Here is a 57,671-nt window from a genome sequence, read left to right as displayed (position 1 = left end):
GGTGCGTACACGAACGGCCGTTACACAGCGTACCAGCCTGGTCGGGCCCGTTTGCCCGAGGGCCGGGCCCGTGAAACGTCTCCCTTCGGGAGACCGAATCAACGTGGTCGCCTGCGGCGACAGCGGCAGCGGCCGGCACGAGGGAGACCAGGCAGACGTCCTTGACGCCACGGGCGACCTTGTACGTCCACTGCGTCTTGTCCCCGGGCGACTTCGTCCCCGTCTCCCCGATCTCCGATCTCCGATCTCCCTGATGTCGTCGGGATCCTGGCGGGCCGCCGCCGTGCGCAGCGGGCGTACGGGGACGGCGGCGGCCGAAACTCGTGTGGTCAGGGTCTTTCAGCTGGTCATGGCTCGGGCGGCCGCGTACACGTCGAAGACCGCCAGCGTCAGCGGCACCAGGGTCAGCAGGACGAAGCTCTCCGCGATCTCCAGGAAGCGGCCCCAGAAGGGGGTGACGCCGCGGCGCGGGACGATCAGGCCGATGGCGGTGACCAGTGCGGCGGTGGCCGCGATGGCCGCGACGAGCCAGAGCGTGCGGATGTCGAGGGCCGACCGATCGCCGGTCAGGGCCTCGCGGATGAGCGTCGTCGGCGGGTTGAGCGCCAGGCCGAGGCCGAGCAGGACCAGGGCGCCGAGCCCGGCGGCCAGCGTGGCGGCGACCTGCGCGGTGTACCGGAAGAGGTGGGCGCGCATCAGCATCGCGACGCCGGTGGCGAAGGCGAGCAGCTGCGCCCATACGTCGTCGGAGAACCCGAGCACGGCCGAGGCGCCAACGGCCAGCAGCGCGCAGCCGCCGACGAGGCCGACCAGGAGTTCGTGGCCGCGGCGGGCCTGCGCCGTGATGCGTTCGGCGTCGACCGGCTGCTGGGGCGCGGGGTCGGCGCCGTACGCGCCGCGAGCCGCGTGCGGCGGATCGAAGCCGATCGGAAGCCGGGCGAACCGCAGGGACAGGCCCGGCAGGAAGGCGAGGGCGCACACGGCGAGCGGGGCGCACAACGCGGCCGTCTCAGTGGGCTTCAGGTCGGTGAGGGTCGCCACGAAGGTGGTGAGCAGGCCGATACCGGAGGCGAAGACGAAGGCGACGAACGGACCGTCGGCGCGCGGCGACGCGATGGTGAGGATCACGGAGGCGATCAGTACGGCCGCGCAGGCGAGCAGGAACTGGAGCCTGCCCACTCCCTGCTGTTCGGGGAGGGCCAGCAGTCCGGAACCAGCCACGCCGAGGTTCGGCAGCGCTCCGAGACCCAGCGCGACCGCTGAGGCACGGTCGTCGTAGATCCGCGCCCGCACCGTGCCGAGGACGAGCAGCAGCAGACCCGTGACGCCGGCGAGGATGCCCGGCAGGCCGTGCATGTCGTGCCGGGGGTCGGCGGTCCACGCGACGAAGGCGAGCAGGGTCGCCAGCAGTCCGCCGCCGAGGAGTCCGGCGCCACGCGTGAGGTCGCCGCCCCACAGCGTCCGGTCACGGGTCACAGCGGAGGCGACCGCGTCGGAGACGTCGTCGAAGACGGCGGGCGGCAGCGACTCGGAGAAGGGACGCAGGGTGAGGATCTCGCCGTCGAGGATGCGCTGCGCGGCGAAGGAGCGGGCACCGTCGAGGACGGCGCCGTCCCGGCGTACGAGGTGATAGCCGACCGGGGCGCCTTCGGCAGGGCTCTGCTGCGACAGCCGAAGGATCTCCGGGTAGATGTCGGCGACCGGCATGTCGTCGGGCAGGGCCACGTCGATCCGGCTGTCGGGCGCGACGATGGTGACCCGGCAGAACCCGAGGCCCGTGCCGGCCCCTGACGGGGTCCCGGGGCTGGGCCCTCCGGCTCCGGTGGCTGTCGCGGAGGCCGTCATGCTCACCTGCTGCTCCCCCTCAGTGAAGATTTCCGTGATGGTTCTGCGATCACGCCCGGTCGTACCCGGTGCTGGTTGCGTGTGTGCGATGTGGATGTTTTGCGTCTGCTACGGCACACGGCCTCGCGGGCCGAGGCGCGGCATCCGACAAATCGGCTATACCGGGCGCCACTTGGGCTCGGACCCCTCCTGGAAGGGTGAAATGCCCTGTTTATCCAGCCTGGTTCGCGTGTGCTTACACGCATGTCCGGCACCTTACCGCCCGCCGATGTCAGTGGTGATCAGTAGGATCGCAAACCGCGATCGGCGTCCGCCTGACACGGGGCGGCGGACGGAACACCTCGGTCCGGCAAGGGAATTGGTGCGTAGTGAGCCACATCGTCGTCAAGCGCCCACCGCGGGCGCTGCCGTCCGAAGTGCCCACGGAAGAGGTCGTCCTGCAGCCGCCGCCCGAGCTGCCGCGCGGGCAGCAGGAGGGCGTCCTGATGCAGCTGCTGCCGACGCTCGGCATGGGCGGCTCGGTGGTCTTCTTCTTCATGAGCCCGCAGCCGTTCATGCGGATCATGGGCATGGTGATGATCGCCTCGACGGTGGCCATGACGATCGCGATGATCGTCCGCTTCCGCCGCGGCACCCAAGGGCAGCTGGCCGACCTGCGGCGCGACTATCTGCGCTATCTGTCGCAGACCCGGCGCTCCGCCGTGGACACCGCCGAGGCCCAGCGCGACGCGCAGTACTACCTCCATCCGTCGCCCGAGCAGTTGTGGGCGCTGGTCGCCGAGGGCAGCCGGGTGTGGGAACGCCGGGCGAGCGACGAGGACTTCGGGCAGGTGCGCGTGGGGCTCGGCCCGCAGGGGCTCGCCACTCCGCTCGTGCCGTCCCAGACCGCTCCGGTGGAACAGCTGGAGCCGCTCACCGCGAGCGCGATGCAGCGCTTTCTGGCCACCCACAGCACGCTGGACGACCTGCCGATGGCGGTCTCGCTGCGCGCCTTCTACCACGTGACGGTCAGCGGCGAGCCGGGCATGGTGCGGAGCGCCGCCCGCGCGCTGACCGCCTCGCTCGCGTCACTCCACTCCCCCGAGGACCTGGTGATCGCGGTCGCCGCCGGTCGTGATGCCGCACCGCAGTGGGAGTGGACCAAGTGGCTGCCGCACTGTCAGGCGCCGGGCGCCGCCGACGGAGCCGGCAGCCGGCGCCTGATCACCGGCGATCCGATGGAGCTGGAGTCGATGCTCACCGCCCGCCTCCAGGGCCGCCCACGCTTCCACCCCAGCGGAGCCCCGCTGCCGGATGAACCCCACATCGTCGTCGTCCTCGACGGTCTTTCGCTGCCCCCGACATCGATGCTGGCCAGCCCCGAGGGGTTGCAGGGCGTGACGGTCGTCGAGGTCGTGCCGGGCGAACTGCACGGCGGCCGCGGCGACTTGTCCATCGCCGTACAGCCGGGATCGCTGCGACTGGAGTCGGGACACGGGCTCGTGTACGAAGGCACGCCGGACGTGCTGTCGTACGAGGCCGCCGAAGCCCTCGCCCGGCAACTGGCCCCGCTGCGCGTCGTCACCGGTGGGGACGACGACCAACCGCTGCTCGCCAACCTGGAGTTCACCGATCTGCTGAGCCTCGGCGATGCGGCCTCCGTGGACACGAAGCGCACCTGGCGACCGCGTTCGCAGGCCGAGCGGCTGCGCGTCCCGATCGGCCTCGGTGAGGACGGCCGCCCGGTGATGCTGGACCTCAAGGAAGCGGCGCAGGAGGGTATGGGGCCGCACGGTCTGTGCGTCGGAGCCACCGGTTCCGGCAAGTCCGAGCTGCTGCGTACGCTCGTACTCGGTCTGGCTGTCACCCACTCCTCCGAGACCCTGAACTTCGTCCTTGCGGACTTCAAGGGCGGTGCGACGTTCGCGGGCATGGCCCAGATGCCGCACGTCGCGGCCGTGATCACCAACCTGGCGGACGACCTGACGCTGGTCGACCGCATGGGCGACTCCATCCGCGGCGAGCTCAACCGCCGCCAGGAGATGCTGCGCGACGCAGGCAACTACGCCAACATCCACGACTACGAGAAGGCGCGCGCGGCGGGCGCCGCGCTCCAGCCGATTCCCTCGCTGGTTCTCGTGATCGACGAATTCAGCGAACTGCTGACCGCCAAGCCGGACTTCATCGAGATGTTCGTGCAGATCGGCCGCATCGGCCGTTCGCTGGGCGTGCATCTGCTGCTGGCGTCGCAGCGCCTGGAGGAGGGTCGGCTGCGCGGCCTTGAGACGTACCTCTCGTACCGCATCGGTCTGCGGACGTTCTCTGCCGCCGAGTCACGCGCGGCGCTCGGCGTCCCGGACGCGTACGAGCTGCCGAACGTGCCGGGTTCCGGGTTCCTGAAGTTCGGCACGGACGAGATGGTGCGCTTCAAGGCGGCGTACGTCTCCGGGGTGTACCGCTCCGGTTCGGCGCGGAGCGCCACGCCGGACGGGACGCTCCCGGTGGACCGGCGGCCGGTGCTGTTCACCGCGGCCGAGGTGCCCGTGCGGTACGCCGCGGTGCCCCAACAGCGCCCGGAGGCCGGGCCGGACACCGATGACGCCCTCGCCGACACCGTGCTCGACGTGATCGTGCGTCGCCTCGAGGGGCAGGGCGCGGCGGCCCACCAGGTGTGGCTGCCGCCGCTGGACAGCCCGCCGTCGATGGACGCGCTGCTGCCGGGACTGGCAGCGGTGCAGGGGCGCGGCCTCACGCAGCCCGGTTACGAAGGGGCGGGCCGCCTCGTCGTACCGCTCGGCCTGGTCGACAAGCCGTACGAGCAGCGCCGCGACCCACTGTGGTGCGACTTCTCCGGCGCGGCGGGCCATATGCAGATCCTCGGCGGCCCACAGTCCGGCAAATCTACGCTGCTGCGCACGCTCATCGCGTCCTTCGCGCTCACCCACACTCCGTACGAAGTGCAGTTCTACGGGTTGGACTTCGGCGGCGGCGGTATGGCGGCGTTGGCCGGGCTGCCGCATGTCGGCGGGGTGGCCTCGCGCCTCGATCCCGAGAAGGTGCGGCGTACGGTCGCCGAGGTCTATGGCGTGATGATGCGCCGCGAGGAGTACTTCCGCTCGGCGGGCATCGCGTCGATCGCGGACTTCCGGACGCGGCGGGCGCGGGGCGACATCTCCGTGAACGATCAGCCGTGGGGTGACGTGTTCCTGGTCATCGACGGGTGGGGGAACTTCCGGTCGGACTACGAAGCGCTGGAGCAGCTTGTCGTCGATATCGCCGCGCGCGGTCTCGGTTACGGCATCCACGTCGTCCTGACCGCGTCGAGGTCCATGGAGGTCCGGTCGAACCTCAAGGACCACCTCATGAACCGCCTGGAGCTGCGGCTCGGCGACACCATGGACTCCGAGTTCGACCGCAAGGTCGCCGCCAACGTGCCCACCGGCGTGCCCGGCCGCGGCCAGACGCCGCAGAAGCAGCACTTCATGGCTGCCGTTCCGCGGATCGACGGGCTGTCGTCGGACACGGACCTCGCCGATGCCACGGCCGCGCTCAACTCCGAGGTCACACGGCACTGGCAGGCACCCGGGGCACCCGAAGTCCGGCTCCTGCCCCGCGAGTTCCCCGCCGAACAGCTTCCGCCGGGGCACCTGTTCCCGATCCGCGGTGTGGCCTTCGCCCTCGACGAGGACAACCTCGAACCGGTCTTCGTGGACTTCGAGCAGGACCCGTTCCTGCTCGTCTTCGGCGAGAGCGAGTCGGGCAAGTCGAACCTGCTGCGGCTGCTCATCAAGCGCCTGACGGAGCGTTACTCGGGCGACGTCTGCAAGCTGTTCGTCGTCGACAACCGGCGTTCCCTGCTGGACGTCACCCCGGCTTCCCACCTCGCTGAGTACATCCCCATGTCCAACGCCATGGGCCACCACATGGACGCCCTCGCAGACCTCATGCAGCGGCGCACACCCACGGCCGACGTCACCGCGCAGCAACTGCGCGACCGGAGCTGGTGGCGCGGGCCGAACGTGTTCGTCATCGTCGACGACTACGACCTGGTCTCCACGTCGAGCGGGAATCCACTGGGAGGGCTGACGGAACTCCTTCCGTTCGCTCGGGACGTCGGCGTCCGCTTCATCATCGCGCGCTCTTCGGCCGGCGCGGGGCGGGCGGCGTACGAGCCCTTCATCCAGCGGATGAAGGAGCTGGGGGCCCAAGGCGTGGTGATGGCCGGCGACCCGGGTGAGGGCGACGTTCTGGGTGGCATCCGGCCAAGGCCGATGCCCGCGGGTCGGGGGATCTTCGTGTCGCGTAAGCGGGGGAAGCCGTTGGTGCAGATCGGGTTCGAACCGGAAAGGACGTTCTGATGGTCGGCGTGGGCATCTTCTTGATACTGCTCGCCCTCTGGCTCGCTGGTCTTGGACTTGCTGACCAGAAAGCGCTGTGGTGGCGTTTCCAGGCGCGTCGCTTCAGCGACCCGGACGCGAACGAGCCGTCGGAAGCGGGGTACCGGGCCCGGCGAATTCTGCTGCTCTCATTCGCGACGGCGACGGCCGTGATGGCCGTGTGGTGGTTCACCGACATTGATTACTTCCAGTCCGGTGGGCTCAAGGACTGACACCAGAAATCTGCACAGGGGCTTGTGAAGAGTCCGAGTAGCAACGCGAACGTGTGAATACGTCTGGCTACGCTGACCGGAGCGCGATCGTCCGGTGAGTTGGCCGGGCGAGGACACGGGGGAAGGAGCACGCCGATGGCGTGGGACGAGTGGGAGCAGCTGAAGTCGCAGGCGGCGGAGCGTCAGTCGACGCAGATGCAGCTGAACCAGATGGATCCGGGTGGTGGCGGAAGCCTACCGGCGGACCCGACTGAGTACGGCAAGCTCAGGAAGAGTGAGGCCGAGCTGGCGAAGATCGGCCAGCACGCGTTCGACCTCTACGACAAGCTGTGGACCAAGGGGCGTAGCGCGGTCGCCAACAGCGACAAGGCCGCCAGCGATCTCTCCAAGCAGGGTTTCGCGCTGGGCGGCGGACTCCAGCATGTGTCGACCCGCTGGGACGCGCAGCTCCGCTCCCTCATGGACGCGTGCGCCCACATCTCGAACCACATGTCCGTCACCAAGAAGCTGCACGCGGACGACGAGCACTACATCCGTCGGCAGATGAGCAGCATCGACACCCTGGACGCGGGATTCGACGAGCGAGTCGGCGATCCGGGCAAGAAGAACCCGGTGTACGGCGAGCCGAGCGAGAAGAAGGACAAGAAGGACAACTGATGGATCTCGACGCTCTCCGTGACGCCAACTTCAAGCTGCTCGATGACGCCGTCGAAGACTGGACGACAATGGTCGGCGATCTCGAGGACCTGAAGGACTCCGCCGACAAAGGTCTGAGGGGCGCGGCCAACAAGTCTAATTGGGCGGGCGTGAACGCCACCGTCTCCAAGGAGTTCATCGGCAAGACCGCCGGTGAGTTCGAGGACGCGCACACACAGGCAAATTCGATCCGCAATATCCTCAGGGACACGCGGGACGAGCTGAAGATCTATAAAGGCAAGCTCAACGATGCCATTGATCGAGGTCGGCAGAAGAAGCTCACGGTCCTAGGCTACGAGGGCGGGTTCACCGTCACCACGAATGTCCCGCCGGAAGCCCGAGCCCAGCAGGACAGGGACAACAAGGGCGACATCACCGCACTTCGCGACGAAATCCAGGGGATTCTGGACAAGGCCTCCGAGAGCGACAGCTCGGCCAATACCGTTCTTCAGGCCATCGCGGACCAGAGCACTTTGGGCTTCTCCGACGCCAACTACAACAACCGGGACTCCGCGGTCGAGGCCATCAAGGAGGCCGACGAGTTGGCCAGGCTGGCGAAGAAGAAGCCGGAGGACATGACCGTCGAGGAGTTCGACAGGCTCAACGTCGGCCTGAAGAAGTACGCGAACGACGACTTGTTCGCGGAACGCTTCGCCACGAACCTCGGGGCCGAGGGCACGCTCAACTTCTGGACCGGCATCAACGACCCGCACAGCGCCCGGGAGCTGGGCAGTCAGCGAGTCGACCAGTACGACGACCTGCAGAAGAACCTCAGTCTCACGCTCGCCAACGCCACACAGAGCGACTCGGCCGGCATGACCGACTGGAAGAGCAAGATGGTCGAGATGGTCGACAAGCCTGTCGGCCGCAACGGCGGCTTCCCGCTCGGTGGTCAGGTCATGACCAACCTGATGCGATGGGGCGACTACGACGACAGTTTCCTCAACACCTACGGCGACAAGCTGATTGAGACGGAGAAGAAGTTCACGGACAACGGCCGTCACAGTGCCTGGCAGCGCACAGGCATGGATCCGCTCCTCAACCGCACAGGCACCGACTCCGGCTGGGACCCGATGACCGGGTACCTGAAGGCGCTGTCGAACAGTCCGGACGCGGCCACCGAATTCTTCAATGGCACGTTCGTCACGAAGGATGAGGACCATGACTTCACTCACGACACCGATGGCGACGGCAAAGAGGGCAAGAGGACTCTGACCAACTTCGACTACCTCTTCGAGGAGCGCGACTGGCCACAAGACGTAGACGACAAGGGGGACGACAGCATCGCGGGTCGGAACAACTTGGCGATGGCGCTGGAAGCGGCTACTACGGGGCATCCGGCGGGTGAGTTGCCGACGCTCGACACACCCCCGCACAATGCGGAACAGGCGAAGCTGATGGAGAGTCTCGTCGGCTCCATTTCGGAAGACAACGAGCGCGTCACCAAGCACGGATACATGGGCGACAGCATCGGGCAGATCGCGTCGGAGTACCTTCCGGACATCAACCGAGCCATGACCGATGACGGCGACGACGACACGAACCGTCTCTTCCCCGTCGTCGGCTCCGAGGCCGAATTCAACCATCGAGACGTGACACGATTCCTGTTCACCGTTGGTCAGAATCCCGACGGGTATGCAGCGGTCGAAGTCGGCCAGAAAGCCTATATGGCAAACCTGATGGATTACCACCTGAATCCTGATCTCCCCGAAGAACAGCGATATGCCAAAGACCCACAGTTCGTCGTTGAGCAGATCGCGAAGGGTTCGGGCGAAGTTTCGGGAACCCTTGCACAAGGCCGTGCGGAGGCCGTCGCCGGCGAGGCGGAGGAGAAGGACAAGGCCTACGAGCACTCAGTAGCTCAGTGGAAGAACGCAATCTCAGGAACAGTAGGCACCGTCACCGGTGTTGGTACGACCTTGATCGCCAGCCCTGCCGGAGGCGCAGCAGTCGGTGGGATCGCGGGCACTGCGACCAGCATGGTCCTTGAAGAGATCTTCAAGGACGCCGAAGGCAAGGCCAAGGATGAGGCTGGCCCTGTCATGGGCGAGCACTGGGAAAGCGGTCTGGACAGTAACGGCAAGTACACCGAGAAGGCGGCCGAGACCGCGGCAAAGAACCACAACAGGACCGACCTCCCTGACGTCGGAGAATGGGCACGCGATGGCGCACAGCGTGGATTCGACGCGTCAGGAACGAATGTCGGCGCGATGGCAGCGGACCTCAAGACGGATATCTGACGTCGAGATGTCGGGCATCGGTCTCACATCTTGAACAATACTCATCCCCGTTCAGAGAGGTATAGGGCCTTGAAACACTCCCGTCTCCGATCCTCGGCGACACCCAGACGAGTTGCCTTCTTGGCGACAGCCGTCGCCATTGGAACCGCACTGTCGGGCTGCTCGAAAGACGAGGAACGGGAGTACGCGCTGCCGAAATCGCTATGTGGCGTGACGGTAAACCCCGACCTGATGTCCCCCTTCCTGCCGCCCGGAAAGAAAATCGCTACGCAGCAGGAGTCACCGAACGGCGGAACCAAGCGATGCAAGGTAAGCGTCGATGGGGAAGTCTCCTTGATCGCGGGTCAACTGTGGTGGGAGAAAGGAGGCACCGTCGCCGATGTCGCCTCCGTAAATGCGCGGGTAGATCCCGGTCAGGTAACCGATAATGAGAAATACCTCTACTCCGGGACTGGCGCAGTCGGCAAAGCAGAGGGATGTACTGATGCGACTCATCCGGACCAGGTTCTGTTCACCGTACTTCAAGTATTTACATCCGGCCAGGATGACGCCGCCACGATGAAGCGCCTGATAGTCGACTACACCGAGCAACTCCAAGAGAACAACAAGTGCGTTTAGGGAGAGCGGACAAATCAAGGTTATACGCCAGGCGGCGCTGCATGTCGTAGCGCCGCTGGCACTACTTCTCGCCGCGGGCTACAGCCGGTACGGGCTAAGCGACACCGGAAAGGGCTGGCGCTATGAGGACAAACTGGCAACGAACTGCGACGGGCTGATCGCCCCATGACGAGTCCGCTGTCTTCACCGGTCTAAATACAGAATCCGGTTTGCCGTACGACAAGCGCTATAGCTACGGCGACGACAGCTATAACTACTGCAAGGTCGCAGACATGGAACTGACCATCGCTCTGATAGCCAACGATGCCGTCGGATCCGGATCGGGTGCCTCCGAGGTGTTCAAGAAGTTACAGTCCAGCACGTCGGACAACCTTTCGGTGGCCCTAGGCGGCGGCTGGTACGGCTATACAGACATGCTCAACACCGATGTCGTGCTGCCCTGTAACAACCGGCCCGCTTCTGTCGTCGTGTCCATCGCCGGCGACGAGTCGCACGACAACCCGAGCGAGGCCCGGGCCATGGGAGAACTGGCTGCCGCCACTGCCCGGAAAGCCGCTGGCCGTTGGTCGTGCCAGGCTGAATACGGGGGGGCGCATCCCCAAAGTGTCTACAACGTCAGCGCTGGATTCCCCCGCCTCCGCGACGGCTACGTGTGACGGCGTCCCGTCCGATGACGACGTGAGGATCGACTGGGTCAAGGGGACTGAAGGGTCGGGCGCCACTCCGCTGGAGGAGTGCGTGTTGGGCGAGTTCGGGGCGGATGAAGAGGCTCTTTACCACCTCTAGCGACGGAATACGCCGAACCACAGAAGAGCTTCCTTCTCACGGCTCCGCGCGCGTTCGCCGAACGATCGGCAGCCCGGCACGACTGCACGGACCTGAAACTGCCGAACTGAACCGGTCCGGGACAAGCTGGACTCTTCAACAGACCCGAAGCGGTCCACCTTCGCCGGGACTGGATTCCATGTGGTGGGCCAACTTCGACGACTGAATGATCGAAAGGGGTCACGTACGCACCCCAACTCGTCAGACCGGAGCCATAGAGCGTTGGGCGGGGCAATGACCAGCCCGTTGTCCAGTGCCGCAAACGGCTTGCCAAGTAGGGTGAGCACACAGTTCGTTCGCACGTCAGGAAGGGGCCGTCGCACCATGGCCGAGGGACAGGACCAGGGCGTCGAGGCGCGGGACGAGGACGTCAAAGCGCGCAAGGAGCGGGAGAAGAACGAGCTCTACGCCCTCGACATCTCGGGCGCCGAGTGGCAGAGCGCACCGGGTACCGAGGAGCACGAGGAGCGCGTCGAGATCGCGTACCTGCCGGGCGGTGCCGTCGCCATGCGGTCATCCCTCGACCCTGAGACGGTGCTGCGGTACACCGAGGCGGAGTGGCGGGCATTCGTACTCGGGGCGAGGGACGGGGAGTTCGACCTGGAGCCTGCGCCGCACAATGGCGGCGTGGCCGCGGATTCGGCGGAGTAGCGGGCGAGCACATCAGCGAGTGACCAGTTTCCTACACAGTCCCGGAAGTGCTGGCCTCGCCTCCGCGCTTTTCCACTCAACGCCTACCTGTCATGTGCGGGTTTTCCAAGTCGAGTGGTGCGCGCCCCGGCGACAGGACGGCCGTAGCTGTCGTCCAAGACGGTGATCGGCAGATTTGGGACAGCTCTCGCAACCCGTGACCAGGCCTTGCCGAGGTCACGCGTGTCCCGAAGCTGCCAATCGTGCGACGGGGCCACCGCTCAGGCTCGGAGACCCGCGTACGGTGCGCTGGCGGTCGGTCCAGGGGATTTGGGACGAGCAGTCGCTCATGGGGATCGAAGCCGAGTGCGCCCAGCTCGCCCTTCGGCTGAGTCCCAGTGAGGCTGGGGCTCACTACCGGAACGCACGCCGGGGTGGGCACCTCCCGTGCGTGCCCACCCCGTTCTTGCGCGCTGACCAACCCTGCAGCTACCTACAGGTAGTAGCTGGCGGCTACCTACAGGTAGTAGCTGGCGGCCTTCTTGTCGCCGCCCATGTAGTCACCGCCCGCTTGACCCACAACGCGCGCGATGGACACGAGCGCCTGGTGGATGTCGTTGGCTTCCTTGTCCCAGGCGGCCTGCTGCTCGGTGTACATCTGGTGGGCGTCGCCTTCCCACCCCGCGGCTACCCGGGCGACCATCCTCTTGATCTCTCCCAGATCGTTCTCGAGCTTCTTGGCCTCGTCTCCGAGCGTGGTGGCAGCTCGGTCAAGGGCATCGTACGTAACCAGCATTTCGCCGGGGTCGCCCGCCATGATTACCTCATCTCTTTCATGAATTCGTTTCGACAGCGAAGGTTCGGAAACTCAGCGCTCAGTAACCGCTGAGGCTCGACTTCGGTGCCCCGTCATACACATTGATGCCCTGCACCATCGCGCGAACCTCGTCCTCGGTGCCATCCTTGATCTTCCGGGTCTGGCTCATCGCCTCAAGGAACTTCACGAGGATGTTGCCGATCCGCACCATGGAAGTGTTGATCTCGTGCTGCTTCGTGTTGAAGGCACCGGCACCGATGCCCTTCCACTGCCCTTCGAGACCGTCAATGATCCCCTGCAGCTTGTGAAGCTGACCTTTGATCGCCTCGAACTTGACCTGGATGTCCTGCTCAAGCTTGAGCACTTCCGCTTCGTCTAGCCGCTGACGCTGCGATGCCATGACTGGGTTCCCTTCCTGACTTGAACTGCGAACTTTCGTTGGGACGTATCGAGTTACGCGTCAATTCGTGCTGAGTCGCGGAACTCAGGGCTAATGCGATGAAGTTGGGCTCTGGGCGGAGGGAGTACTCAACCGCTGCGCCGCGTACGCAGTACGGCGAAGGCGCCTCCTCCGACCACCGCCACCGCGGCTACGGCGCCGAGCACCACCCATAGCTGGGTGTTGTCATCGGAGGAGTTCGAGGTCGAAGCTGCCGCCGCCGTCCCGCCGGCCGAAGAGTTCTTCGGGGGTTGCGACGAGACGGGGGACGAAGGAGAGGGGGTGCCTTCTGTGTCCCCCTCGGAGGGGTATCCGTCAGTGAGGGGGTTCTCGTCGGCCGCACCCGGGTTGATGGTGCTCTTCGCGAGGGCGATGCGGGGGCGAACCGCACCGTTGCCACCGTAAGTACTCTTGGAGTCCTTCGCCCATTCGCGGCCCGCGGTGTCAAACAGGACCCGAACAACCTGGTTAGCCGTCCAGTCGGGGTGGGCGGACCAGATCAGGGCGGCGGACGCAGAAACAAGAGCAGTGGCAGCAGTGGTGCCACTGCCATCGTCGCAATAACTCTGGAAATTCGCATCACACCAGCGCGGGATACCGGGTCCAGGCGCAGCAATATCTACGTCCTCTCCATGCTGGGAGAAATCGGCCACCTTCCCGTTTCGATCGATCGACCCCACACCGAGTACCTCCAAGAAAGCGGCCGGATACTGCGGCTTGTTCCCCTTCTTGGCGTTGTCGCCCGTCCCCGCGATCAGCAGCTTTCCCTTTTTCACCGCGTACTCCAAGGCCGCATGCTGTCCGGCCACGTCCAGACCGATGGGGTACTGATTCCCGATCGAGATATCGATGATCTGGGCGTCACTGTCCGCCGCCGCTCGGATGGCCCTCTCAAGTGGATCGTTGACTTGGGGGACTTCGTCGTGCTGAAGGAGCGGCAGCCGAATGGGGATGATCTTTGCGCCCGGGGCGAGACCACGAAGGCCGTCGCCTTTCCCCGTACCAGCAATCAGTTCGGCCGTGGTCGTGCCTTGCCCGTCGTAATCATCTGTCGCTCCACCCGCCTTGTCGGTGAGGTCCACTCCCTTCAGGACCTGTCCCTTCAGCGAAGGAGTCGACGAGTTGACGCCGGAGTCGATGACCGCGACCTTGATGCCTTCGCCCGTGGAGACCTTCCACATCTCCTCGGCGCGCATCGGCTCCAAGTACCACTGCTTCGACTGGACATCGTCGGCAACCGCACTCGGAGCCAGCCCCGCAGGCAGGATGCTCAACACCGCGAGCGCCGCACCCACGGAGGACACCCGTCTCCAGGCGAGCCCCTCGAACGGCGCAGTCCACCTGCCACGTCGGCTGATCCCTGACTTCATGCCTCTGTACGTCCTCGCTCGCGCTCAGCCCGTCACCGGCGGCACATTGCGCCGCTGGCCACCGGACTGATCTGTGTCCTGATCCTCGACCGGGTGGTCGGGCCGCTGCTGAATTTCGTCCTCACCCCGGTCGGGGTTCTGCCGCGTGCCTGCAGGTCCGCGCACGAGGCCGCTGCCACCAGCGGTGAACGCGTTGCCTCTGGTGGCGGGCGTTCCGCCCTTGGGTGTGCCCACGACACCGTCGGGGTTACTTGCAGACCTGCGGGCTGCCTGACCAGCACTGGAGCCAGTCGTCGGGTTGGGCGCACCAATGACCCCACGCTGGCTGGTCCTTCCGTCCTCTGTACGCGAGCCGGCTGTGGCCTCGCCGCCGACAACCGTGCCGCGCGACATTCTGGATCCAGTCGCTCCAGGCATCGGCCCGACGGTGGGCCTCCCGCCGACCACACCACTGCCACGCCCCGCGCCGGTGGTACCCGCGCCTCCAGCACGCCCGCCTGCCGTACCGCCGACCCGGGGGGTTCCACCAGAGACGCCACGGCCCATCGGGGTCTGACCTGTCGCCGTGCCGGTGCCCCGGACGCCACCCTGGCCCGTCGCGGTCCCAGCACGCCCCATCGGGCCCGTGGATCCTCGCCCCGCGGGCCCTCCGGAGGAATTGCCGCTGGCGCTGACCGCCCGCCCCTGCGCTGATACGGGATTCCTCGCACCTCCGCCGAGGCCCGCAGGACGACCGACGGGCCCATTGACTGTGGGATTCACGAGGCCGCTGGCGAAGGACGGAACCGTCCCTCCCCCAGGCCCCGTCGGACCAGCCGCTGACGGGGGCGTGCCAGTCGCCGGAGTCGAGGTCTGCGGAGGCAGCGTGCCCACGCTGTCGATCTCCGTACCGACGATCCGCTCAGGGTACGTCGTCGAGCTGTTCACCTCTTTGAGTGACGACGGGGCGTCGGATGCACGTGAGTTGACCGACGCCGCGTCCGCGTGACCACGGCTCGGCGTTCCCTGCTCGCTGGTGGTCGCACGAGATTCGCTTCCCGTCTCGACGCGAGTCGGATCCGGCTTCGGCACCCCCACGCCGGGCATCGGCTTGAACGTCGGAGGCTCCTGACCCGCCAACGCCTCCTCCGACACCGCGTAGAACGACGACAACCGATTCATCTGGTTGATCGCCTCTTGCCGGTGGTTCTCGGCCTTAACCGCTGCGTCGTACTCGTCGTTGCCGTCGACGCGGGCGGGCGTCGGGATGTCCGAGACCGTCTTGGGATCGGGGCGATTGTCGCGGGGCGGCATGGAGCTCTTGACGGACGCCAGGCCTGTGCCCGCAGCCGTGATCTGGTTTCCTGCGGACTCGGCGAAGTCGGCGAGGCCCCGCGTGTTCGTGACGAGCTTCTCGCCCCATTTTCGGAAGGCTTCGCCCGCCTCGCCGTCCCAGTCGACCCGGCCGATGTGGCCACTGAGCTCGTCGGCGGCGTCGTTGATGGCGTCGCGGGCGTCCCACAGAGCCTTGCCCGCGCTTTCGAGATCGCTCGGGTTCGCCTGTTGCACCAGGTCGACCATGTCGTTGAGGCGGTGACCTTCGAAGTCCGTTTTGCCGAAGAAGCGGATGCCGCCGCCGAGGAAGGTGTTGTTCAGCATCTCCGATGCGGCGGTCGCCGCATCGATCACCCCGACCTGTTGATCCACCTGCTTCTGGTCGGCCCTGTGCTGGTCCTGGTGCTTCTCTTCGTCGCCCATCAGAGCCCCATCTCCTGCCCGTCGGTGGGCTTCTGCTCGGGCTTGCCGTTCTTCTCGCGCTCAGCCTCTTCGCTCTCCCCCTCAACCTGAGACTGAATCTCCCAGAAGCGCCGCCGCTGCTCCTCCTCCAGATTCCCGAACCCGATCTCCGCACCATGCACGGCGATCCACAGGGCCTCTATCTGCAGGCCCAACGTCTTGGAGAGCGAGGTGAGCCGCTCGTGGACACGGTCGTACTGGGCGTAGAGACCCGTGGCCTCCGCGAAGGTGGCGCCCTCGCCGCTGAACGAAGCGCGTGAGATCTTCTGGGCCGCGACCTTCGTCGAACTGCCCGGCGAGCCCTCGAAGGTCGCGAGCACGGTGTCGACGCGCTTCTTGAAGGTTGCGAGCGCCTCCAGGCCCACCTTGAGGTCAGCGCTCCCGCTCCCGCTGGCGCCGCCCATGTCCGCAGGAAGCACGATGCGTTTCCCTTCCCCGTTTCCCCGTTGAACCAGCCGACCTCTCCGCGGCCGCACCGGCTCTGATGCCTCTTACTGCGCCTTTACCACTTTAGACGTCGCGTACAACTGGGCTAACTGATCTATACCTTGCGACAGTTGGGAAGACGCGGTGGCGCTGCACGCCCGCACCTGCCCCAACTGGCACCATCCCGCCCAGAACACCTACGTGTGGCCGGGACGGCACGCCCCGAAATGCGACAGGATCTCCACTCGCTCTTCACTGGCTACCCGCTCTCCACCGACTGACGAAGGCACATCACCGGCTTATCCAATAACGTCCCTCGCACCCGGCCGCCCCCTCCTCCGAGCATCCCGCCAAGCCACCGCCACCCCGCTCAGCCCCGCCACCGCAACCGCCGCTCCCACAGCGACGTACGTGGCGAACCGCGCGTTGCGCTCCTCCACGGTTTCGCCCAGGTGGAGCTTCGCGGGGGTGGGGGCCTCCGCCTGGGAGATGCCGCCCTGAGGGGACCGGGACTCGACGGGCTCTTCGTCCTCCGTCAGGGCCCGTACCGGGTCGACGACGCCCCAGCCGACCAACCGGTCGTGCCCGGCGACCGACCGTTCAGCCGTCTGTTCGATCTGGGTGGCGATCTGGGCCTGGGTCCAGTCGTCGTGCTTGGCCTTGATCAGGGCGGCGACGCCGGCGACGTACGGGGCGGAGAAGCTCGTGCCGTTGTCGGAGCAGTGGCCGCCCTTGGGGACCGTGGAGATCATGTCGACGCCGGGGGCCGCCACGCCCACGAATTCGCCAGCCTGGGAGAAGGCCGCGCGTTCGTTGTTGCGGTCAGAGGCGGCCACCGCCAGCACGCCCTCGTACGACGCCGGGTAGGTCTGCTTCACAGTGCCGCCCAGGCCGTCGTTGCCTGCCGAGGCCACGACGACGATCTCCGCGTTGAGGGCTGCGTCGACCGCCTGCTTCAGGGCCGGGTCCGGCTCGACGGCGTTCGCCGTGTCCTGCGAGATGTTGATGACGTCGGCCTTGGCCTGGATCGCGTGGCGGATGGCGGCGGCCAGGGTTTCCGCCGTGCCGTGGCCCTCCGAGTCGTTCTGCTTGACGGGGATGATCGTCGCCTCGGGGGCCAGACCCACGAAACCCGTCTTGCCGGCGGGGCGGGCCGCGATGATGCCCGCCACGCGAGTCCCGTGTCCGACCGTGTCCGTCGTCCCGTCGTCCTTGCCTCGGTCGATCGGTTCCCCCTTGGCATCCTTCTCGGGTAGGTAGTTGGCGCCGCTCGACGCGTCGACAGCGCCTGTGAGTTGGGGGTTCTTCGTGTCCACGCCGGTGTCGATCACCGCCACTCGTACGCCCTTGCCCTTGGACTGGCTCCACAGTTCGTCCAGGAGGACGCGCTGCAGGGCCCAAGGTCGGCCCGCGTACTTCTTGTTCGGGAACGTGCACTGGTCGCCGGCCGCCAACACGGGCCCGGCAGAGGCGATGGAGGAGATGGCTGTCGTGCCGGCGACCATCGTCAAGGCCGCGGCCATGCGTGCGGCCCTGCGCGGCATGGAAAGCCGAGAATTCCGAGGGAACCAGGGAAGCAAGAAGGCGGCGTACAACATCGTCGTGCCCCCTACGAGCCCTGCGGCTGGCGTGCCGACGACGTCGACAGGCGGGGGCCTGTCGGCAGAAACGCGGACCAACTGGCCGGGATCGGGGCCGGATCGGCCTCCTTGTATCCGAGACGGGTCTGGGCCTGCTGGGCCTCCTCGAGGAGCTGCTTGCGCTTCCCGGCGGAGGTTCCGATGCCCGCGTCGTCGGTGGCGCTGTCGGAGTTGGACTGCATGCCGTAGCGCAGGCCCGTGTCGGTGACCAGGAAGACGCCGCCTGCCTTGGTCTCCGAGCCCTGGAACTGGCGGTAGAGCTGGCCGGATCCGGGGGTCACGTAGGCGCTGGACGAGCCGGTGGCGAGGGTGGCCGGGAAGCCCGTACCCACCCAAGTGCTCAGCGTGGTGGTGCCCTTGTCCGGGTCGACGGCGCGCAGGACGTTGCAGACGGTGTCGCGGCCGCCGGAGGTCGCGGCCACGTCGTTGACCGCCTTCGGTTCCTCACTCGGCCAGTTGTTCTCCGCGCCGAACTCCTCGCCCGGTGTGAAGGCTCCGGCGCTCACCCTGCGCGCCTGGCCCGCCTGGCCGAGGGAGACCAGGTCGCGGCTGTTGAGGAGCAGTTTCGCGGTGAACGCGGAGACCGGGGCGATGCGTCCGCGCAGGACCACGTAGAACTGGTCGGTGTCACCGTTGGTGGCCTTCAGGACCATGCCCACCTTGTTGGCTTCGGCATCCTCGCTGACCTGCACGCCGGCGTCCGCGCCGGGCGGGCCCTCCACCGTCGGGAAGGTGACCGGATCACCCTTGTGGAGGGTGTCGAGCCACTCCCGGGACACCCGCTGCGGTGCGCGACCGGAGCCGACGAGGGTGCGCAGGAGGAGTTCGTCCTCGGCGGACACCTGGTAGGCGGTGCCGCTCGCGTCGACCACGTACCGGGTCTTGTCGGGGCCGACGACATACAACAGCTCGCCGCCGCGCAGCCGTTCGCTGCCCTCCGTCTTGTTCTCCTCGCGTTCGGCGAGGACGAAGGCGGCCTTCTGGATGGCACCGCCGCCGTCGCTCGGCCGCTCGCACACGGCCCAGCGCTTCGCGGAGTCCGCCTCGGAGGCGGCGGGCAGGCGGTCGGGCGCGTACGGGATGCCGATGGTGGCTCCGTGCGGGATGTCGCCCTTGTCGAGGATGGACTCGTCGACGTTGATGACCTTGCCCTTGTCCGCGTCGAGGAGGAGTTTCGCGGACGCCATGTTGAGCACCGGGTGCAGCTGGCGCTTGCCGTCCGTGACCAGGACTACGTACCGGGTCGTGGACTTGCTCGCGATGATCACGTTCTCGCCCGTGGCGTCCCAGTCCTTCGGCGCGGTCGGTTTGAACATCCCCCACGCGCCGAAGACCGCCAGGATCACCACCCCGACGACGGTGCCGGGCAGCACGGCGCGCAGGGGGCGCGGCGCGCCCTCCTCAGAACCGTCGGGTGAGGCCTGGATGAAGGACGCGAGCATGCGCCGCTTCGCGAAGGTGTAGGCGTTGAGCTCGTCCCGCCGTGATGCCATCTGTGCCCGAATCTCCCCGTATCTCGCGCCGTGTTCAGCCCTGCGGCGCCGGGGGTCAACGTCCCCCGCCCTCCGTTGTCAGACCGGGCACCTACTATGCCTGTTGAGTGATCGGTCTGGTGGAGCGGGTAGGGTACCCGGACTTTCAAGGACCGCGTCTGACTTGGCAATTCGAGTGAGTTGCGAGGGCGTTGCGAAGAAATCGGGGGGTTGGAGTGATGGCTTCCGGGACACGGGCACAGCCGCGTAACGGGTCTCAGGCGGCGGGCTTTCCCGCGCCCCGGACGGACCCTGGACGGCAGCGGCCGGAGCAGCCTCAGGGGTCAGGTGCACTGCATCTCAGGGCACGCTCCGAACGTTTCGGTTCGTTCCGGCTGCAACGGGTCGTGCTGATCGAGATCGCCGCCGCCCTGCTGCTCGTGGGCTGGCTCGTGGATCCGCTGGCGCTGGTGCCGTCGGGTGTTGTGGCGATCCTCCTGGTTCTGCTCGCGGTCGTACGCCGCCGAGGGCGCGCTCTGCCCGAATGGCTCGGTACGGCACGGGCGTTGAAGGCTCGCCAACGGCGGGCGGCGAGTACGCCGATACGGCCCGGTACGGAGCCGGGTCTGGCGCCCGCCGTGGAATGCGATCCCAGTCTGCGGACGTACGCGTACGGCGGGCGGGAGCGGCGGCCGGTCGGCGTGGTCGGGGACGGGACGTTCGTGACGGCCGTGCTGCAGGTCGAGTCCGACGCGACCGCTCTGCGCGCCGAGCGGAGTCGGCGGCCGCTGCCGTTGGGGCTGGTGCGGGACGCGCTCCAAGTGGACGGGATACGGCTGGAGTCGGCGCAGATCGTGTCGCACACGCAGCCCGCGCCCGCCCTGCATCTGCCTCAGCAGTCCGTGGCGGTCAGCAACTACGCGCCGCTGCAGGCGCAGACCGGGGCGCCCGCCGTGCGGATCACCTGGATCGCGCTCAAGCTCGACCCCGAGCTGTGCCCGGAGGCCGTGGCCGCGCGTGGGGGTGGGCTCGTGGGGGCGCAGAAGTGCGTGGTGCGCGTCGCGGATCACCTCGCCAGCCGGCTGACCGGGGCCGGGTTCCGTACGACCGTGCTCAACGAGGAAGAGCTGACGTCCGCCATCGCCACTTCCGCCTGCGCCAACCCTCTGGTGACCGCTGAGGCCGGCCGGATGGAGCTGCCCGAGCGGCGCACGGAGGAATCCCCACGCTCCTGGCGGTGCGACAACCGGCGGCACACGACGTACTGGGTGCGGCGATGGCCTCAGCTGGGTGGCAGCGGTCGCCCTTCGATGCCGCAGTTCGTCGGGCTGTTGACCGCTGTTCCCGCGTTGGCCACGACCTTCAGCCTGACGCTCCGGAGCGGGGAGCGGCAGGACGTTTCACTGACCGGGCATCTTCGGGTGACGGGACGCAGCGACGCCGAACTGGTCACCGCGCGGCGGGCGTTGGAGCGTGCGGCCCGGCAGGCCGGGGCCGGACTCGCGCGGCTCGACCGTGAGCAGTTGCCCGGCGTGCTGGCCACTTTGCCTCTTGGGGGTGCTCGGTGATGGCCCTGCCCACCAACACGGCGGCGTACGGATCGGCGGCGTACGGATCGGCGGCGTCCGGGTCCACGGCCGGGACGTACGACACCTCCGGTGCCCCCGAGCCTTCGGCGGCCGACCGGTTCCGCACACAGGTCAGGACCGGGTTCGGGCTGATCGGGCCGCGGCACGGGCGGCACGCGCTCACGGTGGAACAGCTGGACGCACTCGCGCTGCCCATCGGGGACGACGGGGTTGTCATCGGCGTGGACGCGGACGGGCAGCCCGCGGTGCTGGGCGTAAACCGGCCCACCCCCTACGACATCGTGCTCATCGGCGGGCTGTGGACCGCCCAGGTGGTGGCCCTGCGAGCGGCGGCCACCGGGGCGCACGTCGCCGTGGAGACCGGGCGGGCCCAGGTGTGGACGCAGTTGGTGCGGGCCCTGGGCGACGGGCAGTCCGGAATGACCGTGCATGACGTGGGGCGGGTGCCGCCGCAGGGCGCATCGGCCGGAAACCCGGTGCTCGTGGTGCGGGACTGCGGGATGCGGCCGCCTCGCGGGCGGGTCGTGTCGGGGCCTTGGCTGTCGGTGCTCACGCTGCTGCCGTATCTCAGTCCGGTGGCGCCTCGGCTGATGCGGCAGGCCCGGCTCGTCGGCGTGCAGCGCGTCTCGCCCGACGAGGCCGCCGAGATGGGCCGGACCATGGGGCTGCCCCGGGGAGACGTCGACTCTCTGCCAACTCTCGCCGACGGTGTCACCCTGTGGTGTGCGGACCGCGACCGGCAGTACGTGATGACACAGCCGACGGATGCCGAGACCGGATTGTTGGGTACACCACGCAGGATGGACTGACCGCTCGACTCTGCGGCCTTTTGTGCGACTTGGGCATTTTCGGCTCGATAGCGCCCGTCTCGATGTTCGCCTTTGGCTGCTTTGTGCACCACTCCGGAGGGCCTGTACGTCGCTTATGGGCAGGGAGTGACATAGCGCGTGTGTCCGGAGGGGCGGACGGGCCTGCCGTGGGGGTGGTTGTGGTGATTAGGCTGGGGTGGGGGAGAGCCGGGCGCATCAGAACGGCCTCGGACGACGAGAACGGTCGCCCCAGCACGGTATGCGGTGCTCGACCACACCAGGAGGAATTGTGAACAGCGATCGGGACGGGATCCGCGGGGGCTGGGCCACACCCGGCGATGACCAGTCCGACGCGGAGTCCGCCGTCGAGACGACGGGCGAGTTCACCATCGACTACGCCCCTCCTGCCTGGTATACGCAGAATGCGTCGGGGAGTTCGGAGGGGGTTTCGTCGGCTCCAGTGGAAGAAGACGAGGAAGAGACCGAGGAGCCCGACTCGGCCGGCGACGGGGCGGGCCCGACCGGCGAGGCGGGCGATGCGGGGGCGACTCAGGCTCCTGCGGGTTCGCCTGCTTCCTTCGCTCCGGGGGCTCCTTTCGCTCTGCCCGCTTCGCCGCCTGCCAGTGGTCCCGGTGCCGTGCCGAATTTGCCTGTGGGCAGCGGGTTCGAGCCTGAGGGGCGGACGCCCGAGGCGCCTGCCGTGGGGGCCGGTGGGCCTGCCGCTCTGCCGAATTTGCCGGACCTTCAGGGGCAGTGGGGCCCTCCTCCGGTTTCGCCTCCAACCCCGGCTCCGGTGGCCGATGTGCCTCCGGCTCCTGTGTTTGACGCCCGGGAGCCCGCTCAGTCTTCTCAGTCCTCTCAGACCTCCGCTGATGTGGAGGGCGGGAACGGGGATCTCGAGAGTGGCGCCACCATGCGGATTTCCTCTGTCGCTCTGAAGCGGGAAATCGCGGAACGGGCCGCGGCCTCGGCCACGGAAACGACGGAGGGCGAGTCCGTTGTCGAGGAGCCGACTGCCGATGCCGCCCCGGACGAGGTCGTGGATGACGTCGCGGACGACGTCGGTGACGGTGTTGACGCGGATGTCGTCGAGGTGGCCTTCGGGCGTGCGCCCGCCGACGGTGACGGTGACAGCGATGGCGCAGACGAACACGAAGAGGCCGAGGTGACCTCGTCCTCGGAGGGCGTGGCCGCTGTGTCCGTCGAAGCCGACGAGGACGCGGGTGACGTCGCGGAAGATCCCGCGGATGTTGTCGAGCTGCACTCGGTTGACGCCGCCTCCGAGGACTCCGGTGCCGTCAGCGACGCCGTGCCCGCCGAGGACTCCGTACCCGTGGACGACTCCGTGCCGGTGGACGACTCCGTGCCACAGGAGGACTCCGTACCTGTGCAGGATTCCGTACCTGTGCAGGACTCCGCGCCTCGGGACGCGGAACCTCAGGACGCGGTGCCGGCGCCTGTCGCGGATGATGTGGCCGACGCCGTGCAGGACGCGCCTCCCGCGTGGGCTCCGCCGCCCGTGCCGCAGGGTGGGCTACCGCCGCTGCCGCCCTCGTACCAGCCCGCCGCGCCCGCTTCGGCGGCTCAGTGGCCGGTGGCCGCGGAGAGTGAGAGCGGGCAGCCGCAGACGGGGGCTCCGGTTCAGCCGTCCGCGCCGCCGCAGGGGCAGCAGCAGCCGTTCCAGCCGCAGACCCCGCAGCCTTCGCCTCCGGCGTGGCCTGCCCTGCCCGGTGCGGCGGCTGCCGCCGAGGGTTCGGCCACGGAGACTGCGGCATCCGCGCCGACCGCTGACGCGTCCGCCCCGGCGCCCGCCGCCGGTACTCCGGGCGCCGCGGCAGCTCCTGGGCAGCCGGGCGGCTACGGATTCCCGCAGTTCAGCGCTCCGGGTACGACTCCGGCGGCGCAGGGTGGTGTTCCGGGTACGACTCCGGGGCCGCAGGACATCGCCCCTGGCACGGCTCCGGCAGGGCAGCCCGTCCCCGGCTTCCCACCGCCCGGAGCTTCGACAGCGCCGCCGGCTCCGGGTCCTCAAGGTGGTTACGGGTTCCCTCCGTCCAGCCCCGCGGCGACCGCTCCTCAGGACGCACCACCGCCCGCCCCAGCCCCAGCGCCCGTACAGCCCACTCCCCCGGCCCCCCAGGACGGCTACGGTCTCCCGCAGCCGGGCCGGCCCGCTCCGGCGGCGCCGAACGTCCCCGCGCAGGCTCCCGGTTACGGGTTCCCGCCGCCGGGAGCTCCGGCCCAGAGCCCGCCGAACGCGCCTGCACAGCCCACGGGCTACGGGTTCCCCCAGCAGGGGATCCCTGCCCCTGGCACACCCAACTCGCCCAGCCCGCAGCCCAGTTACGGATTCCCGCAGCCGGGCGGCGCTCCCGCCGCGAACCCCGCCGCACCGCAGGTGCCCAACCAGCAGGCCGGACCCGGCGCCGGATACGGGTTCCCGCACCCGGGTACTCCTGCCGCCAACCCGACCGCACCCCAGCCGCCCAGCCCGCAGGCCGGATACGGGTTCCCGCACCCCGGGACACCCAACCCGCCTGTGCAGCCCGGGGGTTACGGGTTCCCGCAGCCGCCCGCCAACCGTCCGCAGGCGGCTCCTCAGCCGCCCGCCCCTCAGCCGCTCCCCCAGCAGGGACAGCCGCCGTACCAGCAGCCCGCACCGCGGCAGCCCCTACCGCAGCAGCCGAACGCCGGCGCCGGCCAGCCCGGCGTACCTCAGCCACAGGCGCACCAGCCACCGGCGCAGCCGCACCAACCCCACCACGGTCAGCCCCAACACGGTCAGCCCCACCAAGGCCAGCAACCCCAAGGCCAGCAACCCCAGGGTCAGCAGCCCCAGCCCGGGCAGCAGCCCCCCATCGATCCCCGTACCGGTGCCGCCTGGCCGCAGGCCGTGCAGCACGATCAGCGGCAGCCCACCAACCCGGGGGCGCCGCTGGGATACACGGCGGCCGTGGAGCTGTCGTCGGACCGGCTGCTCAACAAGAAGCAGAAGGCGAAGAGCGGTCGGCCCGCTGCCGCTTCCTCCCGGTTCAAGCTCGGGGGGAAGAAGGAGGAGGCCGAGCGGCAGCGCAAGCTGGAGCTGATCCGCACGCCGGTGCTGTCGTGCTACCGGATCGCCGTCATCAGCCTCAAGGGCGGCGTGGGCAAGACGACCACGACCACCGCGCTCGGCTCCACGCTCGCCACGGAGCGGCAGGACAAGATCCTCGCCATCGACGCGAACCCGGACGCCGGCACGCTCGGGCGCCGCGTGCGCCGCGAGACCGGGGCGACCATCCGTGACCTCGTGCAGGCGATCCCGTACCTCAACTCGTACATGGACATCCGACGGTTCACGTCGCAGGCGGCGTCGGGGCTCGAGATCATCGCCAACGACGTCGACCCGGCCGTGTCCACCACGTTCAACGACGAGGACTACCGGCGCGCGATCGACGTACTGGGCAAGCAGTACCCGATCATCCTGACCGACTCGGGAACCGGACTCCTCTACAGCGCCATGCGTGGCGTCCTCGACCTCGCCGACCAGCTCATCATCATCTCGACGCCGTCCGTGGACGGGGCCAGCAGTGCCAGCACGACCCTGGACTGGCTCTCCGCCCACGGTTACGCGGATCTGGTGTCGCGATCCATCACCGTCATCTCCGGAGTGCGCGAGACCGGCAAGATGATCAAGGTGGAGGACATCGTCAGCCACTTCGAGACGCGGTGCCGGGGCGTCATCGTCGTACCGTTCGACGAGCATCTGGCGGCCGGTGCCGAGGTGGACCTCGACATGATGCGGCCGAAGGTGCGCGAGGCGTACTTCAACCTCTCGGCGCTGGTCGCCGAGGACATCGCGCGACACCAGCAGTCGCAGGGGCTGTGGACCTCGGACGGCAACCCGCCGCCGGTCGCCGCCCCGCCGATGCCGGGCCAGGCCATGCCCGGCCAGCCGATGCCGGGCCAGGTTCCCCAGCAGGGCCAGCCCGGACAGCCGTACCCGCAGCCGCAGCCGTACCCGCAGCAGCCGCATCCACAGCCCGGCCAGGGGTACCCGCAGCCCGGAGCCCAGCCTCAGCACGGTGCTCCGCCTCAGCCCGGCGGCTACCAACAGCCACCCCAACAGCAGAGCCAGCCGGGCCACCACCCCGGCGCCGCTCCCCAGGGCTGGCAGCCCCAGCCCGCCCCCGGCCAACCGGCGGGCCAGCCTCAGCCGGGCGCCCCCTTCCAGCAACCGCCGGCCCCGGCCCCCGCTCCGGGCCAGCCCTTCCACCCCGGTTCCCCCGGGCCCACGCCCGCCCCGGGCCAGCAGTTCCAGCCCGGCCAGCCCTACCAGCCACCCCAGGCACCCCAGGCACCCCAGGCACCCCAGGGAGACCAAGGCGGCCAGGGCGGCCAGGGCGACCAGGGCGACCAGGCAGGCGGCCAGAACCAGCCCCCGCCACCCCCACCGCCCCACCAGTAACCCCGTAACCACATAGCCCAGTAACCCAGTAACCCAGCAGCCAATAACCCATCCGGCCGAACCTCCGGCCCCAGTTCCACCCCGAAGGGCCCGCGCCGTACACCCACGGCGCGGGCCCTCCGCGTACGCCCGGACAAGGCTCACCGCCCCTTGACCCGAAACAGCCCACACCAGCGCCGATCCCCACCGCCACTCCCCGACCAGGCACCCTTCACCGGTCTGAACCAATGACCGTGAAATCCGGGTCAACTCGTTATTTCCGCAGGCCACATGGGGTTCACCGGCCGTTGACGCGCGCAAACCACCGCTGATAGACACACACATCAACCCAGCCGGGGTCACCGGATCAGGAAGTTCAACAGCCCATCCCTGTGCGAGTGATGACGCGAGGTCACGGAGCCATGAACACACACGATCAGCACGACAGAGGGCGTCCGCGCCGACGGACACGCACCGCTGGGCTCATCGCCGCCGCGGGCGCCGCCGCCCTCACCCTCACGGCCGGTCTCGCGACCCCGCTCAACCCGGCGCCCGAGCAGGCCCAGGCCAAGACCCAGGCCAAGGCTGAGGAGGGCAAGAAGGTCCTCACCGTGGCGGTGGCGCAGAGCGTCGACTCGCTGAGCCCGTTCCTGGCTCAGCGGCTGGTCAGTACGAGCATGTTCCGGCTCACGTACGAGTACCTGACCAACTACTCCGCGAAGGACAACCGCGCGATCGCGGGCCTCGCCACCAAGTGGGAGCCGTCCGCCGACAAGCTCACCTGGACCTACACGATCCGCGACAACTCCAAGTGGTCGGACGGCCGACAGGCCACGGCCGAGGACGCGGCGTGGACGTTCAACAAGATGATGACCGACGAGGGCGCCGCCACGGCCAACGGCAACTTCGTGGGGAACTTCAAGAAGGTAACCGCCCCCAGCTCCACGAAGCTTGTCATCGAGCTGAAGAAGCCGCAGGCCACGATGGCCGCACTCGACGTGCCGATCGTGCCGAAGCACGTGTGGGAGAAGGTCGACGACTTCTCGAAGTTCAACAACGACAAGGACTTCCCCGTTGTCGGCAACGGACCGTTCATCCTGACCGGCTACAAGGCCGACAGCTACGTACGGCTGAAGGCCAACAAGTCCTTCTGGCGCGGTGCTCCGAAGTTCGACGAGTTGGTCTTCAGGTACTACAAGGACCAGGACGCCGCGGTCGCCGCCCTGCGCAAGGGCGAGGTCTCCTTCGTCGCGGGTTCCCCCGCGTTGACGCCGGCCCAGGCCGCGTCACTCAAGGGCGACGAGAACATCAAGGTCAACGACGCCCCCGGCCGCCGCTTCTACGCGCTCGCGACCAACCCGGGCGCACAGGCCAGGGACGGCGAGACGTTCGGCGACGGGCACGAGTCCCTGCTCAACCAGGGGGTCCGCCAAGCCCTGTTCATGGCCGTGGACCGCAAGACCGTCGTCGACAAGGTCTTCCAGGGCCACGCGGTGGAGGGCGAGGGCTACATCCCGCCGCGCTTCTCCACGTACTACTGGAAGCCGACGGACGGTCAGAAACTGGCGTACGACCCGGAGAAGGCGGGCCAGCTCCTCGACGAGGCGGGCTACAAGAAGAACGGTGACGGCAAGCGCGTCGGCAAGGACGGCAAGCCGATCAACTACCGCATCCTCTGCCACGCGACCGACCCGAACGACAAGGCGGTCGGCAAGTACCTCCAGGAGTGGTGGGGTGAGCTCGGCATCGGCGTCACCCTCAACTGCCTGGACAACGTGACCGATCCGTGGCTCGCCGGCACCTACGACCTCGCGTTCGACGGCTGGTCCGTCAACCCGGACCCGGACTTCGTGCTCTCCATCCACACCTGCGGCGCGCTCCCGGCGACGCCCAAGGACGTGGGCGCGACCGACAACTTCATCTGCGACAAGAAGTACGACGAGCTGTACGACCAGCAGCTCGCCGAGTACGACACCGCCAAGCGGGCGGGCATCGTCAAGCAGATGGAGTCGCGGCTGTACGACACCGGGTACATGAACGTCATGGCGTATCCGAACGCGGTCGAGGCCTATCGCACCGACCAGATCAAGTCGATCACGACGATGCCGGAGGCCGCGGGCAACATCTACGGCCAGGACGGCTACTGGAGCTGGTGGTCGGCGACTCCGGCCGCCGCGGGCGAGTCCTCCGACGACTCCAGCTCCACGGGCGTCATCATCGGCATCGTCGCGGGCGTCGTCGTCCTGGCGAGCATCGGTGCGCTCTTCGCGGTGCGTCGCCGCTCCACGGCCGAAGACCGCGAATAGCCCCCCAGCCGCCCAAAGACCACTGAGAGTTCACGTGCCGAGACTGCCCGGGCTGCGAGTTCACCGAGTGAGCGTTCATGACCGCTGAAGCGACACCCGCACTGGTCGAGAAGGCCGACGGCCCGGTCGAGGCCGGGCCGTCGGCCCGCGGACCACGCGCGCGCACGACCACCGCGTATCTGCGGTACGTGGCAGGCAAGCTGGGCGGCGCGGCCGTCTCGCTGCTCGCCGTCCTCGTCACCAGCTTCTTCCTCTTCCGGCTGATCCCCGGCGACCCGGTGAAGTTCATGACCGGCGGCCGTCAGGTGTCGGCCGAGCAACTCGCCGCGTACCGCCGGGAGTTCGGTCTCGATCTGCCGATGTGGGAGCAGTTCACGGACTACTGCGGCAAGGCGCTCACCGGCGATCTCGGCACGTCGTACCAGTTCAATGCCCCTGTCGTGGACAAGATCACCGAGGCCCTGCCGAACACGCTCCTGCTGACCGGCACGGCGTTCGTCCTCTACACCGCGCTCGGTATCTTCCTCGGTACGCGCGCGGCGTGGCGCGGCGGCGGGCTCGGCGACCGGCTCAACACCGGTCTGGCGCTGGCCCTTTACTCGATTCCGTCGTTCTGGCTGGGTCTGCTGCTCATCATCGTCTTCTCGGTGGGCATCGGGCCGATCCCCGGTCTCTTCCCGACGGGCGGCATGGAGTCGGGCAGCGAGGAGGGCTTCGGGTACGTCCTCGACGTGGCCCACCACCTCATCCTCCCGGTGGTCACGCTGGTCGCGGTGGAGTACGGGCAGACGCTGCTCGTCACCCGCTCGGCGCTGCTCGACGAGATGGGCAGCGACTACCTGACGACCGCGCGCGCCAAGGGACTGCGGGACGACCTCGTACGCCGCCGCCACGCCGTTCCGAACGCGCTGCTGCCCACGATGACGCTGATCTTCATCAACCTCGGCCGGACCGTCGCGGGCGTGATCCTCGTCGAGACCGTCTTCTCCTGGCGGCCTCGGCGGACTCTTCTACCAGGCGCTGAGCGTGCCCGATCTCCCGCTGGTCCAGGGGCTGTTCTTCATCTTCGCCGCCGCGGTGATCGTGATGAACACGCTCGCCGACCTGATCTATCCGCTGCTCGACCCCCGGGTGGGCCGATGACGACGACAGACCCGGACGAGCCGATGACGACCGACCCGGACGACCCCATGCCGGCCGAAGCGACCGCCCTGCCAAAGGCCGGTACACCGCTGAAGGCCGGTCCGCGCGCCCTCGCCCGGCAGCGCCGCCGCCACTCCGCCGCCCGCTTCTGGCAGCGGTACCGCACCCACCGCGCCGGCCTCTTCGGTCTCGCGGCCCTCGCGCTGTTCGCCCTGATCGCGCTCACCGCACCGCTGACCGTCGGCTCCGACGCGCAGAGCGTGACGAACGCGCCCGGGCAGCCCATGGAGAGCCCCAGCACCGAATTCCCGCTGGGCACCGACCAGTTCGGGCGCAGTCTGCTGGGGCTCGTCGTGTGGGGTTCGCGGGTCTCCCTGCTCGTCGGACTACTCGCGGCCGTCCTCTCCGTCGCGATCGGCGCGCTCATCGGCATCACCGCCGGGCACTTCCGCGGCTGGTACGCGACCGTGATGATGCGGATCACGGACTGGTTCCTGGTCATGCCGACGCTGGTGCTCGCGATCGCGCTCGCGACCGTGATGTCCCGGTCGCTCGGCACGATCATCCTGGCGATCGGCGTCACGACCTGGCCGACCACGGCCCGCCTGGTCCGGGCACAGACGCTGGCCGTGGAGTCGCGGCCGTACATCGAACGGGCCAAGGCGCTCGGCGGCGGCCACTGGCACATCATGTCCCGCCACGTCCTGCCGAACGTCATGCCGCTGGTCCTCGCGCAGACGACCCTGATCATCTCCTCCGCGATCCTCGCCGAGGCGACGCTCGCCTTCCTCGGCCTCGGCGACCCGACGGTCGTCTCCTGGGGCGGTCTGCTCCAGGACGCACGCGAGGCGGGCGCGGTCAGCGCCGGCAAATGGTGGTACCTGGTGCCGCCGGGCATCGCGATCGCCGTCGTGGCGCTCGCCTTCACCCTGTGCGGGCGCGCGGTCGAGTCCGTCCTCAACCCCAAGCTGGGGGTGGCCCGTTGAGCACACCGCGAACACAGAGCCTGCTGGAGGTACGGGACCTCGAGGTGACGTACGCCGGTGGAGTGGCCGCCGTACGCGGGGTGAACCTCACCGTGGCCGCGGGCCAGAAGCTCGGCATCGCGGGCGAGTCGGGCTGCGGCAAGTCCACGCTGGCGCTCGCCCTGCTGCGGCTGCTGCCGGCCGGAACCCGGGTGTCCGGGGAGATCCTCCTGGACGGCGAGGACGTACTGACCATGAAGTGGGGACGGGTACGGGCGGTCCGGTGGGCCGGTGCCTCGATCGTCTTCCAGGGTGCGATGCACTCGCTGAACGCCGTGCACCGCGTCGGCGACCAGATCGCCGAGCCGATCCTGCTGCACAGGAAGGCGACCCCGGCGGGCGCGCGGAAGAAGACCGGCGAACTGCTGGAGCACGTGGGCCTTCCGGCGGCGCGGGCGTCCGCCTATCCGCACGAACTCTCCGGCGGCCAGCGCCAGCGTGTGATGATCGCCATGGCCCTGGCCTGCGACCCCCGCCTGATCATCGCCGACGAACCGACCACAGCGCTCGACGTGATGATCCAGGCGCAGATCCTGCGGCTGATCGAACAGCTCGTCTCCGAGCAGGAGTTGGGCCTCGTCATGATCAGCCACGACCTGGCGGTCCTGTCCGACACCTGCGACCGGCTCGCGGTGATGTACGCGGGACGGGTGGTGGAGGAGGGACCGGCACGACAGGTGTACGAGGACGCCCAACACCCTTACGGGCAGGCGCTGTCGGCGGCGTTCCCCCGGATCGGGGACCCCGGATCGCGGTTCGCGCCGCGCGGGCTGCCCGGAGACCCGCCGGATCCGTCGGCGCTGCCCTCCGGCTGTACGTTCCATCCGCGGTGCCCGGTGGCGCTGGACGCGTGCGCCGCGGAGGACCAGTCGCTGCGGGCGGCGGCACCGGACCGCCGGGCGGCGTGTGTACACGTGGAGCCCATGGAGGCCATGGCGGAAGAGGCTAGGAGCACCCCGTGACCGAGGAGCAGCACCACATGACGAAGACCGCCGCGGCCTCCTCGCCCTCACCGGAATCGCGGGAGTCGCGGGAATCACAGGACTCGCGCGAGTCGCGGGAATCACCTGACTCACCGGAATCGCCGAAAGGTGCTCCCGCACCGCCGCTCCTGAGTGCCGAGGGCCTGCACGTCACGTTTCCCGGCCGGCAGGGTGCCGCCCGGGCTCGTGCCGTGGACGGCGTGGACCTGGACGTCCGGCCCGGCGAGATCGTCGCGCTGGTCGGCGAGTCGGGCTGCGGCAAGACGACCCTGGCGCGCTCGCTCCTGGGTCTCGTCCCGCCGACCAAGGGCCGCGTCACCTTCGCGGGCCGGCCCCTCGACTACTCCTCGCGTGCCCTCAAGGCGTACCGCAAGCGCGTCCAGCTGGTCCTCCAGGATCCGAGCGGCTCGCTCAACCCCCGGCACACGGTGTACGACGCGGTGGCCGAGGGGCTGCGCATCCACAGGTACGCGGGGGACGAACGGGAAGCGGTGGCGGGCGCCCTCGCCCGGACCGGGCTCCGGCCGCCCGAGCGCTTCTTCCTGCGCTACCCGCACGAACTCTCGGGCGGCCAGCGCCAGCGTGTCGTCATCGCGGGCGCGCTCGTCCTGGAACCCGAACTCATCGTCGCGGACGAGCCGGTGGCCTCGCTGGACGCCTCGGTACGCGGCGAGATCCTGGCCCTGTTGCTGCGGCTGCGCGCCGAACTCGGCCTGTCCGCCTTGGTGGTGACGCACGATCTGGGTCTCGCCTGGAACATCGCCGACCGCGTCGCGGTGATGTACCTGGGCCGGATCGTGGAGACCGGCGCGGTGGAAGAGGTCCTGACTGCACCTCAACACCCGTACACACAGGCCCTGTTGTCGGTCCTCCCCGAAGCACCGGGCGATCCGGTCGTGCTCACCGGTGAGCCCCCGGACCCGTCCCGCATTCCCTCCGGCTGCCGCTTCCACGCGCGCTGCCAGATCCTGGCGAGCGGAGAGGCCGAGCGGGCGGGGGTCGCGGACGCGTGCCGCGGCGAGGACCTGCCGGTGCTGGACGGGGGCGGCGGGGCGCAGGTGGCGTGCCACTGGGCGCGGGTCCAGACGTCCTCCGCACACGCGAAAGCACCTACCGCAGCGCCTACCGCCTAAGAGCCTCAACGCATAAAGGTTGTACCGCACAAGGCCTCACAAGGCCGCCCAGGCCCTCAGAGGGCCGCACAAGAAAGACGCCTACGCGCCCTCGTACGCCTCGACGAGCTCCCGGCAGTGCTTCACGTCCTCGGCCATCGTCTCCAGGAGCGCCTCGATGGAGTCGAACTTGGCCTGGCCGCGGACGAAGGCGAGGAAGTCGACGGCGACGTGCAGGCCGTACAGATCCAAGCCCACGCGGTCGATGGCGTACGCCTCCACCGTGCGCTCGGTGCCGTCGAACTGCGGGTTCGTGCCGACGGAGATCGCGGCGGGCATGGCCTCGCCCTGGGTGTGCAGCCAGCCCGCGTAGACACCGTCGGCGGGGATCGCGGTGTGCGGGAGCGTCTCGACGTTGGCGGTGGGGAAGCCGAGCTCGCGGCCGCGCTGGGCGCCGCGGACGACGACGCCCTCAACGCGGTGCGGGCGGCCGAGGATCTCGCGCGCCCCTTCGACATCGCCCTCGGCGACGAGCCGCCGGGTCAGGGTGGAGGAGAACGGCTCGCCGCCGCCGGCCTCACCGGTCACGTACAAATCCACCACCTCGACGTCGAAGTCGTACGTCTCACCCTGCTCGGTCAGGAAGGCGACGTTGCCGGCGGCCTTGTGGCCGAAGCGGAAGTTGGGGCCCTCGACGACAGCCTTGGCGTGCAGCTTGTCGACGAGGACCTTCACCACGAAGTCGGCGGGTGACAGCTTCGAGAACTCGGTGGTGAAGGGGAGGATGAGCAGGGCGTCGACCCCCAGCTCGGCCATCAGCTCGGCCCGGCGGTGGTGCGGGGCGAGCAGGGGCGGGTGGCTGCCGGGACGCACGACCTCGCTCGGGTGCGGGTCGAAGGTGACCACCACAGAGGGAACGCCCAGTTCACGTGCCCGTTCCACGGCATGCCTGATGATCAACTGGTGTCCGCGGTGGACGCCGTCGTACGAGCCGATGGTGACGACGCTGCGCCCCCAGTCCTGGGGGATGTCCTCCAAACCACGCCAGCGCTGCACTGTGACCGCTCCTCGTCGAACCCGTGTCCGTGTCTGCCTCATACGCAGGTCTAAGGGTGCCATGCCGCGTGCCCACGGCTCGCATCGGCATGGGTGGCTGTGATGGGGGGCACGTGACGACCGCGCGATTCGGCCTTCGGTGCACGAGCCCGCACGAGCCCGCAGAGCCCGCACCAACTTGCCCGACCTCGCACGACCTCGCACGATCAGTCACGCCGGAACCCGTACCGCCGCCGGATTCTCGATCATGCGGCGCGTGCTGGGGCCGACCACCGTGGACCAGTGGACCAGTCCTGCGGGGCATCCGTGAGCCAGCGGGGGACGAGGGTGGGCGAACAGCGCGGGCGCGGCCTGGCGCGGCAGCTCGCGGTCGGCGTCGGTGCGTGCGTGCGGCTCGGCCCGCGGCCCGTACGCCACCGCCGCCGCCCTGCGTTCCGGCCGCTCGTCGTGCGCCCAGCGGTCGACCGCCCGGCGGACGGTTACCTCTTCCGCGAGGACGGCCAGAAGCTCGTCTCTCCGGGCGCGGGCGCGCTCTCGGCCATCGCCTCGGTCAGGTCGGTCCAGGCGCGGTGCCGGTGGGTGTCCAGGAGCGCCTGGGCGCGCGGTCGCGACGGTGGCGTCGGAGGTGGCGGGGAGCGGACGGTCGTCGCCGAACCAGTGGGTGAGGTGGGGCTGTACGGCGGCGGGCTCGGCGGCGAGGAGGTCCGAAACAGCGTCCAGGTAACGAGGTTCGGTCGCCGGCGGAGCTTCGTCCGCCACGACGAGACGCCTCAGAGGGTGAACCGGTGCGCCTCCGGCAACGGCAGCGCGATCCAGAAGCCTGGCCTGAACTCCCCTGGAACGGCTCGCCCTTCGGCCCGCCGCCGCCTCACACGCGCTCGGCGAGGTGCCGCGGCACGCCGCTGTACGGGGTCGCGTCGGGCACCCGGAGCAGTACGTCGCTGAGGAGGCGAGTGGCTCAAGAGGCGGCGGTATCCGTCGGCTCGCGTTCGTCGAGGGCACGGAGCAACTCCTGCAGACGGACGGTGAGTTGTGCGGGCGCTTGTTGACGGAGCTTGTTGACGGGTGCTCGTTGACGGGTGATCGGGCGCCGACAGATCGCAAGCCGAAAGAGCCCCCTTCCACTCCCCCGTTTCACTCCGAGCGCCTGCACGGACGAGTGATTTGACGGGGACGGATGGATACACCCTTGGATGGGGGAACCGAGGGGACAGTGGAGCGGCGCACACAGGAGTTCCCGTGAACGCCGCTCCACAACGAGCCAGGCCGACAAGCCGACGGACAAGTCGGCCGACAAGCCAGCTGACAAGCCGGCCGACAACAAGGGTCAGCCGAAGTCAGCCGAACACCGCCAGGCTCTTCGCCTTCCCCTTCTGCTCCTCCACCAGCGCCAGGAACCGCCCCTCGGGATCGAACACCCCGACGGCCCCGGCCCCCGCGTACTCCTCGGGCATCTCCAGGCGGACACCGTTCGTCAGCAGCCGCCCCCGCTTCTCGTCCACGTCCCAGCGTGGGAACGCCGCCTCGGCGGCCTCCGCGAGCGGCATCACGGTCAGCTCCGCCTGGAGCTGGTCGAGGGTGCGGGCGGAGTCGAGCTTGTAGGGGCCGACGCGGGTGCGCCGCAGCGCCGTCAGATGGCCGCCGACCCCCAGGTCGGCGCCCAGGTCGCGGGCGAGCGCCCGGATGTACGTACCGGACGAGCAGACCACCGAGACGATCAGGTCCAGAACGGGCGTGCCGTTCTCGGCGACCGCGTCCCGGACGTCGTACACCGCGAAGGAGGAGATCCGCACGGGCCGGGCCGGGATCTCGAAGTCCTCCCCCTCGCGAGCCCGCTTGTACGAGCGCACGCCGTCGATCTTGATGGCGCTGACCTTGGACGGCACCTGCATGATGTCGCCGCTGAGCTTGGCGATCCCGGCGTCGATGGCGTCCCGCGTCACCTTCGAGGCGTCCACGGAGGCCGTGAGCTCGCCCTCGGCGTCGTCCGTCAGGGTGTTCTGCCCGAGGCGGATGGTCCCCAGGTACTCCTTCTCGGTCAGCGCGAGGTGCCCGAGGAGCTTGGTCGCCTTCTCGACGCCCAGGACGAGCACGCCCGTCGCCATCGGGTCGAGGGTGCCCGCGTGTCCGACACGTCGGGTCTTCGCGATCCCGCGCATCTTGGCGACCACGTCGTGCGAAGTGAAGCCCGACGGCTTGTCGACAATGACAAGCCCGTCGGGCGTGGGGTGCTTCTGAGTCATTCGGCGGCGTCGCCCGTCTCGGCGGAATCGTCCTCGTCGCCCGGCTTCTTGTACGGGTCCGCGTCACCGGCGAAGGCGGCGCCGGCCGAGACCTCGCGTACCTGCGCGTCCTTGGCCCGTGCCTTGTCGAGCAGGTCCTCGATGGTCTTGGCGGTGTCCGGCAGGGCGTCCGCCACGAAGGTCAGGGTCGGCGTGAACTTCACGCCCGCCGCCGCGCCGACCGCCGAGCGGAGCACGCCCTTGGCGCTCTCCAGGCCCGCGGCAGCCGCCGCGCGCTCCTCGTCGTCCCCGTACACCGTGTAGAAGACGGTCGCCTCCCGGAGGTCCCCGGTGACCCGGGTGTCCGTGATGGTCACTTGCGAACCGAGCCGCGGGTCCTTGATCCCGCGCTGCAGCTTCTGGGCCACCACCTCTCGGATGAGGTCCGCCAGCTTCTTCGCCCGCGCGTTGTCGGCCACTGGTCCGTCTCCTTCTTTCTTACTGTTCTGTCGTACGGCCGATCGTCGGCGCCGTACGCTCACACGCTCATTCGTCGTCTTCGCCGTGCAGCCGCCGTCTGACCGACAGCAGCTCCACCTCGGGACGCCCGGCGACCAGACGCTCGCACCGGTCCAGTACGTCGGTCAGGTGCCCCGTGTCCCCGGAGACCACCGCGAGACCGATGACGGCCCTGCGGTAGAGGTCCATGTGGTCGACCTCCGCCGCGCTGACCGCGTACTTGCGCTGGAGCTCGGCCACGATCGGGCGGACGACGGAGCGTTTCTCCTTGAGCGACCGTACGTCGCCGAGGAGGAGATCGAAGGACAGAGTCCCCACGTACATATGTGTATCCGGATGTCCCGCCGGTACGGGATAGATGGCCCCGCCAAGCCCTTGGCGGGGACACCAGAACCGTACAACGAACGCCCGGGCCGCTCGACGGGGTTTTCGCCCCCGCCGCCCCTACCCGTCCCATCCCTGAGGGCTGCGCCCCCAGACCCCCGCTCGTCGGCCTGAACGGCCTCGTCCTCAAACGCCGGACGGGCTGAAAGGCGCGGGACGGGGCTGGAAAGTGCGGGACAGGGCTGAGCTGAAAAGCAGGGGCGCAGCCCCGCTTTTCAGGGGCGCGGGGAACTGCGCGACCAGCCACACCCCACCCGCACCCGCACCCGCACCCGCACCCGACAACACAACCCCACAGGGCCTGGGGCGGAGCCCCAGAAACCCGGCGGGGGCCGGCCGGCGAGGACGAATCCTCGCCGGCCAACCCCGACACCGGTTCAGCCAGCCGCAGACTAGCCGCGCGGCTTCTCGCGCATCTCGTACGTCGCGATGACGTCGTCGATCTTGATGTCGTTGAAGTTTCCGAGGTTGATACCGCCCTCGAAGCCTTCGCGGATCTCGGTGACGTCGTCCTTGAAGCGCCGCAGACCGGAGATGGTGAGGCTCTCCGCGATGACCTTGCCATCGCGCAGCAACCGCGCCTTGGTGTTGCGCTTGACCTCGCCGGAGCGAACAAGCACACCGGCGATGTTGCCCAGCTTGGACGAGCGGAAGACCTCGCGGATCTCCGCCGTGCCGAGCTCGACCTCTTCGTACTCCGGCTTGAGCATGCCCTTGAGGGCTGCCTCGATCTCCTCGATGGCCTGGTAGATCACCGAGTAGTAGCGGACGTCGACGCCCTCGCGCTCCGCCATCTGCGCGGCACGACCGGCCGCACGGACGTTGAAGCCGATGACGATGGCGTCGGAGCCGGTCGCCAGGTCGATGTCCGACTCGGTGACGGCACCCACACCACGGTGCAGGACGCGGATGTCGACCTCTTCGCCGACGTCGAGCTGGAGCAGCGAGGACTCGAGAGCCTCCACCGAACCGGACGCGTCGCCCTTGATGATGAGGTTGAGTTCCTGCACCAGACCGGCCTTGAGCGCCTCGTCCAGGTTCTCCAGGGAGAACCGGACTCCGCGCCGGGCGAAGTTGGCGTTGCGCTCACGCGCCGCGCGCTTCTCGGCGATCTGACGCGCCGTGCGGTCCTCGTCGACAACCAGGAAGTTGTCGCCGGCGCCCGGGACGTTGGTGAGACCCAGGACCAGGACGGGGGTCGACGGACCCGCTTCCTCGACGTTGTTGCCGTTGTCGTCGAGCATCGCCCGGACACGGCCGTACGCGTCGCCGACCACCATCGTGTCGCCGATGCGCAGCGTGCCGCGCTGGACCAGGACCGTCGAAACGGCACCACGGCCACGGTCGAGGTGGGACTCGATCGCGATGCCCTGCGCGTCCTGCTCCGGGTTGGCCCGCAGGTCGAGCGAGGCGTCCGCGGTGAGGACCACGGCCTCCAGCAGGCTCTCGATGTTGAGGCCCTGCTTGGCGGAGATGTCGACGAACATCGTGTCGCCGCCGTACTCCTCGGCCACCAGACCGAACTCGGTGAGCTGACCGCGCACCTTGGTCGGGTCGGCGCCCTCGACGTCGATCTTGTTGACCGCGACCACGATCGGCACCTCGGCCGCCTTGGCGTGGTTCAGCGCCTCGATCGTCTGGGGCATCACACCGTCGTTGGCCGCCACCACGAGGATCGCGATGTCGGTCGACTTGGCACCACGGGCACGCATGGCGGTGAACGCCTCGTGACCCGGGGTGTCGATGAAGGTGATCCTGCGCTCTTCGCCGTTGACCTCGGTCGCCACCTGGTACGCACCGATGTGCTGCGTGATGCCACCGGCCTCGCCCGCGACGACGTTCGTCTTGCGGATGGTGTCGAGCAGGCGGGTCTTACCGTGGTCGACGTGACCCATGACGGTCACGACCGGCGGACGCGCGACGAGGAACTCCTCGCCACCCTCGTCCTCGCCGAACTCGATGTCGAAGGACTCGAGCAGCTCGCGGTCCTCCTCCTCGGGGCTGACGATCTCGAGGACGAAGTTCATCTCGTCCGCGAGGAGCTTCAGCGTCTCGTCGGAGACGGACTGCGTGGCAGTGACCATCTCGCCGAGGTTCATCATCACGCCGACGAGCGACGCCGGGTTGGCGCCGATCTTCTCGGCGAAGTCGGTGAGCGAGGCACCGCGCGACAGGCGGACGGACTGTCCGTTGCCACGAGGCAGCATCACACCGCCGACCGACGGGGCCTGCATGGCCTCGTACTCCTGGCGCCTCTGCCGCTTCGACTTGCGACCACGACGCGCGGGACCGCCGGGACGACCGAAGGCGCCCTGCGTGCCACCACGGCCACCCGGACCACCGGGACGGCCACCGAAGCCGGGACGACCGCCGCCGCCACCGGGACCACCCGGACGACCGTCGAAACCGCCGCCACCGCCACCGGGACCACCGGGACGACCGGCGAAACCGCCGCCACCGCCACCGGGACCGGCCGGACGACCGGCGAAGCCGCCGCCACCGGGACGACCGCCGCCGCCACCGCCGCCGGGACGACCGCCACCGCCGGGACCGCGGCCGCCAGGGCCACCGCCACCGGGACGCGGGGTACCGGCAGCCGGACGCTGCGGCATCATGCCGGGGTTGGGACGGTTGCCACCGGGGCCGCCGCCGGGACGCGGAGCGCCGCCGGGACCACCCTGGGGACGAGGCATGCCGCCCGGAGTCGGACGGGATCCGCCCGGACCGCCCTGCGGACGCGGAGCGCCGCCGGGACCGCCCTGGGGACGAGGACCACGGTCCTGGCCGGCGCCCTGCGGACGCTGGCCGCCCGGGGCACCACCGGGGCCACCGGGACGCGGGGCGCCACCCGGACGGGGCGCCTGCGGGCGCGCCATGCCGGTGGAGCCACCAGAGGTGAACGGGTTGTTGCCCGGACGCGGTCCGGCGGGACGACCACCGGGACGCGTGCCCTGGCCGCCGGGACGCGGGGCGCCCTGACGGTCGCCACGGTCACCGCGGTCGGGTCGGTCGCCACGGCCCTGCCCCGGACCCTGGCCACCCTGTGCGGGACCGGCCGGACGGGCACCGGGCTTCGGGGCGCCGGGACGGGCACCGCTCGGACGCGGACTCGCGGCCGGGGCCGAGGAAGCCGCGGGAGCCTGAGCCGCGGGAGCCGCGGGCGGCGCCGTGAACTCGGGCGCTGCCGGAGCCGGAGACGCCGGAGCGGGCTTCGGCGTGGGCGGCTTGGGACCCGGACGCGGGCCGGCAGCCGGAGTGACCGGAGCCGGTGAGGGCGTCTCCGCGGCGGCCGGCTTCGGGGCCGGAGGGCGCGGTGCGGCCGGACCCGGACGGGCGGCCTGCGCCGGAGAGGGTGCACCGGGCCTGGCGGGCGCGGCCTTGCGCGGGGCGGGCTTGCCGCCGCCGTTGCCCTGCTGGAGGGCGTCGGTCAGTTTGCGTACTACGGGCGCCTCGATCGTCGAGGACGCAGAACGGACAAATTCACCGAGTTCTTGGAGCTTGGCCATGACGACCTTGCTCTCAACCCCGAACTCCTTGGCGAGTTCGTATACCCGGACCTTAGCCACTTCGCTCCTTTTAGGTCCGGGTTGCGTCCGGACCGTCGCTACTTCATGGGCGTACTCATCGCGTGCTCATCGAGTGCTCATCGCAATCTCGACCTACTTCCAACTCGCGGGGTACCAGGGCCGCACGGGGTTCCGTACGACACGTCTTACGGTGTTGCCTGCTCAGCAACTCTCTGTCTGCTCGACGTAGTGGCGCAACGCCTTTGTGTCGAGCGCTCCCGGGGCACGCAGCGCCCTTGTGAACGCCCGGCGGCGAACCGCCAGGTCCAGACAGACCAGGGCGGGGTGTACATACGCACCCCGGCCGGGCAGCGTACCGCGAAGATCGGGGACGCATTCGCCCTCGGCCACCACGGTGCGCAGCAGATCGGTCTTGGCCGCTCGCTCCCGGCACCCCACACAGGTGCGTTCAGGGCATGCGCGGGCTTGCGTCCGGCCAGACACTCTTAAGTCTACCTCCCTGCACCGACCTCACCCCTTTGGGGCAAGTATCGAACAGTTGCCGCGCGTAAAACTGTCGTGATCTGAGCCACCTGCGGCTCGGATCTATTCCCCGTCTCGTTCTCCGGCCCGTCCACCAGCCTGCTCGGGGGTCTGTTCGGTGTCCGGGCGGATGTCGATCCGCCAGCCGGTCAGGCGGGCGGCGAGCCGGGCGTTCTGCCCTTCCTTGCCGATCGCCAGGGACAGTTGGTAGTCGGGGACCGTCACGCGCGCGGAGCGGGCCGCGAGGTCCACGACCTCGACTTTGGAGACCCGGGCCGGGGAGAGCGCGTTGGCGACCATGTCGGCGGGGTCGTCGGACCAGTCGACGATGTCGATCTTCTCACCGTTCAGCTCGGCCATGACATTACGCACACGACCGCCCATGGGGCCGATGCAGGCACCCTTGGCGTTCAGTCCCGACCGGGTGGACCGGACGGCGATCTTCGTGCGGTGTCCGGCCTCGCGGGCGATCGCGGAGATCTCGACCGAGCCGTCGGCGATCTCCGGCACTTCGAGCGCGAAGAGCTTCTTCACCAGATTCGGGTGCGTGCGGGAGAGCGTCACGGAGGGACCCCGTACGCCCTTCGCCACCCGTACGACGTACGACCGCAGCCGCATGCCGTGCTGGTACGACTCGCCGGGGACCTGTTCCTGCACCGGCAGGATGGCCTCCAGCTTGCCGATGTCGACGAGCACGTTCTTCGGGTCGCGGCCCTGCTGGACCACTCCGGTGACGATGTCGCCCTCACGGCCGGCGTACTCACCGAGCGTCGCGTCGTCCTGGGCGTCCCGCAGGCGCTGCAGGATGACCTGCTTGGCGGTGGTGGCGGCGATGCGGCCGAAGCCGGACGGGGTGTCGTCGAACTCGCGCGCCTCCTGCCCCTCTTCGAGGTCCTCGGGGTCCTCCTTCGCCCACACCGTCACGTGGCCGCTCTCGCGGTTGAGCTCCACGCGCGCGTGGCGGCGGCTTCCCTCGGTGCGGTGGTAGGCGATGAGGAGGGCCGACTCGATCGCCTCGACCAGCAGGTCGAAGGAGATCTCCTTCTCCCGCACCAGGCCCCGCAGGGCACTCATGTCGATGTCCACGGCTACGCCTCCTCCTCTTCCTTCATGTCTTTCTTGTCCTTGCGGCTGAACTCGACCTGGACGCGCGCCTTGGCGATGTCGTCGAAGGCGAGCCTCTTGGCGGTGGGCTTGCGCCCCTTCACGCCGGGCACCTCGACGTCCAGGCCCTCGTCGTCCACCGTCAGGATCCGGGCGACGAGCTCGTCACCGCTGGTCAGCTGGAACTTGACCAGCCTGTCGGTGGCGCGAACGTAGTGACGGTGTTCCTTGAGTTCGCGCTCGGCGCCGGGGGTTCCCACTTCCAGCGTGTACTCGCCCTGGCCCATCGCGTCCGTCTCGTCGAGCTTCGCCGAGAGCGCGCGGCTCACATCGGCGATCGCGTCGAGGTCGGCTCCTTCGTCGGAGTCGACGACGACACGCAGCACGCGCTTACGTCCCACCGAGTCCACTTCGATCTCCTCGAGATCGAGTCCCTGAGAGCTGACGAGCGGTTCCAGGAGCTCTCGCAGCCTCTCGCTCTGGGTGGTGCTCATCCGGGTGACTCCTCGGCCGCGTGTGCTGTTGTGGTTACGTCGCGTGTCAGGTCAAAGGGTATCCGGTCCGAAGGGGTGTTGCCGTCCACCGTGGGCGCGCCCGGCGCCCGACGGCGCCGCTGGTGAGTGCCGGGGCGGTGCGCGGGTACCGTGATCACGGGCCTGCCGCCCTTCCGTTCGTACGAGCCCTCGAGGACGTCTGCCGTGCCGTTCACCCTGCCGTCGCGCACCCCCTCGGGGCCGCGCCGAAGGAGCCTGCTCGCCGGGGCCGCCGGCGCGGGCGCCGCGCTGCTCGCGAGCTGCTCCGCCTCCGACTCCTCCTCCGAGACCACCAAGGGAAGCCCTTCCGCCGCCGACCGGGCACGCGCGCGTGCGGCCCGCGACAGCGAGCGGCTCGCCGAGCGGTACGCGGCGGTGCTCGCCGTGCATCCCGCGCTGGCCGGACGGCTGTCGCCGCTGCGGGCGGAGGTCGTACGGCACGCGAAGGCGTTCGGGGGCGAGAAGCGGGCATCGGCGTCTCCCTCCGGGGCTGCTTCCGCACATCCGTCAGCCGCGCCTTCCCCCTCCCCCTCCGCTTCCCCGGACGTCCCACTCGAGGAGAAGGACGCGGTCGCGGAACTCGCCGCCGCCGAGCGGGCACTGGCGGACCGGCGCACGAAGGAGCTGCTGGAGGTACCGGGCGAGCTGGCCCGGCTGCTGGCCTCGGTGGCGGCGGCCGGTGCGGTACACGCGTTTCTGCTGACGGAAGGCGATAAGTGAGCGGTACTGAGGTGTCCGGGAGTTCCGGGAGTTCCGGGAAGGCGTCCGCCGAGCTGACGGCCGTGCAGGCCACGCTCGGGGCCGAGCATGCCGCTGTGTACGGGTACGGGGTCGTGGGCGGGAAGGTCGGTGAGGGGCGGCGGAGCGAGGCACGGGCGGCGTACGACGCGCACCGGGCCCGGCGGGACGAGCTGGCGCGGGCCGTGCGGGATCTGGGCGGGAAGCCCGAGCCGGCGGCGGCCGCGTACGCGCTGCCGTTCCCGGTGCCGGACTCGGACGCTGCCGTACGGCTCGCCGCCGAGCTGGAGGACCGGGTGGCCGGGGTGTACTCCGATCTGGTCCGGGCCGCCGAGGGTGACCGGCGCCGCGCGGCCGCGGAGGCACTGCGGGACGCGGCGGTGCGGGCCGTGCGCTGGCGCGGCGAGAGCGTAGCCTTCCCTGGTCTCGCCGAGCGGTCGGCCACCGCCACCGCGTCGGCGGCACCGACGGCGTAACGCACACAGGAAGGGACCGACTCGCGCATGGCTTTCGAACCGCCGCCGCGTCTCGTCAGAGCGCTCGGCGAGACGGCACCGGCCGGTGACGACTGGCTGGAGAAGCTGCCCGAGACGGCTCAACAGGCCGTTGCTCTACGCGAGTTGATCGTCGAGCGCGTGCAGGTCCCCGGTGGGCGCAGCAGCCTGGTGATCCTGGTGCGGCTGCCGGACGGCACCCCCGCCGTCCTCAAGCTCGCGCCACGCCGGGCCCGCCCGGAGAGCGAGCGGGCCGCGCTCGCGCACTGGGACGGCCTGGGGGCGGTACGGCTCCTCGATCCGACCGGACCCGAGGGCGTACTGCTGCTGGAGCGGCTGCACCCCGATGTGTCGGTGCGTTCGCTGCCCGAGGCCAAGTCGATGCTGGAGGCGGCGGGGACGCTGCGCCGGCTGTGGGTCGAGCCGCCCGCCGGCCATGTCTTCGAGACGGTGGCCGAGCGGACCGGGCGGCAGGCGGAGGTGATGCGGGCGACCGCGGATGCCGAGGCGGCGCCGCTGGTCGACGCGGCGCTCGCGGTACGCGACGAGCTGCTGGCGTCCCCGCCCCAGGCGCGTCTCCTGCACGGCACCTTCCGGCAGAGCAAGGTCCTCGCCGGCGAGCGCAGCCCCTGGCTGGCCGTGGGGCCCGATCCCGTCGTCGGCGAGAGCGCCTTCGACCTGGCCCGCCTGGTCCGCGACCGCGTCGAGGACCTGATCGCCTCCCCCTCCGGCGCCGCCACCACCCGTCGCCGGGTGAAGCGCCTCGCGGAGTCCCTGGACGTGGACCAGGAGCGGCTGCGCGGGTGGACCCTGTTCCGGGCGGTGGAGTCGGGCGTACGGGCCCGGCGCGTGGGCCGGCCCCAGGACGCGGAGCTGTTGCTGGAGTTCGCGAGCTGGCTGTAGCGGCGGCCGGCGGTCGTGCGGGGGCCCGTCATGACTGCTCCCCTCCGAATGACGCTGTGTCACGTCCTACGGTCGGGGAGCAGTCCGAGAGTCCGAGAAAAGGTCACTACGCCGTCAGGCGGGCGATCGCCTCTTCCACCGTCAGCTCCTCGCGTTCACCGGTGCGGCGGTCCTTCAGCTCCAGTACACCCTCGGCCGAGCGGCGCCCGGCGACCAGGATCTGCGGTACGCCGATCAGTTCGGAGTCGGTGAACTTCACGCCCGGCGAGACACCCGCCCGGTCGTCCACCAGCACGCGTACGCCCGCCGCGCCCAGCTTCTCCGAGACGTCGAGCGCCAGCTCCGTCTGCAGGGCCTTGCCCGCCGCGACGACATGGACGTCTGCCGGAGCGATCTCCTTCGGCCAGCACAGGCCCTGGTCGTCGGCCGTCTGCTCGGCCAGCGCCGCCACCGCGCGCGAGACACCGACGCCGTACGAACCCATGGTCACGCGGACCGGCTTGCCCTGCTGGCCGAGGACGTCGAGCTGGAAGGCGTCGGCGTACTTGCGGCCCAGCTGGAAGATGTGGCCGATCTCGATGGCGCGGTCCAGCTTGAGGCCGGTGCCGCAGGAGGGGCAGGGGTCGCCCTCTTCCACCACGACCACGTCGAGGTAGTCGTCTACCTCGAAGTCACGGCCGGCGACGACGTTCTTGGCGTGCTTGCCGTCCTTGTTCGCGCCGGTGATCCAGGCCGTGCCGGGGGCCACGCGGGGGTCGGCGACGTAGCGGACCTTGTCCAGGCCCTGCGGGCCCACATAGCCGCGTACCAGGTCCTCGCGGCCCTCGAAGTCCTCGGCGGTGACGATTTCGACGACGGCCGGTGCGAGGTGCTCGCCGAGCTTGCCCAGGTCGACCTCGCGGTCGCCGGGGACGCCGACGGCGACGATCTCGCCGTCCACCTTGACCAGGAGGTTCTTCAGCGTCGCGGAGGCCGGGACGCCGAGGTGCTCGGCGAGCGTCTCGATGGTCGGGGTGTCGGGGGTGTCCAGCTCCTCGACGGCCGGGTGCTCGACGCTCTCGGCGGCCGGAGCGACGAAGGTGACCGCCTCGGTGTTGGCGGCGTAGTCACAGGCCGGGCAGTCCACGAAGGTGTCCTCGCCGGCGGGGGCCGGGGCGAGGAACTCCTCGGAGGCCGAGCCGCCCATCGCGCCGGAGACCGCGGAGACGATGCGGTGGTCGAGGCCGAGACGGTTGAAGATTTTGATGTACGTCTCGCGGTGCAGGGCGTAGGACTCGGCCAGGCCCTCGTCACTGGTGTCGAAGGAGTAGGAGTCCTTCATCAGGAACTCGCGGCCGCGCAGGATGCCGGCGCGCGGACGGGCCTCGTCGCGGTACTTGGACTGGATCTGGTAAAGGATCACGGGCAGGTCCTTGTAGGACGAGCACTGGTCCTTCACCAGCTGCGTGAAGATCTCCTCGTGGGTCGGGCCGAGGAGGTACTCCGCGCCCTTGCGGTCCTTGAGGCGGAACAGCTCCGGACCGTACTCGTCCCAGCGGCCGGTCGCCTCGTAGGGCTCCTTGGGCAGCAGGGCCGGGAGGATGACCTCCTGGCCGCCCATGGCGTCCATCTCCTCGCGGACCACGCGGGCGACGTTGTCCAGGACCTTCTTGCCCAGCGGCAGCCAGGACCAGATCCCGGCCGCGGTGCGGCGCACGTAGCCGGCGCGGACAAGCAGCTTGTGGTTGAGCGTCTCGGCATCCGCCGGGTCGTCACGCAGTGTCTTGACCATCAAACGGGACATGCGCTGGACCTGGGCCATGATTGTTGACTCCTGCTGCGTAAGGGTGATGCCAAGGAGGTTAGCCGGGCGGTACCGAGCGGTGGAAATCGGTTAAGGACGCCGTGTCCTCCGCCTGGCCCTTCAGGGCAGGCTCTAACGGCGGCGGAGCGGCAGTTGCGCGCCCATCACCGCGTACGGCTTCGGGGCGCTCGGGAACAGAACCTGCCTGGCCAGATCCTCGTACCCGAGCGAGCGGTACAGCCCGCGGGCCGGGCTCTCCGTGTCGATGGCGGAGAGGATCGAACGCGGCTCGGCGGCGCCTTCCGTGATGGCGGTGATCAGGGAGCGGCCGATACCGCGGTTCTGGTAGTGCGGGTGGACGTGCAGCTCGGTGATCACGAAGGAGTTGTCCAGCCAGTCGTCGTAGCCCTGGGCCCGCAGGTAGGGCTCGACGACGGTGGACCACCAGTGCCTACGGTCGTTGGGCATGCCGTAGACGAAGCCGACGAGCCGTCCGCCGGGGGTGGTCGCGCCGAGCGCGCGGGCCCCGGGAGAGGTGAGGTGCCGCAGCACGATCTGCCGGCGTACGGCGATCTCGTCCGAGCCGAGCCCGAAGGCCACGGCCTGCACGGCGAGCGCCTCGTCGACCCGTGCGGCCAGATCCAGCGGGCCGATGACGACTTCGTCGGGCCTACCAGGGCCCTGACCGGGGAAGCGCAGCATGCCCGGAGACTACCTGTGCGGTTTGCTGGATCGCGCCGGGGACTGGGGGTTGTCTTGTTGGGTGCGGGTTGGGTTTGGCTGGTCGCTCCCCCACTCTCGGCGGAGCCGCATGACGTCACAGCCCCGCGCTCCTGACGGGCCGCGCCCCTGACGGGGCGTGTGCCCTCAGAACAGGATGCTCATGAACGCGCCGACCTCTTGGAAGCCGACCCTGCGGTACGTCGCCCTCGCGGCCGTGTTGAAGTCGTTGACGTACAGGCTGGCTATCGGTGCGACGTCTGTGAGGGCGTAGCGCAGGACCGCCGCCATGCCGGGGGCGGCGAGGCCCTTCCCCCGGTACTCGGGGGCGACCCACACCCCCTGGATCTGACACGCCCCCGGGGTCGCGGCGCCGATCTCGGCCTTGAAGACGACCCGGCCGTCCCGGCCCAGGCGGGCGAACGAGCGTCCGGAGCCGACGAGTTCGGCGACCCGGGCCTGGTAGAGCAGGCCGCCGTCACCGGCGAGCGGCGAGACGCCGACCTCCTCGGTGAACATCGCCACGCAGGCCGGCATGATCGTCTCGATCTCGTCCTTGCGGACGCGGCGGACGTACGGATCCGGGGCGATGTCCGCGGGGAGGCGGTCGGTGACCATCAGGGGCTGATGGGTGCGGACCTCGCGGGCGGGGCCCCAGTTCGGCTCGAGGAGGCGCCACAGCAGTGCCGTGGCCTCGGCGGGGCCGACGATCGAGGAGCAGCGGCGGCCCGCCCTGCGGGCGCGGTCCGCGAAGGCGCGTACGGCGCGGGGGGTGGCGCAGATCGGGACCAGGTTGGCGCCCGCGTAGCAGAGGGACGTCAGCATGCCGTCCTCGTACCAGCCCCACATCTCGCCGCCGAGGCGCCATGGGTCGAGGCCCGCTACTTGCACTCGGGACCTCACGAAGGCGTTCGCGACCGGCTCGCGGTCGAGGACGGCGAGCGCGGCGTCCAGGTCACTCGGGTTGAGGACCCTGGTGGTCGTCTGCGTCAACACGTGCGGGGCCTTCACCGTAAAGTCTGCTAGATCTCCGCACTGTACCCGGCGAGAATGTGCGGCGCCGCCCGTTGGCCAGGGGCTTGCTTTCGCCCCCGCCGCCCCTACCCTCCCCCACTCTCGGCTTCACTCGAGCGGGGGGACCCCCATCATCACTGGGGCTCCGCCCCAGACCCCGTTTCGGGGGCCGCCCCCCGAGGCCCCGCTCCTCAAACGCCGGAGGGGCTGATTTCGGGCCCAGCCCCCAGTTTCGGGAAGGGGCGGGGTTGGAGAAAGAGTCAGCCGGCCACCGACACCGAAGGCTCGCCGGAGGCGATTCCGTCCGCCTCCATCTGCTCGGCGATCTTCATCGCCTCCTCGATGAGGGTCTCCACGATCTTCGACTCGGGCACCGTCTTGATGACCTCGCCCTTGACGAAGATCTGCCCCTTGCCGTTGCCGGAGGCGACGCCGAGGTCGGCCTCGCGGGCCTCGCCGGGCCCGTTCACGACGCAGCCCATGACGGCGACGCGCAGCGGGACCTCCATGCCGTCCAGACCGGCGGTGACCTCTTCGGCCAGCTTGTAGACGTCGACCTGGGCGCGCCCGCAGGAGGGGCAGGAGACGATCTCCAGGCGCCGCTGCTTGAGGTTCAGCGACTCCAGGATCTGCATGCCGACCTTGATCTCCTCGGCCGGCGGCGCCGACAGCGAGACGCGGATCGTGTCGCCGATGCCCTCGGAGAGCAACGCACCGAAGGCGACAGCCGACTTGATGGTCCCCTGGAAGGCGGGACCGGCCTCCGTCACACCGAGGTGGAGGGGGTAGTCGCACGCCGCCGCCAGCTGGCGGTACGCGTTGACCATGACCACCGGGTCGTTGTGCTTCACCGAGATCTTGATGTCCCGGAAGTCGTGCTCCTCGAAGAGGGACGCCTCCCACAGCGCGGACTCCACCAGGGCCTCCGGGGTGGCCTTGCCGTACTTCTGCAGGAGCCGGCGGTCCAGCGAGCCCGCGTTGACCCCGATCCGGATCGGCGTGCCGGTGTCCTTGGCGGCCCGCGCGATCTCCTTGACCTGGTCGTCGAACTGCTTGATGTTGCCGGGGTTCACGCGGACCGCCGCGCAGCCGGCGTTGATCGCGGCGAACACGTACTTCGGCTGGAAGTGGATGTCGGCGATGACCGGGATCTGCGACTTACGGGCGATGGTGGCGAGCGCGTCCGCGTCGTCCTGCGTGGGGCACGCCACACGCACGATCTGGCAGCCGGACGCGGTCAGCTCGGCGATCTGCTGGAGCGTGGCGCCGATGTCCGACGTACGCGTCGTCGTCATCGACTGCACCGACACGGGCGCGTCTCCGCCCACGGCCACGGTTCCGACCTGGATCTGTCGGCTCTTCCGGCGCTCGGCGAGCTTGGTCGGAACGTCCGGCATGCCGAGTGAAATCGCAGTCATCTGCTGTGCAACCCCAAGGTAAGGATCGGTCGGTCCCGAAAGCTGACGGGCTCCAGCCATCGAGATTACGGCACCCTCGCTGACGTGAGCACATTCCATGGGCACGGCCACCCAATAGAGGACGGCCAGGCTCAAAGGATGCCTGGCCGCCACAAACTCCGTATGACTAGGAGATTCTCACCGGGTTAACCACGTCCGCGATCAGCACCAGGAGCGTGAAGCAGATGAAGATCCCGGCCACCACATAAGCGACGGGCATCAGCTTCGCCACGTCGAACGGACCGGGGTCCGGCCGGCGCAGCACCTTCGCCGTGTTCCGCCGCAGCGACTCCCACAGGGCGCCCGCGATGTGCCCGCCGTCGAGCGGCAGCAGCGGGAGCATGTTGAAGAGGAACAGGGAGAGGTTGAAGCCCGCGACGAGGAACAGCATCATCGCGATCTGGTTCTCCGGCGGGATGTCGAGCGTGAAGACCTCGCCGCCGACGCGCGCCGCGCCGACCACGCCCATCGGGGAGTCCGCCTCGCGCTCGCCGTCGCTGAAGGCGGCGTCCCACAGGGCGGGGATCTTGGAGGGCAGGTTGACCAGCGACTCGACGCCGTTCTGCATCATGTCGCCCATGCGGTCCACGGAATCCGCGAAGCCCTGCTGGACGATGCCGGAGGCGGGGGTGAAGCCGAGGAAGCCTGCGTACACGTACTTGCCCTCGACATAGCCGCCGTTGCCGTCGGTCTTGCTGACCTGGTTGCGGATCAGGTGGGCGCTCAGGTCGAGCCGCTCGCCCTTTCGGTCGACGGTGAGGGTGACGTCCTTGCCGGGGTTGGAGCGGATGTCGGCCTGGAGGGTGGACCAGTCCTCGACGGGCTCACCGTTGAAGGCGACGATCTTGTCGCCGAGCTTGAGGCCTGCGGCCTTGGCGGGTGCGTCCTGGTCGCCCTGGGCGCACTTCGTACGGTTCTCGCTCTGCTCGATGACGCAGTCGGAGACCTTGCCGACCGTGGTGGTCTGGGTCTGGACGCCGAAGGTCATCATCACGCCGAGGAAGATCGCGACGGCCAGGATCAGGTTCATGAAGGGGCCGGCGAACATCACGATCACGCGCTTCCACGGCTTGCGCGTGTAGAAGAGACGGTGCTCGTCGCCGGGCCGGAGCTCCTCGAAGGACTGCGCCCGGGCGTCCTCGATCATGCCGCGCCACGGCGAGGTGGAGCGGGCCTCGAGCTTGCCGTCCGGTCCTGGCGGGATCATGCCGATCATGCGGATGTAGCCGCCGAGCGGGATCGCCTTGATCCCGTACTCGGTCTCGCCCTTCTTGCGCGACCAGAGAGTCGGGCCGAAACCGACCATGTACTGGGGCACGCGGACGCCGAAGAGCTTCGCGGTCGACAGGTGGCCCAGCTCGTGCCAGGCGATCGAGATGCCCAGGCCGATCACGAAGACGACTATGCCGAGGATCGTCATCAGGGTCGTCATGCACGAGCCTCCGCGGTTGTCGCCTGTGTAGTCGCTTGCGTTGTCGTTTGCGCTGTCAGTTCGCGGGCCCGGGCGCGTGCCCAGGTCTCCGCTTCGAGGACGTCCGCGACGGTGAGCGAGGTTCCCGTACGGGGCGCGCCGTGTTCGGCGACGACCTTCGTGACGGTCTCCATGATGCCGTTGAACGGCAGAGTGCCGTGCAGGAACGCGTCCACGCACTCCTCGTTGGCCGCATTGAACACTGCCGGGGCCGTGCCCGCGAGCTTCCCGACGTGCCGGGCGAGCCCCACCGACGGAAACGCGTCGTTGTCGAGCGGGAAGAACTCCCAACTCGACGCCTTCGTCCAGTCGAAGGCGGGCGCTGCGTCGGGGACACGCTCAGGCCAGCCGAGCCCGATGGCGATCGGCCCGCGCATGTCGGGGGGCGTCGCCTGGGCGATCGTCGATCCGTCCGTGAACTCCACCATCGAGTGGACATACGACTGGGGATGCACGACCACCTCAATCCGTTCGAAGGGAATGTCGTAGAGGAGGTGCGCCTCGATGACTTCAAGCCCTTTGTTGACGAGGGTCGCGGAGTTGATCGTGATGACCGGGCCCATGGCCCAGGTGGGGTGCGCGAGGGCGTCCTCGGGGGTGACGCCGGCCAGATCGGCCTTCGTACGTCCCCGGAAGGGGCCGCCGGAGGCGGTGACGACCAGCTTGCGTACGTCAGGCCTGGTTCCGGAGGCCAGGGCCTGGAAGAGGGCCGCGTGCTCGGAGTCGACCGGGATGATCTGGCCAGGCTTGGCCAGCGCCTTCACCAGAGGGCCGCCGACGATGAGCGACTCCTTGTTGGCGAGCGCGAGGGTGCGGCCCGCTTCGAGGGCGGCGAGGGTGGGGGCGAGGCCGATCGAGCCGGTGATCCCGTTGAGGACGGTGTGGCACTCGGAGGCAGCGAGCTGGCTGGCGGCGTCCGCTCCGGCGAGGATCTCGGGGAGGGGCTCCCCCGCCGCGTACTGCGCGGACAGGGCCTCGCGCAGCGCCGGTACGACGTCCTCGCGCGCGACGGCGACCGTCTGGACGCGCAGCCGGTGGGCCTGCTCCGCGAGCAGTCCGATCCGCCCGCCGGCGGCGGAGAGCCCGGTGACCCGGAAGCGGTCGGGGTTGCGCTGCACGAGGTCGATGGCCTGGGTGCCGATCGACCCGGTGGAGCCGAGGATCACCACATCCCGTACTCCGCCCACGGGATCGAAGACGAGATGCGGATCGGCGAGGGGGGCTGGACTGTCGCTCATTCCCCCATTGTTGCCGCAATGGGTCTCCGGCCGGACAGGGTGTCCCATTCCTGGGTCACTTGTCACCATGTGTCACCCGACAAGGTCGTGTCTTGATTTGTGAAGTACGCGTGAAGACCGCGTGATAGGAATTCACCCCTGGCCGGTGGACGACCGGCCAGGGGGACGACATCCACATCCCAGGGGGACCTTCATGCGGATACGCACTGCCCTGCCCGCGCTCGCCGGCGCCGTGGCTCTGACCGGCACGTTTCTCAGCACTCCGGCGCAGGCGGCGGGCGGGGTGATCATCTACCGCGTCTACTTCGACAGCCCGGGCTCGGACACCCGGTCCAACACGAGCCTGAACGCCGAATGGGTGCAGATCAAGAACACCAGCTCCGCGTCGATCTCCTTGAAGAACTGGACGCTGGTGGACGCCTCGAACCACCGCTACACCTTCCGCGACGTGAAGATCAAGGCGGGCAGCACCATGAAGGTGCGTACGGGCCAGGGCACGGACACGGCGGCGAACAAGTACCAGAACCGCCGCGCGTACGTGTGGAACAACACCAGCGACACGGCCACGCTCCGCAAGGCGAGCGGGAGCCGCGTCGACGCGTGCTCGTGGACGACGCGGAATCCCAGCGACAAGTACTGCTGACCGGTACTGCTGACGCGCTTACCGCTTGCGGCGGCGTCGGGCCTTGGACTTGCTGGGCCGGGCGCCGCCGTGCGGAGGCCTGCTGTCGGTGACGGTCTGCTTCGAGGACTTCGGAACCGACGGGACCGCGTCGGCCGGTACGAACTCGCCCTCGACCACGCCCTCGGCCGTGTCCAGGGTGGGCGCGCTGAAGTGCAGGCCGTCGGTGCGGGGGCCCGCTTCAAGGGCCTCCTGGCCGCCGGTGGCCTTGCCGGAGGCGTCCAGGTTGAAGACGTAGCCGACGGACTCCTCCTTGATGGCGTCGTTCATCGCGGTGAACATGTCGAAGCCTTCGCGCTCGTACTCGATGATCGGCTCGCGGCCGAGGGTCCAGCGCAGGCCGATGCCGTCGCGGAGGTAGTCCATCTCGTAGAGGTGCTCGCGCCACTTGCGGTCGAGGACCGAGAGGACGACGAGGCGCTCCAGGTCTCGCAGGGCGTCCGCGCCGAGTTCGGCCTCGCGCTCCTCGTAGCGGGCGTGGATGTCGTCGGTGACGGCCTCGATCAGGTCGTCGGCGGTGAGGCCGGCGCGGTCGCCCACGGCGTCCTCGACGTCCTCGACGGTGAGCCGGATCGGGTAGAGCTGCTTGAAGGCGCCCCACAGCCGGTCCAGGTTCCACTCCTCGGGGAAGCCCTCCGCGGTCTCCTCGGTGATGTACGCGCGGATGGTGTCGTCCATGAAGTGGATGATCTGTTCGCGCAGGTCCTCGCCGTCCAGGACCCGGCGGCGTTCCGCGTAGATGAGGGTGCGCTGCCGGTTGAGCACCTCGTCGAACTTCAGCACGTCCTTTCGGGACTCGAAGTGCTGTTGCTCCAGCTGGGACTGGGCGGAGGCGATGGCGCGGGTGACCATCTTGTTCTCGATGGGGACGTCGTCGGGGACGTTCGCCATCGACATCACGCGCTCGACGACCTGCGCGCGGAACAGCCTCATCAGGTCGTCTTCGAGGGAGAGGTAGAAGCGGGAGGCGCCGGGATCGCCCTGGCGGCCGGAGCGGCCGCGCAGCTGGTTGTCGATGCGGCGCGACTCGTGCCGCTCGGTGCCCAGGACGTACAGCCCGCCGAGCGCCACGACCTCGTTGTGCTCGGCAGCGACCGACTCGGTGATCCGGTCGAGCGCCGCCTGGTACTTCTCCGGGTTCTCCTCCGGCGTGAGGCCTCGCCCGGCCAGCTCCGCGAGCGCCATGGCCTCCGGGTTGCCGCCGAGCATGATGTCGGTGCCGCGGCCCGCCATGTTGGTGGCCACGGTGACCGCGCCCTTCCGGCCGGCCTGCGCCACGATCTGCGCCTCGCGCTGGTGGTTCTTCGCGTTGAGGACCTCGTGCCGGATGCCCCGCTTCTTCAGCAGCGCGGCGAGGATCTCGGACTTCTCGACGGAGGTCGTGCCGACGAGGACCGGCTGGCCCTTCTCGTGCTTCTCGGCGATGTCGTCCAGGATCGCCGTGTACTTCGCCGCCACGCTCCGGTAGATCTGGTCCGGGTCGTCCGCACGGGCCATCGGCCGGTTCGTGGGGATCGGCACCACGTGCAGCTTGTAGATCTGGTGGAACTCGGCCGCCTCCGTCATGGCGGTACCGGTCATGCCGGCCAGCTTCTCGTACAGGCGGAAGAAGTTCTGCAGGGTGATCGTGGCGAGCGTCTGGTTCTCGTCCTTGACCGTCACCCCCTCCTTCGCCTCGATCGCCTGGTGCAGCCCCTCGTTGTAGCGGCGGCCGGCGAGGATGCGGCCGGTGTGCTCGTCGACGATGAGGACCTCGCCGTCGACGACGACGTAGTCCTTGTCCTTCTTGAAGTGCTCCTTGGCCTTGAGGGCGTTGTTCAGGTGGCCGATGAGCGGCGTGTGGTCGGACTCGTAGAGGCTGTCGATGCCGAGCTGGTCCTGGAGGAACTCCACTCCGCGGTCCAGGATCGACACGGTGCGTTTCTTCGGGTCGTACTCGTACTCGTGGGTGGCCCGCAGGTCGGCGAGGCGGTCCTTGTCGGCCGGGGTGGTGAAGTTCTCCTCCTGGACGGCGACGCCGTGCATCCGCGTGACCATCCTGGAGAACGCCTCGTACCAGTGCGTCGGCTGGTCGGCGGGGCCGGAGATGATCAGCGGCGTACGCGCCTCGTCGATCAGGATCGAGTCCGCCTCGTCGACGATCGCGAAGTGGTGGCCGCGCTGGACGAGTTCGTCCTTCGACCAGGCCATGTTGTCGCGCAGGTAGTCGAAGCCGAACTCGGTGTTCGTGCCGTACGTGATGTCGCGGGCGTACTGCGCGCGCCGCTCGGCCGGGGTCGACTGCGTCCTGACGACGCCGACGGTCAGGCCGAGGAAGCGGTAGGCGCGGCCCATCCACTCGGCGTCGCGCTGGGCGAGGTAGTCGTTGACCGTGACGAGGTGGACGCCCTTGCCGGTCAGGGCGTTCAGGTAGACGGGCAGGGTCGCGACCAGGGTCTTGCCCTCACCGGTCTGCATCTCGGCGATGTTGCCGAGGTGGAGGGCCGCCCCGCCCATAATCTGTACGTCGAAGTGGCGCATCCCCAGCGTGCGGCGCGCGGCCTCGCGCATGGCGGCGAAGGCTTCAGGCAGCAGGTCGTCGAGGCTCTCGCCGCCCGCGTACCGCTCCTTGAACTCGGGTGTGAGGGCCTGGAGCTCCTCGTCGGTCAGCTCCTTGAACTCCTCCTCAAGGGAGTTGACCTGTTCGGCTATGCGCTCCAGCTTGCGCAGGATTCTTCCCTCGCCGGCCCGCATGATCCTGCCGGTGATGCGCTCCATAGTGGCCACGGAAATTCCCCCTCGGCCCGGTAGGGCTAGAGCACGTCCTCAAGCATCCGTATCCAGCGATTGGCTCGCTGGAGAATGTGGATGCCTTGCTGATTCGCTTTGATCACCTCACGCAGTACGGGGTCCTCGACCATTTCGAGCGCACTGCGGAAGAGCTGTTGGATGACGGGCCGCTCGCCCGGCCGCCCCGCATCGAGCAGGGCATCGACGTCCCGGAGATCGATTCTCCGGATCCGCACCGGATCGAAGGAGGCCACGGGCGGCTTCGGTACTTCGTCGACCAGGGCGAGCGCGCATTCGTTCAGCAGCACCGCGAGCGCGTCCCGGTGGGACTCGAAGGTCTCCGGCGCACTCTGGCGCAGTTTCTCGGCCAGCGGAAGAACCTCATTGCGCACCGTCCGCAACGCCTGTACCAAATCCGTCTCGTTGAGCCGGCGCCATGCCTCGCCGCGGGCACGTGTCAGCTGGACGGAAACTCCTTGATTGTATTCTTCCCCGACCCCGTGGCGCATCTGCTGTCCCCGTTCGCCATTCCGCCCATTGTTGACGCACCTTTTCGGTGCGGCAAGCAGCCGAATGACGCCGGGGACAGCAGCACGCCTCTGGGGAGAACGTCAACGAATGGGGCGGTGGACGTTTTCCCGTTTGCTCGGTCCCGGTGTCGCGTCCGCGATCCACGGTCCCTCGCCGGAGGGGTCGACGATGCCCTGTTCCAGCCAGGTGTACGTGCCGGACAGCACGCCCTTGACCACCTTGCGGTCGAGCTCGTCCGTGTTGGACCACAGGCGGCCGAAGAGTTCCTCGACCCGGATGCGGGACTGGCGGCAGAAGGCGTCGGCGAGCTGGTAGGCCTCGCGGCCGTGATCCTCCGTGGAGCGCAGGAGCTCGGCGCGCACACAGGCCGCGCTCATCGCGAACAGCTCGGCGCCGATGTCGACGATCCGACCGAGGAAGCCCTGCTTGGTCTCCATCCGGCCCTGCCAGCGGGACATGGCGTAGAAGGTGGACCGGGCGAGCTTGCGGGCCGAGCGCTCCGCGTAGCGGAGGTGACCGGACAGGTCGGCGTGGCCCGGCGGGTGGAAGTCCGCGTACGAGCGCGGGAGCTGTCCGGGGCCCGCCACCAGCTTGGGCAGCCACTTGGCGTAGAACACGCCGGCGTTCGCGCCCGCCTTCGCCTTGTCCTGGAGGGACTTCTCCGGGTCGATGAGGTCGCCGGCCACGGACAGGTGCGCGTCGACCGCCTCGCGCGCGATCAGCAGGTGCATGATCTCGGTCGAGCCCTCGAAGATGCGGTTGATGCGCAGGTCGCGCAGGATCTGCTCGGCGGGTACGGCCCGCTCGCCGCGGGCGGCGAGGGACTCGGCGGTCTCGAAGCCGCGGCCGCCGCGGATCTGGACCAGCTCGTCGGCCATCAGCCAGGCCATCTCGGAGCCGTACAGCTTGGCGAGGGCGGCCTCGATACGGATGTCGTTGCGGTCCTCGTCGGCCATCTGGGAGGACAGGTCGAGTACGGCCTCCAGGGCGAAGGTCGTCGCAGCGATGAACGAGATCTTGGCGCCCACGGCCTCGTGGAAGGCCACCGGCTTGCCCCACTGCTCGCGTGCGGCAGACCACTCGCGGGCGATCTTCAGACACCACTTGCCCGCGCCGACGCACATGGCGGGCAGCGAGAGCCGCCCGGTGTTGAGCGTGGTGAGGGCGATCTTGAGTCCGGACCCCTCTGGGCCGATGCGGTTCGCGGCGGGCACGCGGACCTGGTGGAA

The 57,671-nt window shown here is 69.1% G+C and carries 44 protein-coding genes and 2 pseudogenes (1 of these 46 only partly in view); 20 read left to right on the top strand and 26 right to left on the bottom strand.

Translation table 11 applies throughout. From position 1 onward, the window contains the following. Positions 1-339: 339 nt before the first annotated feature. On the bottom strand, positions 340-1,845 hold the full coding sequence (eccD, locus tag ACTWQR_RS24000; RefSeq protein WP_443229211.1) for a type VII secretion integral membrane protein EccD: 1,506 nt from the start codon (positions 1,843-1,845) through the stop codon (positions 340-342). Between the two features lie 368 nt (positions 1,846-2,213). Between eccD and eccCa the strand changes: the two genes are divergently transcribed. The 7 genes from eccCa to ACTWQR_RS23965 all read left to right on the top strand — a co-directional run bounded on the left by eccCa (position 2,214) and on the right by ACTWQR_RS23965 (position 11,463). Continuing rightward, positions 2,214-6,182: a type VII secretion protein EccCa gene (eccCa, locus tag ACTWQR_RS23995; RefSeq protein ID WP_443229195.1), complete on the top strand. Its 3,969-nt coding sequence runs from the start codon at positions 2,214-2,216 to the stop codon at positions 6,180-6,182. After that, positions 6,182-6,433: a hypothetical protein gene (locus ACTWQR_RS23990; RefSeq protein WP_443229194.1), complete on the top strand. Its 252-nt coding sequence runs from the start codon at positions 6,182-6,184 to the stop codon at positions 6,431-6,433. The genes eccCa and ACTWQR_RS23990 overlap by 1 nt, the downstream gene beginning before the upstream one ends. 135 nt (positions 6,434-6,568) lie before the next feature. After that, complete coding sequence (locus ACTWQR_RS23985; RefSeq protein ID WP_443229193.1) at positions 6,569-7,090, top strand: hypothetical protein; 522 nt, start codon at positions 6,569-6,571, stop codon at positions 7,088-7,090. Next, the gene (locus ACTWQR_RS23980) at positions 7,090-9,369 is read left to right on the top strand and encodes a hypothetical protein (RefSeq protein ID WP_443229192.1); all 2,280 of its coding nucleotides are present in this window, start codon (positions 7,090-7,092) and stop codon (positions 9,367-9,369) included. Before ACTWQR_RS23985 ends, ACTWQR_RS23980 begins: the two co-directional genes overlap by 1 nt. Positions 9,370-9,489: 120 nt before the next feature. Continuing rightward, the gene (locus tag ACTWQR_RS23975; RefSeq protein WP_443229191.1) at positions 9,490-9,987 is read left to right on the top strand and encodes a hypothetical protein; all 498 of its coding nucleotides are present in this window, start codon (positions 9,490-9,492) and stop codon (positions 9,985-9,987) included. Positions 9,988-10,196: 209 nt separating this feature from the next. Further along, on the top strand, positions 10,197-10,643 hold the full coding sequence (locus ACTWQR_RS23970) for a hypothetical protein (RefSeq protein ID WP_443229190.1): 447 nt from the start codon (positions 10,197-10,199) through the stop codon (positions 10,641-10,643). Positions 10,644-11,136: 493 nt separating this feature from the next. Next, the gene (locus ACTWQR_RS23965) at positions 11,137-11,463 is read left to right on the top strand and encodes a DUF397 domain-containing protein (RefSeq protein ID WP_443229189.1); all 327 of its coding nucleotides are present in this window, start codon (positions 11,137-11,139) and stop codon (positions 11,461-11,463) included. Between the two features lie 496 nt (positions 11,464-11,959). Here ACTWQR_RS23965 and ACTWQR_RS23960 read toward each other — a convergent pair whose 3' ends face one another. From ACTWQR_RS23960 to eccB, 7 genes are all read right to left on the bottom strand, one after another. Further along, on the bottom strand, positions 11,960-12,259 hold the full coding sequence (locus ACTWQR_RS23960) for a WXG100 family type VII secretion target (RefSeq protein WP_443229188.1): 300 nt from the start codon (positions 12,257-12,259) through the stop codon (positions 11,960-11,962). A 58-nt stretch (positions 12,260-12,317) separates the two neighbouring features. Beyond that, entirely contained in the window at positions 12,318-12,659 is a 342-nt protein-coding gene (locus ACTWQR_RS23955) for a WXG100 family type VII secretion target (RefSeq protein WP_443229187.1), read from the bottom strand. Positions 12,660-12,787: 128 nt separating this feature from the next. Then, entirely contained in the window at positions 12,788-13,993 is a 1,206-nt protein-coding gene (locus tag ACTWQR_RS23950; protein WP_443229186.1) for a S8 family serine peptidase, read from the bottom strand. Positions 13,994-14,092: 99 nt separating this feature from the next. Then, the gene (locus ACTWQR_RS23945; protein WP_443229185.1) at positions 14,093-15,805 is read right to left on the bottom strand and encodes a hypothetical protein; all 1,713 of its coding nucleotides are present in this window, start codon (positions 15,803-15,805) and stop codon (positions 14,093-14,095) included. Next, on the bottom strand, positions 15,805-16,263 hold the full coding sequence (locus tag ACTWQR_RS23940; protein WP_443229184.1) for a hypothetical protein: 459 nt from the start codon (positions 16,261-16,263) through the stop codon (positions 15,805-15,807). Before ACTWQR_RS23940 ends, ACTWQR_RS23945 begins: the two co-directional genes overlap by 1 nt. A 306-nt stretch (positions 16,264-16,569) precedes the next feature. Continuing rightward, a complete protein-coding gene (gene mycP, locus ACTWQR_RS23935; protein ID WP_443229210.1) occupies positions 16,570-17,775 on the bottom strand; it encodes a type VII secretion-associated serine protease mycosin in 1,206 nt (401 codons plus the stop codon). A gap of 104 nt (positions 17,776-17,879) precedes the next feature. Continuing rightward, positions 17,880-19,403 carry a type VII secretion protein EccB gene (gene eccB / locus ACTWQR_RS23930; RefSeq protein WP_443229183.1) on the bottom strand — a complete coding sequence of 508 codons (1,524 nt, stop codon included), beginning with the start codon at positions 19,401-19,403 and terminating at the stop codon, positions 17,880-17,882. Between the two features lie 215 nt (positions 19,404-19,618). Here eccB and eccE point away from each other — a divergent pair, with 215 nt between their 5' ends. From eccE to ACTWQR_RS23885, 9 genes and pseudogenes are all read left to right on the top strand, one after another. Beyond that, entirely contained in the window at positions 19,619-20,950 is a 1,332-nt protein-coding gene (eccE, locus tag ACTWQR_RS23925; RefSeq protein ID WP_443229182.1) for a type VII secretion protein EccE, read from the top strand. Further along, positions 20,950-21,780, top strand: a complete 831-nt coding sequence (locus ACTWQR_RS23920; RefSeq protein ID WP_443229181.1) for a hypothetical protein — start codon at positions 20,950-20,952, stop codon at positions 21,778-21,780. The genes eccE and ACTWQR_RS23920 overlap by 1 nt, the downstream gene beginning before the upstream one ends. Positions 21,781-22,039: 259 nt before the next feature. Continuing rightward, a pseudogene (locus ACTWQR_RS23915) lies at positions 22,040-22,198 on the top strand (SCO5717 family growth-regulating ATPase); the annotation flags it as partial. Between the two features lie 891 nt (positions 22,199-23,089). Beyond that, on the top strand, positions 23,090-26,227 hold the full coding sequence (locus ACTWQR_RS23910; protein ID WP_443229209.1) for a nucleotide-binding protein: 3,138 nt from the start codon (positions 23,090-23,092) through the stop codon (positions 26,225-26,227). A 401-nt stretch (positions 26,228-26,628) separates the two neighbouring features. Then, positions 26,629-28,512: an ABC transporter substrate-binding protein gene (locus ACTWQR_RS23905; protein WP_443229180.1), complete on the top strand. Its 1,884-nt coding sequence runs from the start codon at positions 26,629-26,631 to the stop codon at positions 28,510-28,512. A gap of 77 nt (positions 28,513-28,589) precedes the next feature. Continuing rightward, positions 28,590-29,655 (top strand): annotated as a pseudogene (locus ACTWQR_RS23900) (ABC transporter permease). A gap of 47 nt (positions 29,656-29,702) precedes the next feature. Next, positions 29,703-30,641 carry an ABC transporter permease gene (locus tag ACTWQR_RS23895; protein ID WP_443229208.1) on the top strand — a complete coding sequence of 313 codons (939 nt, stop codon included), beginning with the start codon at positions 29,703-29,705 and terminating at the stop codon, positions 30,639-30,641. Continuing rightward, the gene (locus ACTWQR_RS23890; RefSeq protein ID WP_443229179.1) at positions 30,527-31,642 is read left to right on the top strand and encodes an ABC transporter ATP-binding protein; all 1,116 of its coding nucleotides are present in this window, start codon (positions 30,527-30,529) and stop codon (positions 31,640-31,642) included. The genes ACTWQR_RS23895 and ACTWQR_RS23890 overlap by 115 nt, the downstream gene beginning before the upstream one ends. Beyond that, entirely contained in the window at positions 31,639-32,796 is a 1,158-nt protein-coding gene (locus ACTWQR_RS23885; protein ID WP_443229178.1) for an ABC transporter ATP-binding protein, read from the top strand. The genes ACTWQR_RS23890 and ACTWQR_RS23885 overlap by 4 nt, the downstream gene beginning before the upstream one ends. An 81-nt stretch (positions 32,797-32,877) precedes the next feature. Here ACTWQR_RS23885 and ACTWQR_RS23880 read toward each other — a convergent pair whose 3' ends face one another. From ACTWQR_RS23880 to rimP, 9 genes are all read right to left on the bottom strand, one after another. Next, positions 32,878-33,831: a bifunctional riboflavin kinase/FAD synthetase gene (locus ACTWQR_RS23880; RefSeq protein ID WP_443229177.1), complete on the bottom strand. Its 954-nt coding sequence runs from the start codon at positions 33,829-33,831 to the stop codon at positions 32,878-32,880. A 210-nt stretch (positions 33,832-34,041) separates the two neighbouring features. Next, complete coding sequence (locus ACTWQR_RS23875) at positions 34,042-34,590, bottom strand: hypothetical protein (protein ID WP_443229176.1); 549 nt, start codon at positions 34,588-34,590, stop codon at positions 34,042-34,044. Between the two features lie 578 nt (positions 34,591-35,168). Then, a complete protein-coding gene (gene truB / locus ACTWQR_RS23870) occupies positions 35,169-36,074 on the bottom strand; it encodes a tRNA pseudouridine(55) synthase TruB (RefSeq protein WP_443229175.1) in 906 nt (301 codons plus the stop codon). After that, positions 36,071-36,532: a 30S ribosome-binding factor RbfA gene (gene rbfA, locus ACTWQR_RS23865; RefSeq protein WP_443229174.1), complete on the bottom strand. Its 462-nt coding sequence runs from the start codon at positions 36,530-36,532 to the stop codon at positions 36,071-36,073. The genes truB and rbfA overlap by 4 nt, the downstream gene beginning before the upstream one ends. Before the next feature lie 67 nt (positions 36,533-36,599). Further along, positions 36,600-36,896, bottom strand: a complete 297-nt coding sequence (locus ACTWQR_RS23860) for a DUF503 domain-containing protein (RefSeq protein WP_443229173.1) — start codon at positions 36,894-36,896, stop codon at positions 36,600-36,602. Between the two features lie 452 nt (positions 36,897-37,348). Continuing rightward, positions 37,349-40,522, bottom strand: a complete 3,174-nt coding sequence (infB, locus tag ACTWQR_RS23855) for a translation initiation factor IF-2 (protein ID WP_443229172.1) — start codon at positions 40,520-40,522, stop codon at positions 37,349-37,351. A gap of 162 nt (positions 40,523-40,684) precedes the next feature. Continuing rightward, positions 40,685-40,966, bottom strand: coding sequence for a YlxR family protein (locus ACTWQR_RS23850; protein WP_443229171.1), 282 nt, complete (start codon positions 40,964-40,966; stop codon positions 40,685-40,687). Positions 40,967-41,068: 102 nt separating this feature from the next. Further along, positions 41,069-42,091 (bottom strand): transcription termination factor NusA, encoded by a 1,023-nt coding sequence (gene nusA, locus ACTWQR_RS23845; protein ID WP_443229170.1) that lies wholly within the window; start codon positions 42,089-42,091, stop codon positions 41,069-41,071. A 2-nt stretch (positions 42,092-42,093) separates the two neighbouring features. Further along, positions 42,094-42,603: a ribosome maturation factor RimP gene (gene rimP / locus ACTWQR_RS23840; protein WP_443229169.1), complete on the bottom strand. Its 510-nt coding sequence runs from the start codon at positions 42,601-42,603 to the stop codon at positions 42,094-42,096. 204 nt (positions 42,604-42,807) lie between these two features. Here rimP and ACTWQR_RS23835 point away from each other — a divergent pair, with 204 nt between their 5' ends. Genes ACTWQR_RS23835 through ACTWQR_RS23825 form a run of 3 tightly spaced genes read left to right on the top strand, consistent with a single transcriptional unit; the run spans position 42,808 to position 44,777 of the window. Next, a complete protein-coding gene (locus ACTWQR_RS23835) occupies positions 42,808-43,362 on the top strand; it encodes a hypothetical protein (protein WP_443229168.1) in 555 nt (184 codons plus the stop codon). Next, complete coding sequence (locus ACTWQR_RS23830; protein ID WP_443229167.1) at positions 43,359-43,856, top strand: ferritin-like domain-containing protein; 498 nt, start codon at positions 43,359-43,361, stop codon at positions 43,854-43,856. The genes ACTWQR_RS23835 and ACTWQR_RS23830 overlap by 4 nt, the downstream gene beginning before the upstream one ends. Positions 43,857-43,883: 27 nt before the next feature. Then, positions 43,884-44,777 (top strand): aminoglycoside phosphotransferase family protein, encoded by an 894-nt coding sequence (locus ACTWQR_RS23825; protein ID WP_443229166.1) that lies wholly within the window; start codon positions 43,884-43,886, stop codon positions 44,775-44,777. 106 nt (positions 44,778-44,883) lie between these two features. On the opposite strand, the gene ACTWQR_RS23820 is transcribed toward ACTWQR_RS23825, so the two are convergent. From ACTWQR_RS23820 to dxr, 6 genes are all read right to left on the bottom strand, one after another. After that, positions 44,884-46,578, bottom strand: coding sequence for a proline--tRNA ligase (locus ACTWQR_RS23820; RefSeq protein ID WP_443229165.1), 1,695 nt, complete (start codon positions 46,576-46,578; stop codon positions 44,884-44,886). Between the two features lie 114 nt (positions 46,579-46,692). Next, a complete protein-coding gene (locus ACTWQR_RS23815; protein WP_443229164.1) occupies positions 46,693-47,262 on the bottom strand; it encodes a GNAT family N-acetyltransferase in 570 nt (189 codons plus the stop codon). Between the two features lie 165 nt (positions 47,263-47,427). Then, complete coding sequence (locus ACTWQR_RS23810; RefSeq protein ID WP_443229163.1) at positions 47,428-48,276, bottom strand: GNAT family N-acetyltransferase; 849 nt, start codon at positions 48,274-48,276, stop codon at positions 47,428-47,430. Between the two features lie 278 nt (positions 48,277-48,554). Beyond that, positions 48,555-49,712, bottom strand: coding sequence for a flavodoxin-dependent (E)-4-hydroxy-3-methylbut-2-enyl-diphosphate synthase (gene ispG / locus ACTWQR_RS23805; protein ID WP_443229162.1), 1,158 nt, complete (start codon positions 49,710-49,712; stop codon positions 48,555-48,557). A gap of 166 nt (positions 49,713-49,878) precedes the next feature. Continuing rightward, positions 49,879-51,183 carry a M50 family metallopeptidase gene (locus ACTWQR_RS23800; protein WP_443229161.1) on the bottom strand — a complete coding sequence of 435 codons (1,305 nt, stop codon included), beginning with the start codon at positions 51,181-51,183 and terminating at the stop codon, positions 49,879-49,881. Then, entirely contained in the window at positions 51,180-52,460 is a 1,281-nt protein-coding gene (gene dxr, locus ACTWQR_RS23795; RefSeq protein WP_443229160.1) for a 1-deoxy-D-xylulose-5-phosphate reductoisomerase, read from the bottom strand. The genes ACTWQR_RS23800 and dxr overlap by 4 nt, the downstream gene beginning before the upstream one ends. A 193-nt stretch (positions 52,461-52,653) precedes the next feature. Here dxr and ACTWQR_RS23790 point away from each other — a divergent pair, with 193 nt between their 5' ends. Continuing rightward, positions 52,654-53,103 carry a lamin tail domain-containing protein gene (locus ACTWQR_RS23790; RefSeq protein ID WP_443229159.1) on the top strand — a complete coding sequence of 150 codons (450 nt, stop codon included), beginning with the start codon at positions 52,654-52,656 and terminating at the stop codon, positions 53,101-53,103. A gap of 18 nt (positions 53,104-53,121) precedes the next feature. Here the strand turns inward: ACTWQR_RS23790 and secA are convergent, their stop codons facing one another. The 3 genes from secA to ACTWQR_RS23775 all read right to left on the bottom strand — a co-directional run. Beyond that, positions 53,122-55,899 carry a preprotein translocase subunit SecA gene (secA, locus tag ACTWQR_RS23785; RefSeq protein WP_443229207.1) on the bottom strand — a complete coding sequence of 926 codons (2,778 nt, stop codon included), beginning with the start codon at positions 55,897-55,899 and terminating at the stop codon, positions 53,122-53,124. Positions 55,900-55,934: 35 nt separating this feature from the next. Further along, on the bottom strand, positions 55,935-56,420 hold the full coding sequence (locus ACTWQR_RS23780) for a hypothetical protein (RefSeq protein WP_443229158.1): 486 nt from the start codon (positions 56,418-56,420) through the stop codon (positions 55,935-55,937). A 102-nt stretch (positions 56,421-56,522) separates the two neighbouring features. Then, positions 56,523-57,671, bottom strand: partial view of an acyl-CoA dehydrogenase family protein gene (locus ACTWQR_RS23775; protein WP_443229157.1) — the 3' portion only. 798 nt of this gene lie beyond the right edge of the window; 1,149 of the gene's 1,947 nt are visible here — the last part of the coding sequence; the start codon falls outside the window, past its right edge — the gene reads right to left on this strand; the stop codon is at positions 56,523-56,525.

Source organism: Streptomyces sp. 2A115 (genome assembly GCF_052245575.1).
Lineage (GTDB): Bacteria > Actinomycetota > Actinomycetes > Streptomycetales > Streptomycetaceae > Streptomyces.
Note: the sequence above shows the minus strand (reverse complement) of the source record. Positions and strands in the feature narration are given on the sequence as shown.

What these genes read in the sequence shown, in the direction of transcription:
- ACTWQR_RS23895 (WP_443229208.1), top strand. Translation starts at nt 29,703, where the DNA reads ATGCCGGCCGAAGCGACCGCCCTGCCAAAGGCCGGTACACCGCTGAAG.
- eccD (WP_443229211.1), bottom strand. Translation starts at nt 1,845, where the DNA reads ATGACGGCCTCCGCGACAGCCACCGGAGCCGGAGGGCCCAGCCCCGGG.
- secA (WP_443229207.1), bottom strand. Translation starts at nt 55,899, where the DNA reads ATGGAGCGCATCACCGGCAGGATCATGCGGGCCGGCGAGGGAAGAATC.
- ACTWQR_RS23965 (WP_443229189.1), top strand. Translation starts at nt 11,137, where the DNA reads ATGGCCGAGGGACAGGACCAGGGCGTCGAGGCGCGGGACGAGGACGTC.
- ispG (WP_443229162.1), bottom strand. Translation starts at nt 49,712, where the DNA reads ATGACTGCGATTTCACTCGGCATGCCGGACGTTCCGACCAAGCTCGCC.
- mycP (WP_443229210.1), bottom strand. Translation starts at nt 17,775, where the DNA reads ATGGTCGCCGGCACGACAGCCATCTCCTCCATCGCCTCTGCCGGGCCC.
- ACTWQR_RS23905 (WP_443229180.1), top strand. Translation starts at nt 26,629, where the DNA reads ATGAACACACACGATCAGCACGACAGAGGGCGTCCGCGCCGACGGACA.
- ACTWQR_RS23790 (WP_443229159.1), top strand. Translation starts at nt 52,654, where the DNA reads ATGCGGATACGCACTGCCCTGCCCGCGCTCGCCGGCGCCGTGGCTCTG.
- ACTWQR_RS23980 (WP_443229192.1), top strand. Translation starts at nt 7,090, where the DNA reads ATGGATCTCGACGCTCTCCGTGACGCCAACTTCAAGCTGCTCGATGAC.
- dxr (WP_443229160.1), bottom strand. Translation starts at nt 52,460, where the DNA reads ATGAGCGACAGTCCAGCCCCCCTCGCCGATCCGCATCTCGTCTTCGAT.
- ACTWQR_RS23815 (WP_443229164.1), bottom strand. Translation starts at nt 47,262, where the DNA reads ATGCTGCGCTTCCCCGGTCAGGGCCCTGGTAGGCCCGACGAAGTCGTC.
- ACTWQR_RS23955 (WP_443229187.1), bottom strand. Translation starts at nt 12,659, where the DNA reads ATGGCATCGCAGCGTCAGCGGCTAGACGAAGCGGAAGTGCTCAAGCTT.
- truB (WP_443229175.1), bottom strand. Translation starts at nt 36,074, where the DNA reads ATGACTCAGAAGCACCCCACGCCCGACGGGCTTGTCATTGTCGACAAG.
- ACTWQR_RS23825 (WP_443229166.1), top strand. Translation starts at nt 43,884, where the DNA reads ATGGCTTTCGAACCGCCGCCGCGTCTCGTCAGAGCGCTCGGCGAGACG.
- ACTWQR_RS23945 (WP_443229185.1), bottom strand. Translation starts at nt 15,805, where the DNA reads ATGGGCGACGAAGAGAAGCACCAGGACCAGCACAGGGCCGACCAGAAG.
- eccB (WP_443229183.1), bottom strand. Translation starts at nt 19,403, where the DNA reads ATGGCATCACGGCGGGACGAGCTCAACGCCTACACCTTCGCGAAGCGG.
- ACTWQR_RS23860 (WP_443229173.1), bottom strand. Translation starts at nt 36,896, where the DNA reads ATGTACGTGGGGACTCTGTCCTTCGATCTCCTCCTCGGCGACGTACGG.
- rimP (WP_443229169.1), bottom strand. Translation starts at nt 42,603, where the DNA reads ATGAGCACCACCCAGAGCGAGAGGCTGCGAGAGCTCCTGGAACCGCTC.
- ACTWQR_RS23780 (WP_443229158.1), bottom strand. Translation starts at nt 56,420, where the DNA reads ATGCGCCACGGGGTCGGGGAAGAATACAATCAAGGAGTTTCCGTCCAG.
- ACTWQR_RS23920 (WP_443229181.1), top strand. Translation starts at nt 20,950, where the DNA reads ATGGCCCTGCCCACCAACACGGCGGCGTACGGATCGGCGGCGTACGGA.
- ACTWQR_RS23960 (WP_443229188.1), bottom strand. Translation starts at nt 12,259, where the DNA reads ATGGCGGGCGACCCCGGCGAAATGCTGGTTACGTACGATGCCCTTGAC.
- ACTWQR_RS23985 (WP_443229193.1), top strand. Translation starts at nt 6,569, where the DNA reads ATGGCGTGGGACGAGTGGGAGCAGCTGAAGTCGCAGGCGGCGGAGCGT.
- ACTWQR_RS23890 (WP_443229179.1), top strand. Translation starts at nt 30,527, where the DNA reads ATGGTGGTACCTGGTGCCGCCGGGCATCGCGATCGCCGTCGTGGCGCT.
- ACTWQR_RS23820 (WP_443229165.1), bottom strand. Translation starts at nt 46,578, where the DNA reads ATGGCCCAGGTCCAGCGCATGTCCCGTTTGATGGTCAAGACACTGCGT.
- ACTWQR_RS23800 (WP_443229161.1), bottom strand. Translation starts at nt 51,183, where the DNA reads ATGACGACCCTGATGACGATCCTCGGCATAGTCGTCTTCGTGATCGGC.
- ACTWQR_RS23990 (WP_443229194.1), top strand. Translation starts at nt 6,182, where the DNA reads ATGGTCGGCGTGGGCATCTTCTTGATACTGCTCGCCCTCTGGCTCGCT.